51 protein-coding genes and 3 pseudogenes (1 of these 54 running past the window's edge) are annotated in these 57,671 nt (G+C 34.1%); 17 read left to right on the forward strand and 37 right to left on the reverse strand.

Annotated elements, in window-relative coordinates; genetic code table 11:
* Positions 1-214 (forward strand): helix-turn-helix domain-containing protein (locus tag HMPREF9171_RS1000000113580; RefSeq protein ID WP_153299370.1); only part of this gene is annotated, 214 nt, incomplete at its 5' end.
* Between the two features lie 194 nt (positions 215-408).
* Here the strand turns inward: HMPREF9171_RS1000000113580 and HMPREF9171_RS105430 are convergent.
* Positions 409-933, reverse strand: a complete 525-nt coding sequence (locus tag HMPREF9171_RS105430; RefSeq protein WP_000237805.1) for a TetR/AcrR family transcriptional regulator — start codon at positions 931-933, stop codon at positions 409-411.
* A 131-nt stretch (positions 934-1,064) separates the two neighbouring features.
* Between HMPREF9171_RS105430 and HMPREF9171_RS105425 the strand changes: the two genes are divergently transcribed.
* The 8 genes and pseudogenes from HMPREF9171_RS105425 to HMPREF9171_RS105395 all read left to right on the forward strand — a co-directional run bounded on the left by HMPREF9171_RS105425 (position 1,065) and on the right by HMPREF9171_RS105395 (position 6,200).
* Positions 1,065-1,928, forward strand: coding sequence for a cation diffusion facilitator family transporter (locus HMPREF9171_RS105425; protein WP_000203282.1), 864 nt, complete (start codon positions 1,065-1,067; stop codon positions 1,926-1,928).
* An 84-nt stretch (positions 1,929-2,012) separates the two neighbouring features.
* Positions 2,013-2,867, forward strand: coding sequence for an aldo/keto reductase (locus tag HMPREF9171_RS105420; RefSeq protein ID WP_000132675.1), 855 nt, complete (start codon positions 2,013-2,015; stop codon positions 2,865-2,867).
* 109 nt (positions 2,868-2,976) lie between these two features.
* Positions 2,977-4,004 (forward strand): annotated as a pseudogene (locus HMPREF9171_RS01000000113035) (zinc-dependent alcohol dehydrogenase family protein).
* Between the two features lie 15 nt (positions 4,005-4,019).
* Positions 4,020-4,409: a stress response transcriptional regulator NmlR gene (nmlR, locus tag HMPREF9171_RS105415; protein ID WP_025193623.1), complete on the forward strand. Its 390-nt coding sequence runs from the start codon at positions 4,020-4,022 to the stop codon at positions 4,407-4,409.
* A 9-nt stretch (positions 4,410-4,418) separates the two neighbouring features.
* Positions 4,419-4,814 carry a cupin domain-containing protein gene (locus HMPREF9171_RS105410; protein WP_001158472.1) on the forward strand — a complete coding sequence of 132 codons (396 nt, stop codon included), beginning with the start codon at positions 4,419-4,421 and terminating at the stop codon, positions 4,812-4,814.
* Positions 4,815-4,841: 27 nt separating this feature from the next.
* On the forward strand, positions 4,842-5,159 hold the full coding sequence (locus HMPREF9171_RS105405) for a carboxymuconolactone decarboxylase family protein (protein ID WP_000660666.1): 318 nt from the start codon (positions 4,842-4,844) through the stop codon (positions 5,157-5,159).
* Positions 5,160-5,245: 86 nt separating this feature from the next.
* On the forward strand, positions 5,246-5,530 hold the full coding sequence (locus HMPREF9171_RS105400) for a DUF2316 family protein (protein WP_000955820.1): 285 nt from the start codon (positions 5,246-5,248) through the stop codon (positions 5,528-5,530).
* A 238-nt stretch (positions 5,531-5,768) separates the two neighbouring features.
* Positions 5,769-6,200 (forward strand): GyrI-like domain-containing protein, encoded by a 432-nt coding sequence (locus tag HMPREF9171_RS105395; protein ID WP_000948275.1) that lies wholly within the window; start codon positions 5,769-5,771, stop codon positions 6,198-6,200.
* A gap of 43 nt (positions 6,201-6,243) precedes the next feature.
* On the opposite strand, the gene HMPREF9171_RS105390 is transcribed toward HMPREF9171_RS105395, so the two are convergent.
* The 18 genes from HMPREF9171_RS105390 to HMPREF9171_RS105315 form a co-directional block, all read right to left on the reverse strand.
* Entirely contained in the window at positions 6,244-6,633 is a 390-nt protein-coding gene (locus HMPREF9171_RS105390) for a pyridoxamine 5'-phosphate oxidase family protein (protein WP_000632623.1), read from the reverse strand.
* 12 nt (positions 6,634-6,645) lie between these two features.
* The gene (gene hupY, locus HMPREF9171_RS105385) at positions 6,646-9,813 is read right to left on the reverse strand and encodes a leucine-rich repeat adhesin HupY/LrrG (protein WP_000162167.1); all 3,168 of its coding nucleotides are present in this window, start codon (positions 9,811-9,813) and stop codon (positions 6,646-6,648) included.
* A gap of 62 nt (positions 9,814-9,875) precedes the next feature.
* A complete protein-coding gene (nrdE, locus tag HMPREF9171_RS105380; RefSeq protein ID WP_000194381.1) occupies positions 9,876-12,044 on the reverse strand; it encodes a class 1b ribonucleoside-diphosphate reductase subunit alpha in 2,169 nt (722 codons plus the stop codon).
* 1 nt (position 12,045) lies between these two features.
* The gene (gene nrdI, locus HMPREF9171_RS105375) at positions 12,046-12,459 is read right to left on the reverse strand and encodes a class Ib ribonucleoside-diphosphate reductase assembly flavoprotein NrdI (RefSeq protein ID WP_000378635.1); all 414 of its coding nucleotides are present in this window, start codon (positions 12,457-12,459) and stop codon (positions 12,046-12,048) included.
* Positions 12,460-13,470, reverse strand: a complete 1,011-nt coding sequence (nrdF, locus tag HMPREF9171_RS105370) for a class 1b ribonucleoside-diphosphate reductase subunit beta (RefSeq protein WP_001192437.1) — start codon at positions 13,468-13,470, stop codon at positions 12,460-12,462.
* Positions 13,471-14,013: 543 nt separating this feature from the next.
* Positions 14,014-14,922, reverse strand: coding sequence for a glycosyltransferase family 2 protein (locus HMPREF9171_RS105365; RefSeq protein ID WP_000848921.1), 909 nt, complete (start codon positions 14,920-14,922; stop codon positions 14,014-14,016).
* 209 nt (positions 14,923-15,131) lie between these two features.
* Complete coding sequence (locus tag HMPREF9171_RS105360) at positions 15,132-18,833, reverse strand: S8 family serine peptidase (protein ID WP_000357571.1); 3,702 nt, start codon at positions 18,831-18,833, stop codon at positions 15,132-15,134.
* A 186-nt stretch (positions 18,834-19,019) separates the two neighbouring features.
* Positions 19,020-19,448, reverse strand: a complete 429-nt coding sequence (locus tag HMPREF9171_RS105355) for a GNAT family N-acetyltransferase (protein ID WP_000267393.1) — start codon at positions 19,446-19,448, stop codon at positions 19,020-19,022.
* A 33-nt stretch (positions 19,449-19,481) separates the two neighbouring features.
* Positions 19,482-20,246, reverse strand: coding sequence for a nucleoside phosphorylase (locus HMPREF9171_RS105350; RefSeq protein ID WP_000586353.1), 765 nt, complete (start codon positions 20,244-20,246; stop codon positions 19,482-19,484).
* Positions 20,247-20,521: 275 nt separating this feature from the next.
* Positions 20,522-22,309, reverse strand: coding sequence for a recombinase family protein (locus tag HMPREF9171_RS105345; protein WP_000240616.1), 1,788 nt, complete (start codon positions 22,307-22,309; stop codon positions 20,522-20,524).
* A gap of 484 nt (positions 22,310-22,793) precedes the next feature.
* Positions 22,794-23,018: a helix-turn-helix domain-containing protein gene (locus HMPREF9171_RS105340; protein WP_000284844.1), complete on the reverse strand. Its 225-nt coding sequence runs from the start codon at positions 23,016-23,018 to the stop codon at positions 22,794-22,796.
* Positions 23,019-23,297: 279 nt separating this feature from the next.
* A complete protein-coding gene (locus HMPREF9171_RS105335) occupies positions 23,298-24,035 on the reverse strand; it encodes an ABC transporter permease (protein WP_000568302.1) in 738 nt (245 codons plus the stop codon).
* Positions 24,028-24,792, reverse strand: coding sequence for an ABC transporter permease (locus HMPREF9171_RS105330; RefSeq protein ID WP_000598725.1), 765 nt, complete (start codon positions 24,790-24,792; stop codon positions 24,028-24,030). Before HMPREF9171_RS105330 ends, HMPREF9171_RS105335 begins: the two co-directional genes overlap by 8 nt.
* A 1-nt stretch (position 24,793) precedes the next feature.
* Positions 24,794-25,702, reverse strand: a complete 909-nt coding sequence (locus tag HMPREF9171_RS105325; protein ID WP_025193625.1) for an ABC transporter ATP-binding protein — start codon at positions 25,700-25,702, stop codon at positions 24,794-24,796.
* Positions 25,703-25,808: 106 nt separating this feature from the next.
* The gene (locus HMPREF9171_RS105320) at positions 25,809-27,881 is read right to left on the reverse strand and encodes a cysteine peptidase family C39 domain-containing protein (protein WP_000691664.1); all 2,073 of its coding nucleotides are present in this window, start codon (positions 27,879-27,881) and stop codon (positions 25,809-25,811) included.
* Between the two features lie 68 nt (positions 27,882-27,949).
* Positions 27,950-30,694, reverse strand: a complete 2,745-nt coding sequence (locus tag HMPREF9171_RS02600; RefSeq protein ID WP_001072115.1) for a type 2 lanthipeptide synthetase LanM family protein — start codon at positions 30,692-30,694, stop codon at positions 27,950-27,952.
* A gap of 19 nt (positions 30,695-30,713) precedes the next feature.
* On the reverse strand, positions 30,714-30,875 hold the full coding sequence (locus tag HMPREF9171_RS1000000113590; RefSeq protein ID WP_000794682.1) for a lacticin 481 family lantibiotic: 162 nt from the start codon (positions 30,873-30,875) through the stop codon (positions 30,714-30,716).
* Between the two features lie 464 nt (positions 30,876-31,339).
* Positions 31,340-31,495, reverse strand: a complete 156-nt coding sequence (locus HMPREF9171_RS105315; RefSeq protein ID WP_000410306.1) for a lacticin 481 family lantibiotic — start codon at positions 31,493-31,495, stop codon at positions 31,340-31,342.
* Between the two features lie 212 nt (positions 31,496-31,707).
* Between HMPREF9171_RS105315 and HMPREF9171_RS105310 the strand changes: the two genes are divergently transcribed.
* Together HMPREF9171_RS105310 and HMPREF9171_RS105305 are read left to right on the forward strand one after the other, a co-directional pair.
* The gene (locus tag HMPREF9171_RS105310; RefSeq protein ID WP_001008623.1) at positions 31,708-32,406 is read left to right on the forward strand and encodes a response regulator transcription factor; all 699 of its coding nucleotides are present in this window, start codon (positions 31,708-31,710) and stop codon (positions 32,404-32,406) included.
* Between the two features lie 16 nt (positions 32,407-32,422).
* A complete protein-coding gene (locus HMPREF9171_RS105305; protein WP_001019996.1) occupies positions 32,423-33,784 on the forward strand; it encodes a sensor histidine kinase in 1,362 nt (453 codons plus the stop codon).
* 79 nt (positions 33,785-33,863) lie between these two features.
* Here the strand turns inward: HMPREF9171_RS105305 and HMPREF9171_RS105300 are convergent, their stop codons facing one another.
* From HMPREF9171_RS105300 to HMPREF9171_RS105290, 3 genes are read right to left on the reverse strand one after another with little or no spacing between them, the layout of a single operon-like run.
* Positions 33,864-35,729, reverse strand: a complete 1,866-nt coding sequence (locus HMPREF9171_RS105300) for an SAG1250 family conjugative relaxase (RefSeq protein WP_000237146.1) — start codon at positions 35,727-35,729, stop codon at positions 33,864-33,866.
* Positions 35,716-36,081, reverse strand: a complete 366-nt coding sequence (mobC, locus tag HMPREF9171_RS105295; RefSeq protein ID WP_000263043.1) for a plasmid mobilization relaxosome protein MobC — start codon at positions 36,079-36,081, stop codon at positions 35,716-35,718. Before mobC ends, HMPREF9171_RS105300 begins: the two co-directional genes overlap by 14 nt.
* 9 nt (positions 36,082-36,090) lie before the next feature.
* Positions 36,091-36,450, reverse strand: coding sequence for an SAG1252 family conjugative relaxosome accessory protein (locus HMPREF9171_RS105290; RefSeq protein WP_000529541.1), 360 nt, complete (start codon positions 36,448-36,450; stop codon positions 36,091-36,093).
* Positions 36,451-36,787: 337 nt separating this feature from the next.
* Between HMPREF9171_RS105290 and HMPREF9171_RS105285 the strand changes: the two genes are divergently transcribed.
* From HMPREF9171_RS105285 to HMPREF9171_RS105265, 6 genes are all read left to right on the forward strand, one after another.
* Positions 36,788-38,545, forward strand: a complete 1,758-nt coding sequence (locus HMPREF9171_RS105285) for a DUF4365 domain-containing protein (RefSeq protein WP_000241023.1) — start codon at positions 36,788-36,790, stop codon at positions 38,543-38,545.
* A 177-nt stretch (positions 38,546-38,722) separates the two neighbouring features.
* Positions 38,723-39,415, forward strand: coding sequence for an XRE family transcriptional regulator (locus tag HMPREF9171_RS105280; protein WP_000491221.1), 693 nt, complete (start codon positions 38,723-38,725; stop codon positions 39,413-39,415).
* Between the two features lie 2 nt (positions 39,416-39,417).
* Positions 39,418-39,552, forward strand: a complete 135-nt coding sequence (locus tag HMPREF9171_RS1000000114195) for a hypothetical protein (RefSeq protein WP_000217899.1) — start codon at positions 39,418-39,420, stop codon at positions 39,550-39,552.
* 4 nt (positions 39,553-39,556) lie between these two features.
* Positions 39,557-40,972, forward strand: a complete 1,416-nt coding sequence (locus HMPREF9171_RS105275; RefSeq protein WP_025193626.1) for a Y-family DNA polymerase — start codon at positions 39,557-39,559, stop codon at positions 40,970-40,972.
* Positions 40,969-41,337 (forward strand): hypothetical protein, encoded by a 369-nt coding sequence (locus HMPREF9171_RS105270; RefSeq protein ID WP_000567220.1) that lies wholly within the window; start codon positions 40,969-40,971, stop codon positions 41,335-41,337. The genes HMPREF9171_RS105275 and HMPREF9171_RS105270 overlap by 4 nt, the downstream gene beginning before the upstream one ends.
* On the forward strand, positions 41,324-41,623 hold the full coding sequence (locus tag HMPREF9171_RS105265; RefSeq protein ID WP_001072430.1) for a DUF5960 family protein: 300 nt from the start codon (positions 41,324-41,326) through the stop codon (positions 41,621-41,623). The genes HMPREF9171_RS105270 and HMPREF9171_RS105265 overlap by 14 nt, the downstream gene beginning before the upstream one ends.
* A gap of 26 nt (positions 41,624-41,649) precedes the next feature.
* On the opposite strand, the gene HMPREF9171_RS105260 is transcribed toward HMPREF9171_RS105265, so the two are convergent.
* The 15 genes and pseudogenes from HMPREF9171_RS105260 to HMPREF9171_RS105195 form a co-directional block, all read right to left on the reverse strand.
* Positions 41,650-41,937, reverse strand: coding sequence for a hypothetical protein (locus HMPREF9171_RS105260; protein ID WP_000765213.1), 288 nt, complete (start codon positions 41,935-41,937; stop codon positions 41,650-41,652).
* 44 nt (positions 41,938-41,981) lie between these two features.
* A complete protein-coding gene (locus HMPREF9171_RS105255; RefSeq protein WP_000159226.1) occupies positions 41,982-42,377 on the reverse strand; it encodes a DUF5945 family protein in 396 nt (131 codons plus the stop codon).
* A 3-nt stretch (positions 42,378-42,380) separates the two neighbouring features.
* Positions 42,381-42,608: a DUF5965 family protein gene (locus HMPREF9171_RS105250; protein ID WP_000110926.1), complete on the reverse strand. Its 228-nt coding sequence runs from the start codon at positions 42,606-42,608 to the stop codon at positions 42,381-42,383.
* Between the two features lie 53 nt (positions 42,609-42,661).
* The gene (locus HMPREF9171_RS105245; protein WP_000196744.1) at positions 42,662-43,750 is read right to left on the reverse strand and encodes a toprim domain-containing protein; all 1,089 of its coding nucleotides are present in this window, start codon (positions 43,748-43,750) and stop codon (positions 42,662-42,664) included.
* 38 nt (positions 43,751-43,788) lie between these two features.
* Entirely contained in the window at positions 43,789-44,427 is a 639-nt protein-coding gene (locus tag HMPREF9171_RS105240; RefSeq protein WP_000932869.1) for a hypothetical protein, read from the reverse strand.
* A gap of 529 nt (positions 44,428-44,956) precedes the next feature.
* Positions 44,957-45,267, reverse strand: a pseudogene (locus tag HMPREF9171_RS105235) (MFS transporter); the annotation flags it as partial.
* A 76-nt stretch (positions 45,268-45,343) separates the two neighbouring features.
* Positions 45,344-46,435 (reverse strand): MFS transporter, encoded by a 1,092-nt coding sequence (locus tag HMPREF9171_RS105230; RefSeq protein WP_000037627.1) that lies wholly within the window; start codon positions 46,433-46,435, stop codon positions 45,344-45,346.
* Entirely contained in the window at positions 46,432-47,748 is a 1,317-nt protein-coding gene (kwcM, locus tag HMPREF9171_RS105225) for a KxxxW cyclic peptide radical SAM maturase (protein WP_000587087.1), read from the reverse strand. Before kwcM ends, HMPREF9171_RS105230 begins: the two co-directional genes overlap by 4 nt.
* Before the next feature lie 72 nt (positions 47,749-47,820).
* Positions 47,821-47,886 carry a KxxxW-cyclized peptide pheromone gene (locus HMPREF9171_RS1000000114285; protein ID WP_079255235.1) on the reverse strand — a complete coding sequence of 22 codons (66 nt, stop codon included), beginning with the start codon at positions 47,884-47,886 and terminating at the stop codon, positions 47,821-47,823.
* 82 nt (positions 47,887-47,968) lie between these two features.
* Entirely contained in the window at positions 47,969-48,829 is an 861-nt protein-coding gene (locus tag HMPREF9171_RS105220) for a helix-turn-helix domain-containing protein (RefSeq protein WP_000713270.1), read from the reverse strand.
* 239 nt (positions 48,830-49,068) lie between these two features.
* Entirely contained in the window at positions 49,069-49,359 is a 291-nt protein-coding gene (locus HMPREF9171_RS105215; RefSeq protein WP_000572503.1) for a DUF5966 family protein, read from the reverse strand.
* A gap of 14 nt (positions 49,360-49,373) precedes the next feature.
* Positions 49,374-49,673, reverse strand: a complete 300-nt coding sequence (locus HMPREF9171_RS105210) for a DUF5962 family protein (RefSeq protein ID WP_000195242.1) — start codon at positions 49,671-49,673, stop codon at positions 49,374-49,376.
* Between the two features lie 69 nt (positions 49,674-49,742).
* Positions 49,743-50,591: pseudogene (locus HMPREF9171_RS105205) on the reverse strand (hypothetical protein); the annotation flags it as partial.
* Between the two features lie 94 nt (positions 50,592-50,685).
* A complete protein-coding gene (gene ltrA, locus HMPREF9171_RS105200) occupies positions 50,686-52,344 on the reverse strand; it encodes a group II intron reverse transcriptase/maturase (RefSeq protein WP_001086217.1) in 1,659 nt (552 codons plus the stop codon).
* A 559-nt stretch (positions 52,345-52,903) separates the two neighbouring features.
* Positions 52,904-57,671, reverse strand: partial view of a helicase-like domain-containing protein gene (locus HMPREF9171_RS105195; protein ID WP_000191295.1) — the 3' portion only. The gene runs 1,229 nt beyond the window's last position; only the last 4,768 of its 5,997 coding nucleotides appear in the window; the start codon falls outside the window, past its right edge; the stop codon is at positions 52,904-52,906.

The following is a 57,671-nucleotide window of genomic DNA, read 5'->3' on the forward strand; positions in this document are numbered from 1 at the left end:
AAAAATATTTAAGCAAGAAAAACACATCCCTATTCAACAATATTTTCTAAACTTAAAAATCGAAGCTGCTAAGCAATTACTAGATGAAAATAAGAAAGTAGAAGAAGTTTCCAATTTACTTGGATTTTCCACTTCTTCTAATTTTTCAAGGACATTTAAAAAAATAGTGGGAATTAGCCCACTAGAATATAAGCAAAAGCCTAAGACAATATAGTAATCGAAAAATATTCATTTTGCTTATGGTGACATCAACAATCCCAAAGAAACTCTTTCATCAAGGGGACTTTTTTATCTCCCGAATTATACTCAATTAATCTAATAACTTCAACTCGCTATATTAGACAATCAATCCATTCATCACCTCTGATAACGCTAATGAAATAAGAGAATCTCCTAACTCTCTATAATTTACCTCTCTACCATAGTTAAATAATATTTTAGTAAATCTTCAACAGTCATTTTCTGTCTTTGATGAAGCCACCACTTTAAGGTCTCGATAAAACTGGATAAAAGAAATTGTTTTAAGAAATCTTCAGGAATGTCCACCTTTGTAATATACTCCTCACGCAATCTAGGGTAAACATCGTGTTCTAATTCACTTCTAAAGCGTAATAAAAAATAGGGATCGTCAGATAATAATAACGTAGCGATACTATCTTGATTTTGTTCAAAATGTTTTAAGATATGAACTAAATACTCTTCAAACGTAACATCTCTAGCCTGCTTAAATAAGTGGTGAAAAAGGTCTTCACAGAGCTCCTTGAGTAACACTTCTTTGCTTTCATAGTGAGAGTAAAAAGTTGATCTTCCTACATTTGCAAGTCCGATTACATCTTGAACCGTTACTTTAGAATAATCATTTTCCTGTAGCAGGCTTATAAAGGCATTATAAATCGCTACTTTTGTTTTCTGAATTTGTCTATCTTTTACCATATAGGACACTTTCTAAGTTTTGTTCAGTATTGAACAAGTGTTCTTTTTTGTTTCTAGCAATTCTCTTTTATCTCCTAGATAATAGAAGAAAGAATCACACTACAATACCAGTATAACAAAAGGAGAAAAATATGACATCAAACAAAAAAGTGGCTATCGCTTTTATATTAAATATCAGCTTTTCCGTCCTTGAATTCATCTTTGGAAGTCTATTCTTCTCAGGAGCTATCTTAGCCGATGCTGTTCATGATTTTGGTGATGCAATAGCTATTGGCATCTCAGCTACTTTAGAAAAAAAATCTAAGAAAGATGAAGATACGATATTTTCATTAGGTTATAAACGTTTTAGCCTTTTAGGAGCTCTTATCACAAGTCTAATTCTTATAAGTGGATCTATCTTAGTCATGATAGAAAATATTCCAAAATTGTGGCATCCTACTCCTGTTAATTATCACGGCATGTTTATTCTAGCTGTCATCGCTATTATCATTAATGGTCTAGCTAGTTTTATTCTCCATTCTGGTCAAAGTAAACATGAGGAAATATTAAGCCTTCATTTTTTGGAAGATATTCTAGGGTGGTTAGCTATTATTGTTATATCTCTTATCTTAAATTGGAAACCGTTGTATATCCTTGATCCATTATTATCAGTTGCCATATCTACTTTCATCTTATCTAAAGCACTTCCTAAATTACTATCAACCCTGAAACTTTTTTTAGATGGTGTTCCAGATTCCATAGATTACGCTGCATTACATGATGAACTTAAGGGACTTTCGCAAGTAAGATCTATCAATCAACTCAATATCTGGTCAATGGATGGTATTGATAATCGAGCAATCATTCACTGTTGCTTAAATCAATTGATATCTGAAAAAGATTGTAAAAGAGCTATTCGAACGATTTGCCAACATTATAAGATAAACGATGTTACTGTTGAAATCGATTATTCTTTAAGAGAACATCAAAATCATTGCAAACCATTAAAAAACTAACCTGAGTGTTAGTTTTTTCCTTGACTTGGAGTTAACTCTAAGTGTTAAGATTAGGTCAATACTAATGAAAGAAGGAAAATAAAGATGACAGATACAATGATATTAAATGACAATCATAAAATACCAACTTTAGGTTTAGGTACGTGGATGATAGATAATGATAGGGTAGCTCAAGTTGTTAAAGATGCTATCGAATTAGGCTACCGCCATATTGATACTGCACAAGCATACAACAATGAAAAAGGGGGCGGTGTAGGGATTAAAGAATCTGGTATTACACGTGAATCTTTATTTGTTACGACTAAAATTGCCGCTGAACATAAAGATTATGAAAGTGCTACAAAATCAATTGATCGATCACTAGAAGCTTTAGGGCTTGATTATATTGATTTAATGATTATTCATAGTCCACAGCCTTGGAAGGAATGGCGTGAAACAGATAAACATTTTGACCAAGGAAATTTAGAAGCTTGGAGAGCTTTAGAGGATGCTCAAAAATCTGGTAAGGTAAAATCCATCGGTGTCTCAAACTTTTTAGAAAAAGACTTAGAAAATATCTTAAAAAATGGTTATGTTAAACCTGCTGTCAATCAAATCTTAGCTCACATCGGAAATACACCTTTCGACTTGATTGATTACTGTCAAAGTAAAGGTATTCAAGTTGAAGCTTATTCACCAATTGCACATGGACAAGCATTGAAATCTGATGGTATTCAAAAAATGGCTGAAAAATATGGGGTTAGTGTTGCTCAATTATGTATTCAATATTTACTACAATTAAACCTGATCGTTTTACCAAAGGCTTCTAGTAAAGAACATTTACAGTCTAATCTAGACTTTGACTTTGTAATTAGTGACGAAGATATGTCGATATTAAAATCACTTATGTTTGACGATTATGGGGAATTTTCTAACTTCCCTGTTTTTAGTGGAAAATGAAACCATATGCGGATTTTTACAGATGTTTAATTTTCAAAATTTTTAAGTTTTTCTTGACTTGAAGTTAACTCTAAGAGTTATAATGAAGTTATAGAAAAGAGGTAAGGTTATGAAAGTAGCTACATTTATTGAACCTGGCAAAATGGTTATAACTGATACACCAAAACCAGTCATTGAACAAGAGACAGATGCTGTTATCAAAATTGTTAGAGCCTGTGTTTGTGGTTCAGACTTGTGGTGGTATCGTGGTATTTCAAAACGTGAAAGTGGTTCTTTTGCAGGTCATGAGGCTATTGGTATCGTTGAGGAAGTTGGTACTAAAGTAACTGACGTGTCAAAAGGTGATTTTGTTATTGTTCCCTTTACACATGGCTGTGGCCAATGTCCGTCTTGTAAGGCTGGATTTGATGGAAATTGTACAAATCATCAAGCTGAAAAAAATGTAGATACCAAGGTCAATATCTACGTTATACTAATGCAAACTGGGCATTGGTTAAAATTCCTGGTCAACCTTCTGACTATGATAATGAGACACTTAACTCTCTTCTCACCTTATCAGATGTAATGGCAACTGGTTATCATGCTGCAGAAGTTAAAGAAGGTGATACGGTAGTTGTCATGGGAGATGGTGCTGTTGGACTCTGTGGTGTTATTGCTGCTAAAATGTTAGGTGCTAACCGTATCATTGCAATGAGTCGTCACAAAGATAGGCAGGAACTAGCATTGACTTTTGGTGCAACGGATATTGTCGAAGAACGGGGTGACGAAGCCGTTAAACGTGTTTTAGATTTAACCAATCAAGCAGGTGCCGATGCTATTTTAGAATGCGTTGGTACAGAGCAGTCTGTTGATACAGCTACCCAAATTGCTAGGCCTGGTGCTGTCATAGGACGTGTTGGTATCCCACAAAATCCAGACATGAATACCAATAATTTATTCTGGAAAAATATCGGCCTTAGAGGTGGCATTGCTTCTGTAACAACATTTGATAAGTCTGTCCTTTTAGATGCTGTTCTAACTCATAAAATTAACCCAGGCTTAGTTTTTACAAAATCCTTTGTATTAGATGATATTCAAAAGGCTTATGAAGCAATGGATAAACGTGACGCTATCAAATCCTTAGTGATTGTTGACTGAATATCGATGTTAAAAATGTATATCAAAGAAGTTAGTAAAAAGACTGGCATTACGTCAGATACCATTAGGTATTATGAGAGAATTAATCTTATTCCCCCTATTCATCGGAGTGAATCAGGAATTCGTGAGTTCACACAAAACGATATTGATATTTTAGAATTTGTCCGCTATTTTAGAGGCGCAGGTGTTTCCGTTGAAAGTCTCATTGATTATATTCATTTGGTTGAAAAAGGCGATTCCACAATCCCAGCTAGGCTAGAAATTTTAAAAGATAAACGCAACAACCTTGAAGATAGGCTTCAAGGCCTCCAAGAAGCACTTAATCGTCTAAATCACAAAATAGACAATTATCAAAATAAAGTTGTTCCTAGAGAACAAGAACTTTTTGATCCAACAACGAAATGAGGAAATCTTATGCAAGAAACAACTAAGTCTATCTTTCCTAAGGGTGAAAAAAATCCATATGGTGAATTCTTTATTAGGCAATCCTATCTCGCAGCATTAGCAAAATCTCCAGATGGGAATGTTTCAGTTGGAAATGTAACCTTTGAAGCTGGCTGTCGTAATAATTGGCATGTTCATTTGGACGGTTATCAAATCCTCCTCGTTACAGAAGGTTCAGGTTGGTACCAAGAAGAGAATAAAAAGGCAGTTTCATTAGAACCAGGTAACGTGATTGTAACTGATAAAGGCGTTAAACATTGGCATGGTGCTAAAAAAGATTCTGAATTTGCACATATTGCGATTACAGCTGGTAAGAGTGAGTTTTATGAAGCTGTTAGTGATGAAGAATATTCAAGACTAGGTTAAATTCAAGTAAGGAGGAATCAATCCATTATGAAAGAAAAACAAACAGCCGGACGTCGTCAATTAGAAGAATTTGCACCTGAATTTGCCAGATATAATGATGATATTTTATTTGGTGAGGTTTGGGCAAAAGAGGATCATTTAACAGATAAAACACGTTCTATTATTACTATATCTGCCTTAATTAGCGGAGGAAATCTTGAACAGTTAGAGCATCATCTTCAATTTGCCAAACAAAACGGAGTTACTAAAGAAGAAATTGCTGACATTATCACTCACCTCGCTTTTTATGTTGGATGGCCAAAAGCTTGGTCAGCCTTTAATAAAGCTAAGGAAATTTGGATATAAAATAACAGACATAGCAAGAGAGATACTTTCCCAAAAGCCAAAAAGAAAGATCAACCAATTATTAAACCAACTATTAGGAGAATGATATGCTTACTATTCAAGAAATGAAAGATACAACCTTTGAATTACAAGAAAATTTTAGAAGGTTAAATTATCCTATTAAACAAGTTGCTAAAGACTTGCAACTTAATATCAGTGAAGTTGAATCTCTTTTAAGTCTTGATGTTACTTATCCTGGAGATGTTTGTATGCTGAGAGATTATCTAGAAGATATGTTGAAAAAAGAGGGTAAAGAAGTTTATCCATTTTCTAGATTAGCATCTCATTCAGCAAATCGTTGGTACCCTTATGAGACACCATGGCGTTATTAAAGAATAAAGATTAATCCATCATCTTTAGAGAAATAAACAAAAATAGTCAATAGATTTTTTTTAGAAAAAAGCTATAAAATAAGTGCCTCTTAGAGAATACTCTATATCATAAGATTTCTTCTTTGAACCATATCATTCCAAAAGAAAATTATGATTGCTAACAAGACAATTATTCTAAAAAGAAACTATTTTAACGACTCTATAATTACTTAAGGAATCATAAAGAATAAAGATTTTTATGCTATCATTTCAAATTGTTGAAAAGCCAGCAATGATACTTGCTGGAGTAACTTTAGAAAATGTAAAGTCAAATCAAGAAGGTATCCAGCAAGCCATTGGCATTTGTAAAACACAACCTGATTTTCGTTTCGATTACAGTGCCACTTATCAAGTAGAGACAAGTGTCCAAGCCCCAAAAGGGTTAGAAATTATTAGGATCCCAAGCGCTACCTATGCAGTCATTTCTGTTAAAGGTCCAATGCCATCGAGTCTTCAAGAAACATGGCGAAAAATAATACAAGGATTTTTTCAAGAGAATAATCTAAAACCAGCTAACTCGCCAAACTTAGAAATTTATTCATCTCAACATCCACAAGATACTGATTATCAAATGGAAATTTGGCTTGCTATCGCAGATATTACTAATAACTCGAAAACAAACTTAATCTAGTATTGCTTAATATAAAAAAGCCCCTTCTTGAGGCTTTTTTATATTAAGTGATTTCTTTACCTGCATTAGCACCAGACTGTAAATTAAAAATACGCTCGACATGAATAATACCAACTGCTTTCGGAACCCCCATGCGTCCTTCTGCCCATTTTTTCGCTGCTTCGTAATAAGTACCTTCTGTTTGAATTTCAGCAGTTCCCACAAACCTGTAACCTAAAAGGCGTTCACGATCAACAAAGGCAATTTCAATTTTCCCATTATCTTCAATGTTAATACGAGTTTGACCATCTGTATTTTCATTATAAATAAACGTTTTATCATCCCAGAGACGCATAGAACGTTTTGGGCCAATATTGGGTTGACCTTTAGCATCAACCGTCGCGACCATTGCTAACTGACTATTAATAATCTCTTTCATTTCTTGTGTAATCATATTAATTTCTCCTTATTTTCTTGCTCGTTTTCCTTTTTTCCCAGCAGTTACTAGGAAAAGCAAACATAAACTAACGTATCCTAGAATCTCGTATATAAAATTATTTTTAGAACTTGTTTGAGGTAAATTTACATCAGACTGTGACTTATGTAATTGCTGCTCGGACCTTATTGGTGTTACAGCTACAGAATTATTAGTCTCCGCATTTATATTATGACCTTTAGCCACTCTATCACCGTCTGCCTTTTCATTAGGTAAAGCCTTATCAAAAATCGGCGTTTTATAATCAACTGGTTTTGAATTTTTCTCCACTTGTTTTTTACGATAATTTGGGACTGCATTTAGGTACCCCTTAGGTGTCTTAGGAATCAATCGGTCTGCTTCTGCCGCTGCATTTCGGATAGCTTGGAAAAATCCTAATCTATGATATTTTGCCAAAGGAATCTGACGTATTGCTTTAATCTTATCAAGGGAACTATTTAAAATATCTTTAATATAAAGACCTTCATAATCAGCTAAAGTGGCAACTGCCAAGGCATGATAACCTTCATTATCCTCGTCAACATTTAATACAGGATTACCATATGCATCTTTTTGTCCCTCGCCAATAGTATCACTCATATCAAGTGCATAAATCAATTTTCCAGACTTGTCAAAATAAACGTTCAATCCGATATAATATTCTGGCAATGGTAAAGGCGTCTTTAATAAATAAACTCCTTGTACCATTGTAGCTTGCGCTAATGGTCCTTTTCCCTCGACTAAATCTGTCAGCAAATCTAACTCTTTTTCCAAGCGCTTAACATTAGCTTCTTTAATAGCACTATTATTATAAGCTAATACCGCTTTGTTAATACTCCTCTCAAGCAAATGACCATTCTTTGTTGCCTTCTTGGTCACTAAAGCCTTCTCAGCTTTAGCTATGGCTTTATCCAAATCAACGCGATCAAGGAAAAATTGTGCTTCTTGAAGGAATTTTTGTTTTTCTCCTTGTCGGAGGTTAGATTTTGATAACAACGCTTTACCTGCAGTAGTCATTTCTCTAAACTGAGTTTGAGTAGTCTGACGTAATGTAGAGTAATCTAAACCTTCTAGTGTTTTTAAAACCTTTTCAAGGTCTACCATTGTAGAAGATAGCTTATCTGGATCAATGATAAAACGCTCACCATCTGCTAACATATGAGAATTATTATGTGTCCTAACAACCACTTTCTTATTAAAGCGTTTGTCCCCATCATTTTGATCAAAAGCATTAAAAGCAATCTGAGATAATGTAGATGAACCCTTCACTTCTTTCAAATGATTCCTTTTGAAAGCCTCTTCACGAATAGTCTGTAAATTTGGCGGTAAGACTACTTCACTAAGGGCATTATCCGAAAAAGCTTGGACCTCAATTGTCTTTAATTGTTTTTGCTCAGAGAGATTTACACTTTCCAGTTTATTGGATAAAAAAGCCATTTCACCAATTGTTTTAACCTTATTTCCGATAAACATAAGGTGAAGTGCACCATTTTGTCGAAAAGCTGAACGTCCTATTTCTTGTACAGATTCTGGAAGAACAATGGCGTAAATATGATTAATATGGAAAGCAGCATCACCTATTTTGATAAGTTTGTCTTTCAAGTCTAGAGTTCCAATACGATTATTCATAAAGGCTCCCTCTTTAATCTCTTCTAAATCTTCACTTGCTTCAAAGGATTTCAAGTTATTAGATTGAAAAGCAAAAGCACCTATTTTCCGAATAGTTGAGGGGAGCTTTATTTCTTCCAAATCATATTTACGTAAAGTTTTACTTTGAAAATCAACATTGCGAAAAGCGTTATCACCAATTTCAGTAATAGTAATACCATTGTGTTGTTTTGGAATTTCTAAGTTTTTATTACGTCTTACCTTTTGTAAGCCTTTATTTGAAAAACCTGTAATACTATTTTTTTGATAGGTAAAATCTTCCTCTAACCATTTGGTATAATCCATATCAGGCGTTGCACGCCACAATGATTTGTCCGGATTGACGTAAGTATTCTCAGTCGCAAGTTGATGTGGATTTTGGCCTGTCCGTGTGCGCAATACGACCTGATTGTTGTAATGTTCATCTCCTGGATTTCCTGTAAAAGCTTCTGATTCTATTTTTTCAAGTCCATCCGGAAGCATAACATTACTTAGATTATTATCTTGAAAACTTGCTTCTCCTATAACCTTAAGCTTACTTCCCAAAAACTCAACTGTTTGAATACGATTAGATTTGAAAGCGCGTTCTGCTAATTTTATCAAGTGATGTGGCAAGTAAAGCTTACCACCAATCTGGTTATCAAAAAAAGCTAATTCTCCAATGACCTTTAGGTTATCTGGTAACTTTACTTGTTTTAAAGACATGTGAGCAAAAGCATAGTCTGAAATAGTCTCGAGACTTTCAGGAAGATTAACCTCAGCAATATTCTTATTGTCCACAAAAGCATCTTGACCAATAGACTTATAACCATTTGGAATAGTAAGCTTAGTCAACTGGTAAGCATTAAATATTTCTCCCTCATCAATAATTTCCTTCTGATCAATATCTAAACGACTCGGTTTCCCATTTTCTCCTAGCCTACTTGTATATTCTGCAATGGCCGTCTTTTTATCTGGAGTAAAAGCAAAGCTAGCTACTTGTGTCAATTGAGTTCCATCTGCTGCATGACTTGGTAAAACTAAGTGTGATGTTTGAGATAACTTATTAATTCCAGATTTTGAAAAACCTACTAAAGTATCCCCTCTAGTTACGAAATCTTTTGCCTCCCAAGTTGATGTTTCTATGATTTCCTTTTTTGAAGCTGTATCCTGTTTTGATACTTCTACTTTGCTAGCATTATTACTAGAATTGCTTGCTTCTTGTGTAACCTCTGGTTTTGCTTTGAGGACTTGTTTAGGGTCATTTACTACTGACTCGGTTTTAGAACTAGAGTTATTACTATTTCCATCAGAAAATAAATCACTAACTGTTTCATCAACAGTAGAATTCTCTTTAGAAACATTTGTTTTCCTCTCATTATCTTCTTCGAACCAATCATCTTCTGAAGCTGACTGGGTTTGTTCTTGTTTGACCGATTCCTCTCTTTCTAATCCATATACCTCCTGGCTGTATGTCACTACTGATACTGTAGTAAGTGCCAAGGCAAGCGTTTTAAGATGTTTTTTTGTCATTACAATAAAGCCTTTCTAAAAGCCAATATATTTCTCTTAATCTTCTGATCGAGTATATTTAGTTAAATCATGCAGGACTGACAGTCTTCTAAGTCCGATGAAGTGAAATCATCCAGCATATCATCATCATAACTCTCGCTACCTTCTAGGATGTCCTGTCTCACTCGTACATAATAAATAGAGGCACATTTTTGTTTAAATGCTTGAATATAGGCTTTATTTAAATCTCGCGTAGTTGCTTGATCTGTCATGAAAAGCGTTAGCGAAATAGCTTGATCAATGTGTTTTTGAGCGGCAGCTGCAATATTGATAATCGCCTCAGGTCCCACTTCATAAGCTCCTTTTTTGTAGTAGACATAATTATCTGCATCAATCTTATAAGCAGGTACATAAACCCTCCCCAGTGCTCCTTCCTTGCGTACTTCGACAGGTGATACAACTGGTTGGAGGCTCGGAGTACAAGAAGAAAGATAACTGATTGACCCTGTCGGAGCAACAGCTAATAAATGCGCATTAGCTAATCCTATCTCTTTAATACTTTGCACAAGCTTTCTCCAGTCCTCTTGGCTTGGTAGAGTCAGGCCATACTCAGCTAGTAGATTTTTAACACGCTGTGTTTTTGGCTCAAAGTTTTGTTCGGTATATTGATAGAAATAACTGCCATCAGCATAACTTGATTCCGAGAAGCCTTCAAAGGTTCCTTTTTCTTTTGCTAAATGGTTAGAAGCTTTAAAGGCATAATAAGCCATAGCGTAAAAGAAGCAATCTGTAAAATCAATAGCTTCTTGAGAATCGTAATAAATATGGTTAGTCGCCAAAAATCCATGCAAATTCATAGCACCTAAACCAACAGCATGATTAGCTGCATTACCTTTTTTAATAGATGGAGCACTATCTAAATCAGAAGTTCGAGATATACGATCAAGGGCTCTAATGCTATTAGCAATTAATTTTTCAAAATCCGCCGCTTGATCCATAGCACGCGCAATATTAATAGAACCTAAATTACAACAAACATCATGTCCAACCTTAGTGAAAGTCAGGTCTTCTGAAAATTGACTGGCTGTATTAACTTGTGCAATCTCAGAACATAAATTAGACATAACAATTCGTCCCTCTTTTTTGTGAGGGTTTTTAGCATTTACAGTATCTTCAAATAAGATATAAGGATAACCAGATTCAAAATGAAGCTCTGCTATCGTTTGAAATAGTTTTCGTGCACTAATAAAGGTTTTACGAATATCCGCATTGGCTAATAAAGTTTCATATTCTTCTGTGATAGAGATATCAGACATTGGTTTACCATATACTCGCTCAATGTCATACGGTGAAAACAAGGCCATATCTTTATTTGCCTTAGCCAATTCAAAAGTAATATCAGGAATAACAAGTCCTAGGGAAAGAGATTTAATTCGAATTTTCTCATCGGCATTCTCACGTTTAGTATCTAAAAACGTTAATACTTCAGGATGGTGAGCGTGTAAGTAAACTGCACCAGCTCCTTGTCTTTGTCCTAATTGATTGGCGTAAGAAAAAGAATCTTCTAGTAATTTCATGACAGGTACAATACCAGTAGCTTGATTTTTAATACCTTTTATTGGAGCACCAAATTCCCGTAAGTTGGTTAAGCAAAGTGCTACCCCACCACCTCGTTTTGATAACTGAAGGCTTGTACTAATAGCACGAGAAATAGATTCCATATTGTCTTCAATGCGCAACAAATAGCAAGAGATATATTCACCACGACGTTTTTTCCCTGCATTTAAAAAGGTAGGTGTTGCTGGTTGAAAGCGATTTGCTAGCATGTCATCTACTAGGTCATAGGCAGCTTTTTCATCACCAGCAGCTAAAAACAGAGCATTCATTACAACACGATCTTCATAGTGTTCCAAATAATAACGATTGTCTTCTGTTTTAAGAGCATAAGCATTATAAAATTTTAAAGCCCCCATAAAATTTAGAAAAGCAAATTTCTTAGTGTATGCATGCTCAAAAATTTGGCAAATAAACTCAAGGTTATATTGTTTTAGAAGGTCCGATTCATAGTAGTTATTAGAAACCAAATAATCTAGCTTTTCAATTAGTGATGTGAACGTCATTGTATTAGGTTCAACATGTTCTATCATATATTGTTCAACAGCCTCTTTATCCGAAGCAAAATGATAATTACCTGTGCGATCTCTAAAGCGTGTCTTCGCGTTCAACGAGAGATATGCATCTGATTGTGTCATCTTATTTATCCTTTCTAGTGAATTGGCAAAGTAACTCCTTTACCCTTGTAACATCTTCTTGTGTTCCCAGTAATTCAAATTGATGAAGCAAAGGAACATTTAATTTTCGAGCAATAATAGGTCCAGCAATGGCATAAGTGTCACCAAAATTGGTATTTCCAGAAGAAATAACCCCTTGGCAATGTTCCCGATTTTGTCGAACATTTAAAAACTGTACAACTTGTTTTGGAACTGCGCCTTTGGTATCATCTCCTCCTCCAGCGTAAGTAGGCACAATCAAAATATAATCCTCAGTAACCAATATATTGCTACCATCTGATGGAATACGCTGGTTAGACCAAGCCAACTTTTGAACAAAACGATGGGTATTGTTAGATTTCGATGAAAAATAGACAACCTGCACTGTACTATCCATTTAAAACTCCCAATCTTCATCCAATGTTTCTTCTGTAATCCCCATAATATATGAAGAGCCGTTTCCTGAGAAGAAATCATGATTTTCATCTGCACGCGCCGAAAGTTGTGCAAAAACCTCAGGAGATATACGAGTCTCTTCTTCTGTAAATGGAGAATCATATCCTAAATTTTGTAAAAATTTACCAGCATTGTAAATGCTAAACCTGATTGCATCTTCAGCCAAATCAAAACCATCATATAGTTCGTAAAGATAGGCTTTTTCTAAATCAATCAACTGATAAAGGAGGTCAAAGACAAATGTCTTCATTTCGGCTTGCTTTTCTACAGATAATTTAGCAACTTTCTGTTGATACTTATAGCCACTGTAATAGTTATGAATTACCTTATCTCGTAAAATTAAACGAATAATATCAGACGTATTTGGTAATTTTCCTCTGGCTGAAAGGTAAAAAGGAAGGTAAAAGCCACCATATAACAAAAATCCTGGCATCATGGCTGCAGCAACCTTAGATTTCAAAGGATCATCACCAGTATAAAAAGGAATAAGTATACGTGATCGAGCTTGTAGACTTTCAGTATCTACTACCCATTCATGTGCTTCCTCAATTTGTTGGCTAGTGCATAAGGTTGAAAAAATCGTTCCATACGATCGCGCATGAATAGCCACCATAAAGGCAAAGTTAGCATAAATAACTTGTTCATGATCTGTCTGAGAATGCTTAATCTGAGCAATATCACCAACAGTAGCCTGCACAGAATCTAATAAGGTTAGACCAGTAAAAGTCCGAGTAATTAATTGCTGCCAATCAGCATCCAATGTTCTCCAAGAATTAAGGTCATTAGAAACTGGGATCTTTTCAGGTAACCAGAAATTTTGAGTTACTCTGTTCCATACCTCTAAGTCTTTGTCATCGTTTAGCTTATTCCAATTAACAGAACGCATAGGAAAAGCTTTTTCTGACAAGGCATAGTCAAGTGGCGATTGAGAACGATCATAGTATGATTGCATTAAACTAGTCTCCTAAATATTAAAATTAAGCGAGTTTTAAGCACCAAAAAAGCCTCCCAAGAGGACTGGATTTTTGTTAAAATCACACAACTATTGGAATGTTCTTCTTGATGTTTTTTTATTCTGGTAAGAAGCTAACTCTTGCTTCAAAACCACTGTTTTGTTAAGTTACGTTAAACTTTTTTGTCGGTTACCTTTATTAAGGATCTGCTTAAACAGTATACTAACACAAAGTTTTGTGTCTTTCAACATATATCACCACTATATCTTGTGTTTTCATCATAATGTAAAGAATATAAAAATTAAGCAAGCCTAATTTTTATAAAAAAAGGCTTTACCTTCATACTTTTCCTGTGTAAAACAAAAAAGGAGTAGCGATTGCTACTCCTTTTCCAAAACCCGAAATTAATGCGAGCCAAGGTTCTACCTTGTTCTTTAATATTATTATATACTAATTTCGTTAAGTGTCAACAACTTTTTGAAAAATAAATATTTTCTATATTTTTAACTACAACTCAACTTGATTTCCTTCAACCAAAAAAATTATGCTTTTGGTTTACCGTAACCTGTTAAAAGTAGGATAGTCATAGCAACTGTTTCTTTCAATGATTTCCGACGGAGTTTTAATTTTGATAAAAGATAAATCCTTCTCATTAGATTGGCATTTTTTAATTCTATAAAACGACTAAAGAAGAGTTTACGCTCCAGGGACATTTTATCGGATACTTGAGCAAAAATAAGCGAAGCACGATCAAAAGAAGTATTTATCATCTGCCAAAACGTAGCCACCCCATATTGTCTCCCGTAATTGTTTAGCGACTCTGCCCCTACTTGTCTACGCCAAAGGACTGTACTGTCAGAAATATAAGCCACATTTCCAACGGCGTAAGCTAGAGTTCCAACATAAGAATCATGGGCGCCAATTTGACGATATTCCCAAAGCTTTGCTAACTCATGATTCATCATGATAACCATACCATTTATTTGGTTAAAGGCAATTTGTTCTTGAATAACTGTTGCTGGATTATGTTCTTTCAATACTGTTAATTTTTCATCTACAGAAGTCCAGTTCGAATAAACAAGCAATGGTAGTTCTTGGTTAAATTTCTCTGCTTCTTCAAGGTAACGTTCTAAACGATTTTCTTTCCAAACATCATCCTGGTCTGAGAAAACATAAAAATCTGCTTTTTTATAGTTAACCAACTCGTAAAAACTGCGGTGACTTCCTAACTTTCTGTCATCGTTAGAATTAATAAATATAAAACGTGAATCTCTATTAACATATTCTTTAATAATAGCTACTGTATCATCAGTAGATCCATCGTCCCTTATTAAACAAATCCAGTCAGTATAACCTTGTTGTATTATGCTATCTAATTGCTGGCGAAGGTATTTTTGACCATTATAGGTCGCTAAGCAAATATTTATTTGCCAATCTTTTATCGTTTTCATTGCTATCAAAACTCCTTAAGGCTAGTTCATCTTATGAAAGCTTACAAAGTGAACGGTATCACATACTAATCGTAATTATAATATTATAATATTATATGTCATTAATCAATATAAAATTAATCAAAAATAAGAGTCAATACCCTAAAAGTCCAGCTTAACATAATGTTAAACTGAACTTTTCATCATATTGCCGAGTAGTTTACTTAGTTTTATTTACTATTATTTTTAGTCTTTTTGGGTTTCAAATAAAGAAGTAAACTAGATAACAATGCCAAAGTACCAACAAATAGACCATTCGTTGCTCTATCTGATGTACTAGGTAAGGTATGGTTAACAGAATCCCCGTTATGTTTAGGTGATATGATCTTAGCTACTCTGCTACTATTATTGTTTGTAGAAGTGAGGACTTTCTCATTTCCTGATTTAGTTATTTCTTTAGACAATGATTGAGTAGTAACTGTAGTTTGCGGCTTAACTAATATTATTTCTTCTAGATTCTTGTTTACTACTTTTTCTTTTTTAGAAATAAACATAGGTTCTTTTTTCAAGTTATCAAAATATTTGAAACTGTTAGAAATTACTATAGCGTTTTCTTTCTCTGATACTACTGCCTTATTCAAGAGATCAGACAATTTTACCGTTGCGAAATTACCAGCTTTATCTTCCACAACAAGTGTCAAGGCCTTAGGGTCTACCGCAACCTCACTCTCTCCTATCTTAACCGTTTTAGGAAGTGTCACTTTACCTTCTTGATCTATATGGAAATAATGGTAAGAAGTCTCATCCCCATATTCTTCATCTTTTACAACATGAGATAAAACTAATTGTAAACGATATGTAGGAACATAACTACTTTCCTTAGGCATGGCTAAGCTTAATGTTCGATTAGTTTCATCAAACTGAGCTCGTGAAGGAAGATTTGGTGACTTAGTACTTACTTGTACTTTAAAGTCTGACTCCTGACTATTTGCTCCTTCTGCTACTGGTGTGTAACGTAAGCGATAAGTATAAAAACCATCTGCTACAACTTTGCCATCCTTATCTAAACCACTCCACTGAAGAGCATCCATACGATAATGACCATCACTTTGCTTTGGATTATTATGGAAATTTTTACGATAAGATGGTAAAACCTTACTTTGCCAAATAACATTTCCATTTTGATCTAGAACTTGAGCAGAAATATCCTTAACATTTCTTAAGAAAGTTGCCTGGGGAGTGATTTCGTCCCTATTTCCATCTTTATTTGGAGAAATGGCAAAATATGGATTATTCGCTGCATCTCTTTCCAAAAGATGAATTGTTTTATCCTCAACCTTATTCTCAAAAGTTCCTAAAATAATTCTTTTTGGACTCTCCGGTGCTAATTCTAACTCCCCACCATTTTTGACATAATCAACATAGCCCCAAGACGCTGATTGTGTTAACAAGGCAGTATAGTTGTTGCTTTCAAAAGGAGCTGATTCATTGTACTCCAATTGGTCTTTATGAGTTGTATCATTTGGTTTATAGTAGAAACTACCTTTAGAAAGCGTCTTATAAATCGGTGTTTCAAGTGCTTGTAAGTTCGCAAAATCACCATTAAATCCTACAAAAGGAATACTCATTAACTCCTGATTACTATCCTTGGCTTCTTTAAAACGTACAAAACCTTCTAAGAAATAACCATTTGCCATCTGTTCTTTTAATTTCTGACTAAATTGACTAGCATCAATAGTAAATCGAACTTGTGTTTCTTTATCACGAAGAATTACTTTCTGCCAATTAGTATCTAGCAAGGCTTGTGGTTTAAGGGCAAATTTACCTTTATTTACTTGTTCTGTTGCTACATTAGCTTGATAATACAATTCTTTGACACCTTCTACAAGTTTATGAATTGTAACTGTGATATCAAATTTATCTCCCACTCGTTTGAGATTAATTTTAGCTTTGCCATCGTTTCCAGTAACATAATATTGAGCTTGGATAGCTTTTTCAGCATCAACTACACCTGCACCTTGCTGACGTGGTGAATAAAACGCCTTATCCTCTTCACTATATAATGCTGTTGCTGAGCTCATGAGGATGTTTTTAGACAATTCTAGCAATTTTTTAGAATCTAAATTCATCCCTTTATATTTCTCAGCCAAATGACTTTGAAGCATTGTCATTAATCCTGCAACATGTGGTGAAGCCATACTTGTACCAGACATTGTTTGGTATTGATTATTATAGGTTGAAGAATAAATTTCAAAGCCAGAAGCTGTTACATCAGGCTTGATTGCTCCTTCAGCTGTCACGCCCCAACTTGATTGTTCCAGCATACGATTGCCACCTTGGCTATCAACTACTTCAAAACTCTGGTTAAATGTTAACTGACTTGAAGTATTTTTTATACGCTCGCCATCTACTTTACTAATAACCCCCACAGGTAATTCACGGTAAGGAATTAAAAAATTTCCACGTTTTTCTTGATCGTTAAAAATAACGATACCAACAACACCTGCATTTGTAGCATGAGTGATTTTAGTCATAAAATCAAGTCCGCCACCACGCTCAATTAATGCAAGCTTACCTTTAAAGTCCTTACCTTCAAAGTCTTTTTTTGCACCATAATTGGCATAAACCACATCGTAGGCCTTACCTTTGTCAAAAGGTTTAGAAGTCACAATCGGCAACTTAACTAACTTACCTTCAATAGTTGTTTCAACGACCTCACTGATAGTTTTAAGTGATTCATAGCTAGCAACACTCAAAGTATCTTCAGAAATAGCTGGACTATTAACCGTACCGTAGTCAGGATTAGTTGATAACGGTTTGCTATAATCCATACCAAATGCACCTTCATTTCCGGCAGCCACAACAACTGCAACGCCCTTCTCAGAAGCTAATTTAAGTGCTAATTTAACTTTATCATTGAGAGCAATTAAAGAATCTGCTGTTTTTCCAAGGCTCATATTAATCGTTTTTGCTCCTAGATTAACAGCGTCTGTGATTGCTTTAGCATATGCTTCACCAAATTTGTCCGAATCAATTTTATCTGGAATACGCATTAATAAGACTTGAGCATTTGGCGCTGCACCTTCTAAAAGAAGACCATTGATTGCTGGACGTTTACTATTACCTACAAAAATACCAGCAACGTGTGTACCATGCGAAATATTCTTTGCTTCTGAACCATAACCATCTTTCATAGCTGCTGCAATATCAGCCACCGTTTCTGTATTGTTGGCGTAGTTATGTGCAAAAACAATCTTATCGTTAACCCATTTCCCATAAGTGATATTATGTTTTGCTTTTAATTCCTCAAATTCTGCCTTAGTTTTAAAGCTGTGCTTATCATCTTTTGGGCTATCTAAACGAAAAATATCATGGTTAATATCAAAGCCAGTATCAATAATAGCTACTACATTTCCCTTTCCTCTTTGGGTTATGGCTTGCAATTTTGTTATTTTAGATGTATCAAGAACAGCAAGTGATGACTTGCTTTCTGGCTTCACCTCTTCATATGCTGAGGGAACTTTCTGTGCTATTGCAGTTGAAGCATTTGTTACTACATTGCTTTCTTTATTGTTGGTTGTCTCTGGTTTAGAGGGATATTCTTCTTCAAGATCAGCCCCCAAATTAGACGTATCAAGGTTTTTAGATAACTCTTCTAATAATTCATCTTCTGTTTTGTCATTTTTTACAGATGTATCACCCATTTCTTTCGCTGTATTACTAGCAGAAGCAGCTGTTACAGATGTTTTTTCAACAATATTAGTAGTTACCGATGGCGATGGCTGTTGAGCAACATTAGCAATTACAGGTGATTGCTCTTGGTTTTTTAATTCTTGCTCCTCTGCATTCACTTGATTGCTATGCATTAATAAAATACTAGTTGTTATAAGTGTTAACTTTAAAATAGCCTTTTTTGAGTGATGTTTATCCACTTTTCTATTTCCTCCAAAAATCAGTATGCATACTATATTACAACATAATTAATGTATTAGCAATAGAATAATTAGCGATAAATTTTATTTTTATTTTTTAATTTAAATTTTTTAATTTTTTGTTAATTAAAAGGTCTCTCAGTAATACTGAGAGACCTTTTAATTGATAGTTTAAATAGTATGTATTTATGATAAAACCATATCAAGATGAGGAATATTATCTTCTAGATAGATATCTGAGATAGGTTGAAATCCGAAAGATTGATAAAAATCTTGTAAATAAGCTTGGGCCTGAGCATAAATAGGTTTATTAGGGTAATTTGCCTCGCTAAATTTAATCGCATGTTCCACTAATTGATTTCCTAATCCCTTTTTTCTAAAGTCTGGATTAACAATCACACGTCCCAAATGCACCTTATCATCTTCTGGTATCAATCTATAATAAGCTGCCAATTGACCATCTACCCAATTCATCCCATGCAGACAAATCAAATCTTCATCATCAACCTCTTGATAAGGACAATCTTGTTCAACTACAAATACAGATACTCTTAATTTATATATTTGAAACAACTCATGTGTAGTTAAATTATCAAAAGTTTTTACATTCCACATTGCTATCTTCCTTTCAACATCATACAGTAGACCCTAAAAAGTCTCTATAGCAAACTCCATGGCAATATAAGCAATTTTATCTTTCTTTTCTAAATCCTCACTATTTCCTAAAGATCTTGCTTCCCATACTTCTGCATCTAAATTATCCGCAGAGTAAAAAAATTGAAAATGATTAATATTTCGAAACTTAGATAAAGCTGCAATTGCTGAACATTCCATATCCACACAGATTGCTCCATTCCGTTTATGTTCCAACATTTTATCAACTGTCTCACGGTAAATACCATCCGTTGTCCAAACTTTTCCTTCAGTGTAAGAAACAGCTTGACGATCTAAAAAAGATTTAAACTCTTCATGAAATTTTGTGTTTACTGCGATTTCAGAACTTGCTTCCGAATAATGAAATGATGTCCCTTCATCCCTAATAGCACTTCTTGGAATAATAATGGATGTCTCCTCAATTGACGAATCAAGGACACCACATGTTCCAAAAACAATTAAATTTTCCATTCCAAACACTATAATATCTTCCAAGATTGCTACGCAAGCTGAAGCACCAACATAAGCATTGAAAAAGCCAATCTTTTGTCCTTTAAATTCTAATTCATAAATGGGAATTTCTAAGTTTGCTACACTGGTTCTAGCAATTTCACGATGAGGCAATTCTTCTAAAATACGATTGAAAGTCTCCCGCGCAAAACAGGTAATAACAGTCTTTGGAAAACCTTTTATTGGTGAATTAATATCTTCAGGATTAATAATCGCTTTTCTACTATTATCGAATGAATTTATTATCATAAACATTTCCTTTAAGCCTTAATTTACGATGTTCTATCATCTTGTTAAAAATATTTTTTCTATTTTAACCCAATGAAACTTAAAAGGCAAGGTCAAATTTGCAAAGATGAATATACTTAATGGAATTATTTACCATTTCTAAGGTAAATTTCCGTATCAAATAGCTTAAACCATGTGTTTTTATACTATGTTATATTAATATCTCACCATTACTATCTAAAAATAAGAATACCCAAAAATACTCTTATTTTTTGATTAGAAAACTTTATTATACCTTACGTTGTAGTTTCACTACAGCCTCGGTCCTTGGTGTCCGTGGCTTGAGGATACAATTTTTCATCATTGTTTGTATCATTACTATACAATTCTTCTGAATCTCCAGTCCTTTTCTTCGACTCATTTTTTCTCTTATCACTGAAATCTTTGCAATTCAATGACGTTTCGTCACCTGATTTATAGATAAAAGTTATCTTTGCAGGATCAACAACCCCATCATCAGATATGCCTCCAATAATCACTTTCTCAACTAAACTTTCAAAGACTGCACGATCAAACTCGCTAATTAGTTGCTTAGATTTCAACAATTTTCTAAATGATTCTAAACGTTCTTTAACACCTGAGTCTGTACGTAGCCTAACCTCAAGATTTACTTTTGAAGCTGATAGTTTTTCTTTATCCTTTATAATAGCATGGAATTTTTCATCATACAAGTCATCACTGATCCTACCATCAAGTTTCATTTGGATGATATCTCTTTCTTGCTGCTTCAGTTTTATTAGCTGTTTCTCAATACTATGTAACTCTAATTCTATAGAGTTGTCACTAATTTCTTCTTCTACAGTTTTTAAAAATATATCAATAATTTTATCATTATATTGATAAAGTAATCTGAAACTTTCTAAAAATGCTTTTTCGATTGCTGACTCACTAATCCCCTTACTATGCTGACAATAACGTTTACCTTTTTTTATCGCAACCTGACAATGCCAAATGACCTTATGGTAAATCGTTCCACTATGCCAAGATCGTCTTGATAAAACAGATTTGCAAAATCCACATTCTAACATACTACTAAAGGCATACATTCTAGAAAAACGTTGTCTATTCCCTGAAGTTGAACCGATTCTACCTCGCCTACCAGAACGTCGTAATCTAATTTCCTGTGCTTGGTTAAACTCCTCTTCTGTCACAATCGGTTCATGATTCCCCTTAATGTAATATTGATCCTCCTCACCATAGTTATCTAGACGACGTTTACTTATAGGATCTACTGTAAAGGTTTTTCCCTGTAAAACATCTCCCTTATACTTTTCATTCTTTATAATTCCCAAGACAGTTGTTTCTGTCCAAGATTTATTTCCTCGAGGAGAAGTTACTCCCTTTTCCTCTAATTCACGAGCAATAACACGCCCTCCAATACCCTCTAAGTACCTATCAAATATGTAACGAACAATCTTTGCTTCTTCTTGATTAACTGTAATTTGACGTGTTTCCCAGTCAAAATCATATCCTAAGCAGCGAGGACCACCAACAAGTTCTCCTCGTTGCATCTTCATTTTTAACCCTTTTTTAACATGCGCTGATATATTTTCAACTTCTTGCTGAGCTACAGAGCTAAGAATAGTCAACAATAGCTCTCCATCCATAGTTAACGTGTCAATGTTCTCTTCCTCAAAGTAAACTCCAATCTGTTTATCTTTAAGCATACGAACATATTTAAGAGTATCAAGTGTATTTCTAGCAAACCTTGCAATAGCCTTGGTAACAATATAGTCAACTTCACCATTTAAGCAATCCGTTATCAATCTTTGAAAGTTTTGACGTTTACCAACTTGAGTACCTGTAATACCTTCATCAGCATAAATATCAACAAGTTGCCAATCTGAACGTTGTGATATGTACTCTTTGTAATGTTTCACTTGTGACTCATAACTATTTTTCTGATCCTCACTATCAGTACTAACCCTACAATAAGCTGCTACTTTCTTTTGAGAAATTTCTATTTTCCCATTATTACGCCGAATATTTCCCTGAGCTCTAATTACTTCTATTTGTTTTACCATAAAGTCAAAACCTTTCTACAAAAATAGGAAACTCCTTGAAAATATTTTACCGCGCTCAACTACTTATGTCCGCTATTTTGTATTCCCTAATTAAAATTTTTGTATTTCCTATCAAGTTTAGTTTTAATATTTATATACTCCACTTGAGTAAGTAAATTTTTATGAAATAGAATCTCTAATAGAGACCTCTGTATGTGATATTCTAATATCTCTTGCTTCATATAACTACCTCTAAAATTACTTCCTCCGTGGGTATGATTGGTTATATCACTCATGGGCCTTTCACCCGCTGTCCTTTTACGATGGCAGCCTGAACGTTCAGAAGTATCATTGTCCTTATTTGTGGTCATGGCAGATAGAGAACCACTCTATTTTATAGCTAATAATTTTCGCTCCTATCACGGCGTATCTCACTAAATTGCTCGACAAATAAGAAAGTCCCACCTCGGTTTATTCAATTGTCAATGAACAAATCAAGGAGAGACTATTTTATTTTATGTTTTATCCTATCTGGACAATCTGTTAACCCTAATAGGTAATCTGTACTAACGTTATAGAGTTTAGAAAGCTGCACAAGAACATCTGCCGTTAAGGCAACCTCTCCTCTCTCAATTTTTGCATAATTTGTATGAGAAAAGGAAAGTAAATTTGCAACAAACTTTTGAGTGAAATCGTGATCTTCCCTCAAATCCCTTATCCGTTGGTACATCTAGCTTTCTCCTAAGAAAAGTATATGTCACTTTCAGAAAAAAGCTGGGAAATTGTCATAATATGACAGTAATTATTGCGTCATTCCTGTAATTATGATAATAGCCCGTGCAAATTTATCATTTAATTTTGCAAGAAAGTTGTTGTTCTATTCTTTACGTAAATCAGGCTTACTATCATTTCAAGGACAAATCGAAAATCAGCATAGCGATTATTTTATGGATCTGAGTTTCATTTTATCTACTATGTTGAAGAACTACACAAAAAATTTATCATCAAGTTATTCATTATTCTCCAATTTCTTAACAGTTAACCAATAAAAAATGAAACTAAACAAGGAGTTCACTGTAATAAATAACATAAACTCTAAAAATGACATATCATTCAATGCCCTACTTCGTAAACCAATCATCGGCTGAGAATATGGAAATAATTGATTAATAAAACCACCTAGCATAATAAAAATAAAACCTGAGAAGGAACCAATTGCTGCAACTCCAACCGATTTAGCAAAATTCTTAGTTTTTGCCATAAGATAACTGTGAATCATCAAAACAGAACTTGAACCAATAACTGATAATATTGTAGCTCTCAAAAATAATAATATATCTTCTATCTGAAATGGAATTTGACTAAGATAAAGAGTTAATAAATAGATAGCAAACAGCACTGCTTGAACTACAGATACCAAGAACAAAGCTAATAAAAACTTACTTAGTACCATCTTCTTAACTGATGCTTGATTAGATCGTAGCATTTCAAGTGTTTTTCGTTCAAATTCAGGAAGGATAATTAGACCTGAGAATATAGCTAACATAGCTGGAAAAAGTAACTGCCCGTTATAAAAAGTCAGCTGTCCCCAAAGAACCCTACTCATCTGTTCTTCAATCAACACATCGTAGTTCAAGAAAAAATTAGCTAATCCAATAAAACTGGACAAAGCAAGAAAAATAAGACCAATAGCTAAAATAACTACTTTACGATTCTTAATCCACTCAGCTTTAAAATAATCAATCATAGTTTTCCTCCTTCTTTTTAACCAACAGGTACTTAATAACAAAATAGACAAATATACAATAAAATAGATAGATAAGATAGTTGAGTGGTACACTCTTGTCCCAAACAAATATGTAATCTAATTTATCTCCAGAATGTAAAACTTTTATGCGATAAAGTGCAAGAAAACTTGAACCCCCGAAAGGAAAGATTAGATTTAACCATTTAGATGCTTCGGATAGAACCATCCCTAAAAACCCTGATACAAATCCAATTCCTAAAACCATACCATGTTTTTCTAATATCATAGATAGAAATAGAAAAAAAGTAATTAAAGTAAAACTAGCCATCGTCAAACCTACAACTTGTAATAGTAAATTTGAAACAGCAACATCTATACCGTATCTAACAGCATTTAAATATACAATCAATACTTGTACTACATTCAATAATAGAAAAACAGTATTCGTAAAAATAAGCTTTCGTTTGAAAATGGTTATAAGATTTATATTATTCGCTTCTTGTAGTTTAAATGTATTTCCTTCTTTTTCGTTACTAACAATTCGGGATACAAAAAGACTAATCGCAATTGGTAAAAAAATAGGAGTAGCTTGTAAATTATTGAAAAATAATCCAATTGTCCTTAACTTTGGTACATCTATGCTTCTTGATGCTGCTAGTAATGACCAAGTTACTGCTACAAACATCATCAAAAACGATATCATAAATGATTTTGTTCGTTTACTCTTCAATAATTCGATTTGTAATACCTTTATCATTTTAAGCCTCCTTCGTTAACGAAAGGAAAATATCTTCTAGGGTCTCACTTTCTCTAACCACTCGGAAAATACGGTATCCGTTTTCTGTCAAATAGCTCACCACATTAGCTAATTGATTATTATCAATATTACTTAATTTTACATGACTTGCGGATGCACCCAAAATTTCTACAGTTCCTAGTTCAACTAAAGTGTGAACAATATTACTCTGTGAAAAATCACCACCAATCTCAATCCAGGTATTTGATTTAATAGCTTCAATTTCTCCTTCATAAACTAGACGACCATGATTGATAATACCCACTCGATCTGCAATGTGTTCAATTTCTGGAAGAATATGACTAGAAATAAAGACTGTCAGACCTTTTTCTTTGGCTAACTCAACAATCAATTCACGAATTTCATGAATACCTGCTGGATCAAGACCATTAGTAGGCTCATCTAATAATAAGATTTTAGGCTTTTTTACTAATGCAAACGCTAAAGAAAGACGTTGTTTCATACCTAGAGAATAGGCCTTAACTAATTTTTTTCGATTTTTTTCATCAGCTAATCCAACAAGTTCCAATGTTGGCCAGATATTATTTTTATCAAATCCCACCATTTTTTGAAACACTAATAAATTTTCGTAACCTGTTAAATTAGGATAATATGAAGGCTCTTCTATCATAGATCCAATCTGACTCAGGTAATTTTTGTCTTTCCGAATGTCTTTTTTATTAACAAAAATCTCACCTGAAGTCGGATCTACAAGGGATAGAATCATTTTCATCGTTGTCGTTTTCCCAGCACCGTTTGGCCCTAGAAAACCATAAATTTCTCCCTCCCGTACAGTAATTTTTTCAATATCTACAGTAGTAATATCTTTGTAAACTTTTTTTACTTTTTTCAGCTCAATAATATTATTCATCATCATTATCCTTTAGCAATCTATTTTATTAGACTACTCCTTTCTTTACATTAATAATTGTACCTGTTCATCTTAAAGATAACATTAAGAATGTATAACGCAAGTCTCAAATTTTTGAATTAATAAAATTTCTATAGTTTTCGTTACTTTCCATAAGATTAATATGTGTATCCTTATAAACATCACCCGTTTCGTTATCTATGTAAATAACATAGTCAACATAGTCGACAATATCTAGATGATGACTAACAATCAACATTGTCCTTTCAGAGTATTGACTGTTCTGAAGAATATTAAGATAGATTCTATTTTTACTTTGTTCATCAAGATTACTGAAAGCTTCATCCCAGAAAATAATAGAGTTTTTTTTCAATAGAGACTTAGCAATTAACATTTTTTGAATCTGTCCTCCAGATAAATTTTTCCCCTGTTTCAATAACTTTGAATGAATTTTATTTGGTAACTGGGCAATAACCTCATCAGCTGAAGTATCTTTTAATACTTGATACAATGGCTCTAAATTATCTGCATCCCATTCTAAATTTTCTAACACGCTTCCTTTTCTTAATGTCATATTCTGTAGAACAACACTCAAACTATCTTCAAAATTTTTAATACCATATTTCAACGATCCACTAAATCGTAGCATACCCGCTAAAAGTAATAGTAACGTTGATTTTCCACTACCTGATTTACCTATGATTGCAATCTTTTCACCTCTATTAATTGTCAAGTTAATATCCTTATAAATCGGACTCATGCCATAAGAAAAATTTAGGCTTTCAGCCTTAATTAAATACTCATCCGAATCTGAACTTTGTACTAAAATTGGTCTACTATCTTTTAATAAATCACTTTGTTTTTCAGCATATATCCCCAGCTTTACTACTTCAAAAACTGCACCCTTCACTTGTTCAATTGCAGATATTAATAATGAAATACTTGTTTGATAGACTAGTAAATCTGAGATGGATACTTTTATATATTTATTATAGTAAATCGCTATAACTATAATTACAGACAAACTAATGTAATTAAAAATCGTGCTAACTAACTGTGATAAGTTTTCAAACTTTAAAATCTGTGAATATTTTTCAGTAACTTGTTGATTAATTTTCATCCACGATGCAAAAGTTAGACCTTCTCGTCTCATTATTTTGATATAATCAATATCATCTAAATCTGTTTGTAACTCTGAATTAAAGTCAATCAAATATTGCAGATAAGTTTGGTTATATTCATTCTGTTTACGATAAAGTATAATAGAAATTACACTGTAAACCAAAATCATTATGATCAAGATTATTGTTAACCTTACAGAAATTGTTATTAAATATGTAAAAATAACAATTGCTGAGATGAAACTTACACAAGAGGGGATAATCTTCAATGTCACATTATCCCTTAAAGTAGACTTGAAATTTATCTTCTCTGAAATACCGCCACTTAGATGATTTCTAAAATATAATAGTGGTTTTTTTAACAATTTTTGGAAAAGTGCTTTACTATAGTTATCATCAAAATCTAAGTTATATTCATTTAAGGCACTATTCTTAATAAAATAGCCTAATAGTTGAAAAAGAACAACACCAAATAGAACTAGTATGCTTGACAAGAATTGAAACTTTTCTGATAACATATATCTTAATAAGATAGAAAATGCTAAAACGCTTATCTGGATTAGTACCAACGAAAGCAAAAATAGAATAATTGTTTTTGTTTTCAAAGTAAGTTTAAAATATTTCCAAAATATCTGTTTGTATTTTTGAGTTTGAAAATTTTCATCCTTATTTATTAACACTATAGTTTCAGAATAGTGGTTTAGAAACTCATCATGACTGTATTTTACACGACCAATAGCGGGATCTACAATCGTAACTTGTTTTTCAGTAATTTTATCTAATACTACGAAATTATCTTGATTCCAGTGAAGAATTATTCTTTGCTTTTTTTCATTGTAGACTTGTAATAAATCTCTAAACGATGCGTGATACGCCTTCAAAGCTACTCCAAATCTTTTGTTTAGAGATAGCAAGTATGATACATTAAGTCCGTCTGCTGGTAATGAGTCTTTATCGTATACTTCATATAGTGGAACTTTATGACCTAAATCATTTAATAACATTGTGTAACACGCTAACAGACAATCCTCTTCGTTGTTTTGTAAAATAATCTTCATACTTGAGTTTTCCTTTCTATCTCTTTTTAAAGAGTAGGGATTAAAATATCCAACGAATCATCTTTTTTTTAATATTTTGCTGTAGAATATAAAATTCCTGACAAACCATTCATTATTCCATAAACATTATATTTAGTATTAAAGCTGCACATCCATCCATTCTCTAAACCAAATGAATGTAATTTTCTATACTCTATATCTAAAATTTTTTCCAATTCTTCTCTTTCATTTCCTGATAGATACGAGCAATAATAACTCAGTGCTAACAAATTTCCACTTGTTCCATGACAAATAGAAAAATTTGTCATATCGAAACCAATTTCAATTATCTGAGATGCTGCATGTTTCATATCAGCCTCTAATTCGCTTCTCTTTGTTTTAGATATAATATGGAATTTTTTATCCAGCTGTAATTGAGCTAATCTTGCAGCTAACACCCCTGTAGAACCATGACACCAATTAGCACTAGTCGAATTATTTCTTTTATCTATCCATCCATTTGATAATTTTTGATGACTATCAAAATTTGTAGCTCGATAGAACAATTCCACTGCTTCAGAACTATTCAATGCCACCGCAAGATAAAGTAATCCCAGTTCTATTCCTAAATTCCCATGTGCTAAACTAACATTATTAGATTCCAATTTATCCCACGCAATATAATCTTCAGAAATATTTTTCAAATCAACTAATTTCTCAAAAGATTGTTGAAGATTTCCAATTGATACATTACTATTTCGTAAGGCTACAATCTCACTAGGAAAACTTGATAGAAAATCTGCACTCTGAACATTCAAATCTAAGATATATTTGTTATTAATATCAAAAATAGATACTGGTATTTCTTGACCAGTAATTGACTGTATTCTAATCATTGCAGATAAAATTCCTAACTTGCCAACATAATACGATTGATTTTGTGTAGAATAATAAGCCTTCATTAAAGTCATGAAAATTCTGCGTAAACAGTTATAAATTCTCTGTTGTCTATCATCATCGACCAATTCATAAACTTCACATAACGCAATAGACAGTCCTGCAATACCCTCATAAATTGATGAATCCATGGGTTCTAGTTGAAATGCATCATAGTCTGTAACTTTCAAAGTTAACCAATTTGTACTTCCATCTAATTTAGAAAATTTTTCATTTTTTAAAATTGTATCAACTATAGTATTAATACCAGTAAATAATATGCTATGATTTGAGTTTGAATTTTGAAAAATTATATATGACTCTTGCAACTCTGTACTGTATAAAGCATTTGGGGTTTTAATTGAAAATTCTACTAAATCTAACTGTTCTTCCATAGTATCTAAATCAAATTTTTCCAATTTTTCAATTGTATCACTCAGTGAAGATTTTTTTAGTTTCCAAATATTAGTATTACCGTCCTTATCTTTAACATTAATATCACTTGCACAAACGTAAAAATACGGAATATCCATGTTCAAAAGTTGTTTTACTTCAGATTGACATAAATTATGACTATCGTAGTTCGTTAATTTATTTGACATTTTTTCAAACAAAATATTATCCTGGTTGCAGTAAACTGGTGAAAGCAATAATTGTCTAACTAGACTATAATCTCTAGTATTTCTAAATAAAACACGTGTTTTTATATCACTAAAACTTAAGTAAAGTTTCTTCAATGCTTCCTTATTATTAATAATAAATTTACTTAATTCTATGAAGCCTTCTTTAATATATTCTACATATTCTTCAGCGTTTAAATACGTTTTTATTCCCAAATTATTCTCAAAGTATGGTAAGTGATTCTGGTTTTCAGTCTTGTACTTCTGTTTTTCAACATGTATATCATCTCTATTATGATTTATAATAACTTTTGCTTCACCAATAAGCGTTCCTCCTAAAACACCACTCGTATCACCTCCGAAAATTTTGTCAGCCTCAGAAATAGGTAATAATCCCGTAGAAAGAACTGAATTCCGACTATTTTCAACAATTTTTAATGTTGCATCATTTTCAGCTACTGTCTCATATGGATTAGTTGAAAAAACTGTTTCAGCATCTACTAATATAGGTTGGATACTATGAGATATAAGATTTTCAAAGTGTAAATCAGAGATATTAAGAATATAGGAGTAAACTAAAAGATACCCCATTCTCTTATAAAACTCGTTTGCTTCTTTAAGTGAGGATACTGGCTTACTCTCGACAAATACTTCCCAAAAATATTCATTTTTATCTAAAAAATCAGGAATGAACCTAATTTCCTTTTTCAAATAATTACTTGCTTGACTATCTAATTCTTTTAAAAGAATATTTGGTCTTGATGATTTTTTCTTATAAACCAATTTTTGTCTATTATAATCCAGAATACAGACTCCGCTTCCATTGTGAATATCTCCTGTGACTTTTATATCTAAAACATTTAAATCAGGACTCTCATCATTAGACTTTAAAAATTTTAATTTTTTTAATTCTAAGAAATCACTCACAAAGTGCTTTTTCACGCAATTTAGTAAGTCTAAATAGTGTTTAATACTGATAAATACACGCTGATTAATCTTAGGAAATCGTTCCTCTATTTCATCTAAAATAGTACCGTTTCTACATAATACATTATTAAAAAAGTCATATCGAAGTTCTGCTGTTTCACCAACCAATGTCCCATTAATGCGCTTTTCATTAATTAAATAAATCAATGTAGATCTATAATAATCTGAAATTTTTTCCTCAATTTGCTTAATTAGCGAGTCACTTTCATTTAAAACTTCAGGGATGAGCCTTTCAATTACTACTTTAGGAAATTTATCAAACTGACTATATAGTTGCTCTTTCTGATTCATAATATTACCTCTCTAAAAATTAGCAACATGAAAAGATTGCTTGTAAACTATTCCAACGACATTCTGCTGAAATAGTATTTACTCCATGGCCTGCTCCACCTAAAAGTTCATCAACTTCTTCTAACTTAAGTTCTTGTAAGGATTCCAAAGCATCTTGACAAATTTTATTATTATTTTTCATAATTTATCACCTCATATGTTATACCGAGCATAACTCGAAAATATTTTTATTTATGCTTTAATTTTAAAATCGCAACATAAAGAAAAGTTAAAGCTAATCTAAAGCTAATGTTAATTTATTGATAAATCTTGTTAGTTCAGAATCAAACAAGGATAAAGTAACTTCACATTACTAATTTATACCTCTTCTTAATATTTTTTACATAAGTTGTAAATCATATACTTTCTTTAAATACACATCACATTTTATCCTTCATCATTAAATCGTAAACTTTAGTGAATACAACGGAGTATATTTAGTGGGTAGAATCTCGTCTTGACACAAAATACTTTACAAATCTTTACTCCTAGATTCTATTTTTCGATAAGCAATTCTATTATCTTTAGAATTAAAATTTCTAAATATAAAAAAAGAGGTTTCCCTCCTTTTTTAATGTAACATATTAGACACTTAGTCATCCAAAATCAAGAACAACATGTGGCAAGAAACGCCCATGTATTTAGGTGACATTCATGTGAGATGGTTTTAAATACGCCATTTTTTCCTGCACCGATAATTTGGTCAAGCTCTTCAAGACTAACTTCTTGAATTGATTCAATAATTGTTGTTTCTTTTTCCATAATTTATCCTTTTCTTAATTTTATTTGAGTGCCGTTCTTATTTTGAGACCAAGTGTCTTTATCTTTGTTACAAGTAAATTTTACAAAGTTGACTTTAAGATATATTAAAGAAATCATAAAGTTATTTTAAAGATTTTAAATCTTTGATTTTACTCCATACCGTTAAAATAAAATCCTTTATGATATAATTAAAAAATCAAGGAGGTATTTATATGAATTTTGAAACACAGTTATTAAACAAACGGATATTAATAATAGATGACGATGTCTCACTTAGTCAATCTATCAAAGAGGTATTAGTCAATAGAGGATTTAAAAATATTAGTAACGCTTATAGTATTAGCGAGGGCATTGATATTTTTTCTGTATCCAAGATTGATTTCATCATATTAGATGTAATGTTACCTGATGGTGAGGGGTATTTACTTGCCAAATATATTAGAAAAACTTCTGATATTCCAATATTATTTTTAACAGCAAAAAATAATCCTGATGATGAAGTTAAAGGCCTTGGATCAGGTGGTGATGATTTTGTCACTAAACCATTTCTCCCGAAAACCTTAATATATCGTATCATTGCTCTATTAAGAAGAGCATACAAAAATGAATCCGAATTAATTACATTGTCTTCTTGTACCATTGATTTAAATAATACAAGTGTAAATAAAAATGGAAATCAACTTTCACTAACTCCTACTGAAATACAGATACTACGAAAACTATACAGTAATAAGAACTACATTGTTTCAACAGAAACAATTTGTGATACTATTTGGGGACTTGATAGTTCTGGATATGAAAAGTCATTAATGGTACACATTCGAAATATAAGAGAAAAAATAGAATCAAGCCCTTCTAAACCGGATCATCTTATTACCGTTAAAGGTCTTGGATATAAGCTTGTTGTCTGAGGTAACGGAGTTTTTAATGAATATTTTCAAAAAAAGCGTATTAAAATTTATTCTTTCATTTTTAACCATCATATTTATTGATATTTTTCTATTAGTTATCACTACAAATTATATTCGTAGTCAACAATCAGCTATGGATATTATAAAAACAGTTTCCTCCAACATCATCCCTGAAAATAATACTTATAAAGTTAGTTTAAAAGGAAAAGAACTAATCGAGATGAATAATTTATGGGTCATGATCATTGATCAAGATAGCGGGAAGGAAAAATTTAATATAAATAAACCTACTAATATAAAAAGTAACTTTGATTATGCTGATGTTATCAGGTTCTCTCGATACTATTTAGAAGATTATCCTGTCTTTACCCAAATTAATGAGGAGCAGAAAGATATTTACATTATTGCCTTTCCAAAAGACAGCATTATTCGATATGGTAATAATTACTTTGATTTAAAGAGAGTTCAAATTTTTCCAATTCTTATTCTAGCTATAATTTTTGTCAATTGCTTATTTTGTTTATTTCTATATATGTATAGTATTACGTTCTTAAATCGTAATATACAACCCATTATCAGTGCAATTGGTAACTTACCATTAGGTTTAAATAAGCAGGTTGACTCAGTCAAAGAGTTAGATCGATTGACTTTAGCAGTTAATTCCGCCAACAGGAAATTACGTGAAAATGAAGAGTTTAAGGAAAATTGGATTTCCGGAATAGCACATGATATAAAAACTCCACTTTCAGTTATCGTGTCCAATACATCTTTAGCTATCGAAAAAACAGATAATGAAAATCTTCTAAAACATCTCAAACCCACTTTAGTTGAGAGTCATTACATCCAAAATTTATTGAACGACCTCAATATTTTTGCAAGATTAACAAATGGTAATTTCAAATTGAACTTGGAGATTGTTGAAATTATTCCTTTCTTTAAAGAAATAATTATTCAAATTATTAATCAAGAAATTTGGGAAGAATTTAACTTTGAGTTTTCACACGATTCCAACCTCTTTAGAAAAAAAATGTATGTTGAAAAGGCCCTCATTTCTCGAGTTATCCATAACTTAATCTATAACTCAGTACTTCATAATAGATCAGGATGCAAAATTAGTATAATTCTAGAATGTACTTCAAATAATGAATTTTCTATAACAGTTCTAGATAACGGAGTAGGGGTTTCTCCTGATAGACTCAAGAGTATTAGCATCTCTAATATTGAAGAATTTAATTTTGACATATCAGGCGTTAGAAGAAGTGGTATGGGATTAAAAATTTCTAAACAAATTATTAATCGACACGGAGGCAGTTTTATTATTACAAGTCAGCAGAATAAATATTTCCAATCGAAAATCATACTTCCACTCAAAAAATAATCTACTTCACAGAATTAATAATTAATATTTTAGAGAATCTCTATTAACTCAAATTTAGTTTGTTGAGATTTCCTTATATTTATTCTATCTGAATACCATCCCGTAATTTTGAACCTACATCTCTCCTAGCATTCAACACTTTCACAAACCTTTCCAACCTTCTAGCTAGTCCCTCATACTCATCAAGATAATGACCTAGCTCCTCTTGTAATACTCCTATTTCCTTATTTACCTGTTCTAATGAAATTGATTCGGTTAAATTTAGCTTTGAAAAATCATACCTTGCTAGTTTTTGACTGCTCAGTTCAGCACCCTTCAGATTGATAAATACTTCCGCCATCTTGTTTAAGGTGGCGATTTTTTCGTTTGTTTGAGTCAGTTTTATATCTAGCTCTGCTATTTCTGCGACTAGTTCGTCTTTAATGTCTTGGTATTTCTTATCAGTTTCAGTTAATTCAATCAAGAGGTTAATCTCAGAAATCTTTTCTTGTAGACTCTCAACTGTTGGTCGTCTATATGGTATCATCCGACTATCATTAGTTAGCTGTCTAATTAAGGTCCGTCCTTTTATGTAACGGTTCATCTCAGAATTTTCTTTGTTATAGATAAAGTATGAGGTTGTCTCACGGATATAGACTTTATATTTTTTATGATTTTCTTCTTCCATAATATCCAATTGATAGTTGGGAATGAAAATAAGACCACTCTGCTTAATACCAAAAGACACCTTGATATAAATGCCCTCATCAACTAACCTCTCAATTTGATGTTCCACAAGTTCAACTTCAAACTCATGGATGGTATCTCGTTGCCCCTTGTATTTCTTGAAGGCTTCCTCACTCTCTTCAGTGGATACCTTCTCCTTATCTCGTTCTTCTTGAAAAGCATGGTACAGTTTCTGTAGATTTTCTAATCCATCTGAAACACCAACTTCCTTATTTTTAAAGTAATCTTGAAAAAAATTGACATCATATAATTTCTTGTCACTTATTTTTTTATGATTCAGACTTATCTGCTTTCCATTTTTTTCAAGTATGAAGGTTACATTCTTTTGTTTTAAGTCAATGGTTAGATTCAATTCTTTCGCTTTTGTCAGTAACTTTTCCAAAGAATTAACACGGTTCAACAAAAATTCTAAACGACTTTCAATCTCTTGCTTGGCAAAGTGTGTACGAAAAAATTCTTCATCATATAAATCTCGTTTACTGAGTTGGCGTCCTCGAATTGGTTTTGTCATTGCTCTATCCGTCATCATAAAGCGACTATGCTTCTGGCTAAAATCGATGTGAACATGCAACTGCACCGCTTTTTCCAAAAAATCATCAAAGGACTTTGAGTGCTGCATCAAAAAATAAAGACGTTGCTTCAATTCAAATTTATGACTAGACTGCCTATATTTTTGATAGTCACGGTAGGAGAAACGTTTTTCAATAATTTTCGCTCCAGCAATCTTAGAAATGCGGTCTGAAATCATACGAAGGTTTCGTTCCAAGGCATAATTCCATATCAACTTTTTATCTGAATTACGGTCAATGGCGTTGATTAGGATATGATTATGAACATGATCTTTGTCTGTATGAGTCGCTACGATAAACTTAAAGCGACCTCCTGTTAATTCCATCATGGTATCATAACCAATGCGGTTAATTTCTTCAGGTGTCAGATTATCCTCAGGAGAAAATGATTGAATGAGGTGATGGGCATGGATATTTTGTTGATGTTTTTCTTGTCGGTCATTTCTGGATTCGTACAACTTGTCGTTATTGGTAAAGTTGACATTGTACATTTCTACCATTTCTTCATAGCTGGGAAAGTCTAAGTAATTGCTCACGCCAAAATCAGATACCAATTTCAAATTGTCCGTTTTATCAGGATTGAGAATATACTTAATTAAACGCCTACGATATTTTTTTCCGTGCGTCGCAAAATGCTTAGTGATTACCATAGAACTCCTTCAGTCTTTTCACTTCCACTTGAAATTCTTTCTCTACGCCAGTAATTAACTCACTAACTCCCTTACTCAATTCTTGTAACTGTTTCTGAGAAATCAAATGGCTTTGATTGATGGCACGCGCAATTTGATTAATGTTATTTCCAATCCGTCTCAATTCAAATACTAACTGGTCATAAGTATCCGTGTTAATGGTGACAAATGACATATTGGGATTCAGCAACACTTTTCTGGCATAGACTGAAAAATTTTGACAATGACTCTTAGCAATTCGTTCATTCAATTGATGTAACTCTGAATCTGTTAAAAATACTTTTTTGAGATTAGTGCGATATCGATAAACCATAGTAGCCTCCTATCTCATGTATTTTTCACGAAACTCATGACTGAGTGGTTGTACTTGATTGACTTCCGCTATCAATTCTTGAACGCAGCTCAATAAGATTGAAACGTGTTCTTGAGTCACTTGGTGATTTTCTCTTGCAATAATCAAAACTTCATACACATCTCGACTAATCTGCTCAAACTTTTGAGATTGCCAAAGGGAGAACCAACTTTCAAAAATTCTATCCTGATAATTCTTTTTCAACAAATTTTGACGAAGAAATTCTGAGAAACTATCCAGTTTTTGTTCCCTCATCATTTCTTTTATCTGTTTTTCTTCTTGTCTCGTGATTCTAAATTGCTTACGAATCAACTTAATTTCTTGTCCCATCCTACTATCCTTTCAACATTATACTTGTCTGACAATGTCAGGCTGCCTCACATTGTCAGTACGCTTCCTAAAGACCTCACTCTCTTCTTTTTCGGTCTTTGCGAGCTCAGGCATTGTGGTCACAATACCCAAAAAATCATATCGCCAGCCGACCAAAACCTTTCAGTTTTGACAGTCAACGATAAGATAACTTGGTGGCTTCGCCCCCAAACCCCCAGTAGAAAATCAAAGTTTGATTTTCTTAGGATTGATATAAGGATAACAAGGATAATTTGGAAAAGTTATCACAAAAATTGGTATAATGTTAGTATAAAATTACTTATTCAAGAGGTTATTCATGGTTAAATCATCTAAGCAAATTGAAGAAGATGCTGTCGATTATTTGAAATTGGCATTAAAAAAATCTAAACATATTAACAGAGAAATTTCCGAAGGAGATAGAGAACCCATCTGGGACGGTCATATCTATTTTTATAAAAACATAAAAAAGCAAAATATTGATTTAGTTGAGAGAATTCCAGTTCAAGTAAAAGGTAAGGATGAATATTATGAAGAAAATGTTGGATTCTCAATAAACAGGAATAATTTGGAGCACTATCTTACAGAAGGTGGTGTACTCTACTTTGTAGTGTATTTAAAGGATGATATCCCTACCGTCACTTATGCTTCACTAACCCCAAAGGTCATTAAGAAAGTTTTATTAGCCAGCGACAAGAAAAAGAAAAAGATTAAGAATATTTCGATTCATATGAAACTTCTCCCTAACAATGAAGATAAGTTAAACTTTGTATTTCTTAATTTTATTCAAAAACGCAAATATCAGAAAGGATTTGCTCATATTGATTGGAGAAGCCAAGAATCTCTCTTTGAAAATTTGGAATCATTTGACGGAGACTTAGAGTTTAAATTTATTGGCAAGGATTATCTAGACATTCTTGATTATGCAATATCTGGTGAGTTAGATCTTTATTACAAACCTAAAGGAGCTATGATACCTGAACCTCTCATTGACGATATTGCTAATTTAAAAATATTTGAAGAAAAAGAAATGTTAGTTCAAATTCAGGGAAAAGATCGTGTATATAAGACAATTTTTTCTTACGAAACCAAGAATGACTTCACTATAGATTTTCGGAATGGTTGTTCAATAACAGTACATAAAAGACCTGATTTAGTAACGCTAACTTTTAATTACTCGCTTTCAAATATTCTCTCAAAAAGACTAGATGGATTAGAGTTTATTATAGAGCTTCAAAAAAATAAAGGAATTATTTTAAACAGAAAAAGACTAGAGTTTAGTGATGAAAATATAGCTAAAATTGATTTTAATTTTCTGAAAAAAGCGTTTAATGCGAACATACGTTTAAAAGAATTAGTAGACAAACTTAAAATTTCTACTGACCTTGACAGCACAGGTTGGTCACAAAAAGATGCTAGAACAATTGAATTATTGTATGATGGTATCGTAAATGAACAAGTGGTAACTCTAGATCGTGTAGACTATAATCCTACTCAAGTCATTCAATTTGCTAATGTACATGTATTACTATTTTTAATTCCAGAAAACGAAGGAACTAAAAGCTATAGACTATATAACTTTAGTGATTACGATATGGTACTAATCAACAAAGATAAACAGTTATTTTCAAAATATGAAACAGTTGAATTAGAGCAGCTACTACTTATTGATAATTTTAACATCTCTGATTATCTTTCATCATATTTGTCAAGTGAAAGTAAAATTGAAAATATGGATCTTGGTCTATTAAAACTAATAAACTACGCTGATTCTAAACACGACCAAAATACCTTGCAGTTTTGTTTAAAATTTGCTCAAAAGCTTGTAGATATGGATAAATCTGAAAATAACATTCTCAATCTACTACAAATTAAAAAGCGTTTAAATAATTTAACACAAAAAGACAGTTCCTATCTCCATTCTTTAATGAATCACAACTCAGTAGAAATTAGATTTGCTACAAATTGTATTTTAGGCTACAAAGATCAAGCAATCTACTTATTCGAAAATGAATTTTCCGATGAACAAAGGGAACGTTTTATTGAATATCCTATATACAATCTCTTAAATCTTTGATTACGATACAATATATTCTAAAAACAGAGGAAGCGTATCTCTGTTTTTTGTTGTTTCAAATAAAATAGTACTACTAAATATTTGTTAAACATTTCGTGTTAAAAAAACTCTACTACTTGCATCTTAAAAATATTTTGATATAATTGTTGCATAATAAAGCAACAGGGGTTTTGATTTATGTTTTCTGGTAGCAATCTTAAAGAACTTAGAATGGAAAAGCAGTATTCTCAATCAGAGTTAGCTAATCTGTTAAAAATCAATAGAGCTTCATACAATAAATGGGAATCTGGTAAATCTGTTCCTAATCAAAAAAATCTTTCTGCCCTTGCAAGAATACTTGATGTTCCAACAACCTATTTTGAATCGGAATACAAGATTGTGAATACCTATCTCCAACTCTCTACGGAAAATCAAGGAAAGGTTGATGAGTATGCTGATGAGTTACTTCAAAAACAACAATCACAAGAGAAAGTAATTCCTCTTTTTGCAGTTGAAGTCTTATCTGATGTTTCTCTTTCTGCTGGTCTTGGAGAATCGCTCTTTGATGAATACGAGACTGAGACCGTCTATGCTGAGGAAGAACAGTATGGTTATGATATTGCTGCTTGGATTAAAGGAGACTCTATGGAACCCATCTACCTTGATGGTGAAGTAGCCCTTATTCGTGCTAGTGGTTTTGATTATGATGGTGCCGTCTACGCCCTATCCTGGAATGACTCTGTCTATATCAAAAAACTATATAGAGAAGAAAATGGATTTAAAATGGTATCACTCAACGATAACTACCCGGATAAATGGATTCCTTATGAAGATAATCCTCGTATCGTAGGGCTTGTTGTAAGTCACTTTATGCCTGTTATAGGAGCCTAAGAATGACAGTTAATGTTAATGAAATGATTTATCTCAAAGACAATCGTATCTATTTTACTCCCTACCTCAATGAGTATGACATTACTAATCATATTCAGGAACTGATGGAAGAATTAGAAATGCTTAAAAGAGGATAAGATGATGGGCTATATCGATTACTCAAAAGAACCTCAGTCTGATATAGCTTTCGTTGATATGAAATCATTCTATGCTTCGGTTGAATGTGTGGATAGAGGATTGAACCCACTCCATACCTCTCTCTGTGTCATGAGTCGTGCTGATAACGCTGGAGGTTTAATTTTAGCCTCTTCTCCCATGTTCAAAAAGGTCTTTGGAAAAAATAATGTCGGACGTGCCTACGATTTACCCTTTGATATCACCACAAGAAAATTTGACTACTATAATGCTATGCATCAAGGCTTAGACATATCACCACGTTATGTTTCCTATATTGAACATTGGGCAAAGCGAACGCTTATTGTCCCTCCTCGAATGGATAGATATATTGAAAAGAATATTGATATTCAGCACATTTTCCAAGATTATGCTGCTCCTGAAGATATTCTCCCCTACTCCATTGATGAAGGGTTTATTGATTTAACCTCCTCGCTCAATTACTTTGTAAGTGATAAACAAATGGATAGAAAAGCAAAATTAGATGTAGTCTCTGCCAAACTACAACATGACATCTGGCAAAAGACTGGTATCTATTCTACCATTGGTATGAGTAACGCTAACCCATTATTGGCAAAACTTGCTCTAGACAATGAGGCCAAACGAACACCAACTATGCGTGCCAATTGGTCCTACAAAGATGTGGAAACAAAAGTCTGGTCAATTCCTAACCTAACTGATTTTTGGGGTATTGGTTCTAGAACAGAGAAACGCCTTCACAAACTAGGGATTACCTCTATCAAGGAACTAGCCAATAGCAATCCTGATCGATTGAAAAAAGAATTTGGAAAGGTTGGACTCCAGTTGTGGTTTCATGCTAATGGTGTTGACGAGAGTAATGTTCATCAACCCTATAAACCAAAGTCACACGGGCTTGGCAACTCTCAGGTGCTACCTCGTGACTATGTCAAGCAGCGTGATATTGAGATTGTTCTTAGTGAAATGGCTGAACAAGTTGCCATCCGAATGAGGCGAGAACATCAGAAAGCTACTATTGTTTCCATCTTTGTGACCTACTCTAAAACAGAAATGAAACAGCCAATCAACGCTCAAATGAAGATAGAACCCACTAATCATACACGACTGCTTACCGATACCGTGCTAACGCTTTTTCGTAAAAAATACACGTCAGGAGCCGTTCGGGGTATTGCAGTCAATTACTCAGGATTTGTCAATGAAAACTATGCCTTAATCTCATTATTTGATGATATCGAAGCAACCGAAAAAGAAGAAAACTTACAGCGAACTATTGACCATATTAGAGACCAATTCGGTTTTTTGGCGGTTCAAAAAGGAACTGCCCTCTTAGACAGTTCCAGGAATATTGCAAGAAGTAAACTAATAGGAGGCCACTCAGCAGGTGGCTTGGAGGGATTACAATGATTGACCGATCATACTTACCATTTCAATCCGCAAGAGACTATCAAGATGTTAACATGCAAAAGTGGATGGGGTTCTTTTTATCGGAACATACCTCTGCCTTATCAGATGATGATAAACAAGTCAGCTACCTTTCTGACCTATCGCTGAATCAAAAATTAATGTTACTCAGTCAGAGTTACGCTAATCAACTGACCATACAGGTGACTAGAATACAGAAAAATGACTATCAAACTATTATCGGAACCATTCCGACCCTTTCAACAAATGAGGTCATTCTAAAAACCAATGACGGACATATCACTATCGCTTTAGAAGATATTATAGCTATCACATTAGTTGAGGAGGCCTACCATGAATCAGCTTGACTTTTATAAAAACGAATTGCAGATGGACTACTTCAGCGATAATTACCGAAAATTTGAAAGTGACTTCTATCGCTACTCAGCACTTGATACCCCATTGACTTTTCTAACAGATGATATCATGTTGGCAATGGCGAAATCTGCTAAAAACTATTTCAAGCTCAATAAAGAAAATGCTAAAGATAATCGTGATCATTATTTCATCTTTGATGTGGAAGTTTTGAACGATAGCAAATTGACAAAAAAATATGTGTATCAGCGAACAATAAGTATCAGACAAAAAAATTAGGCCTTCATCACAATGCCTAATTTTTTTTACTCATTTTTAGGTTTCTTCACCTGCCTAAACTGCTCTATCCGCTTTTCAAGTTGCTCAGTCTTCAATTTATTCTTAGCTTCAGTTATGGTCTCATCTAATATAGGCTCCTTTAGCAATATTTCAGGAGACTTTTTTTCTTCACGGATAGTTTGCCTTGTAGCATCAAAAACGACATCTAATAATTGGTTGACCTTATGTAAGTCGGCTTCAGACATTCCTGATAAGCGATGAATGAGACGCTTAAAACTATCTTGATTTTGCGTTTGCTTTTTGAATAACTTCATCTTCTTTCCCCATAAAAAGCAGCCCTTGTCAGGACTGCTCATCGTTACAAGTCATCAATAGCTGCTGAAATGGCTTGTAATTTCTTATTTTTCTTATTTTTGTCATCAATCAACTGGTGCAACTCTTCGATTTTCTTCTGACTTTGAAGAATGTCCTCATTGTTTTTAGCCATGACATTGGCTAGATGTTGCTTGTAGTCACTGGTAATGGTAGTTGATGGAACTTGTCTTGGCTCTATTTTCTCTTGTGGTTTTGGTTGTGAAACGGACTGCTCCTTACCCTTTTGTTGTTCCATCTCGAAGGCTACCACATAATTCACATCTTCAGTGCCCTCTTGGTTTTCTTTATGAAATAGTGCTGCAATCTTCGCACGTTCTTCTGATGAAGACGTTGGTGTGTTATCATCTAGTGGTTGGTCAAAGGTCCAATCTTTTGTCATGTGTTATTCCTCATTTCTAGTGTCTGATGGTTTTAGTTCTTGTTCATCTTGGCCAAAGGCTTGCGTCAATGCTTCATCAAAAGTCCAGGGACTATTTTGTTGGCGTTTGATAAAGGCTTGATACATGGCTGTTTGTAATTGACTGCGATAGGTTTCTAATTTTTCCGTTTCTTTCGCAACTTTTTCCTCTTGCCTAGCTACTCTTTCTGCTAGACGTTCAATCACACTCATAGGGTGTCCTCCTTATCACTTTCTAGATTATGCTAAGAAACTTGATTTTGTTATCACAACTCTAAAGCGGTATTTTTTCTAGGCGGAGGATTGCTTCGGATAACTTGTAACTTTGCAGATTGTATCATGTCCTTTAAAGAATGATTACTATGATCTTTCACGACATCGTTCCAATCTGCTTTAGTTTCCAATTCCTGTAATGGTGGTAAGTCTGTTTCAATGGGAAGTCCTTTCTCAGATAACTTCTGACAAAAGTCTCTCCCTGCTTCATCATTATCAACAGCTAAGGTTAATAACCCTGTGTGCGTCTGAAAGAAAGTAGTCGTCTCTTGTATAGCATGAAGGTAATGCGTTAATCGACTTGGTTTGACAGTATCTAAAAAAGCAAGTTTGCCCAGTTCCTCAGCTGCTAATCGTAATGACTGATACGCAATCACAGAGAGTTTTAGACCTTCCATAGAAACTAAACGCACATCTGCTAACTGCTTCTGATGGAGTTGATAATAACTCATCATATCAATTACCGATTCACAAAAGATAAGACGTTTCGGTTTTCCAATATCAAAGCTCATTCCCACATATCCATGAGAGTCTTTCATGATTTTTTTGAGGCAACCTCGAACATGTCTCTGACCATTTTTGACAAGTCCTTGAAGACTTGCCCCTTCTAATTGCCCCTGATGATTGTAACTCTTAAAGACAAGGACTGATTCTTGAAAGGTCTTTGTCTGGTAATGGGCCTGTGCTAATAGACCTTGTCTGCCAAAAGCATTGATAGTGTCATCACTTAAACCACGAATGTCATTCAGGTATATCCGTGCTTGGTCAAATGGTTCTTCCCTTAGATAATAACGAAAGGGTTGGTAGGTCTCTTCGACCACCCTAGCCTGTTCAAAGTCCCCTGTTTCAAGGTAACATAGGGCTTCTTTAAAAGAAACTCCTATCACTAATTGAACAAAATCAATCACATCTCCTTGGATGTCACGTGAAAACCATTTGAAAGTATTGGTATCCGCAAAAATCCTAAAAGAATCGTGTTCTGGATGTTCATAGACTTGCCCTGATAGTCGTTTAAAAGAATAACCTAGACTTTCTGCCACATCTAAAATCGCCTTTTGTTTCACTTTTTCAATTCTTGTCATCTCATCTCCTTATCAAAAAAGCAGAAGATAAACTCCTGCTAGTTAGTCTCACTTGTAGTAGTGCCTTGAATCTTTGGAATGCTTGAATTTACTCCATCAGAAGACTCTTTCAAGTCCTCTAGCTTCCCATTCCAAATGGTTACCTGATTGACAAGGAGTTTATCTGACAATTTGGCATAAGATAGTTTAAGAGAGGTGGTTTCTGTCTGTGTGCTTTTCTGAGCCTTATCACTGACATCTGACACGTAAACAACCTGATAAGACACTTCCGCAAAAGCTTCATTTGCTTCTGTATTGACATAGATATTGGCAGACTCAAAGCGATAATCCAACATATAGTCTTTATAGACCTGGTTGATGGAATCTTCTTGACGAGCTACCTCTTCCTTAAAGGCAGAATCTGTCATATAGGGTTTAATACGGTTGTTGTTCTCGCCCAGTTTTTCCTTAGTATAGTATTGGGTGAGGAATTCCTTGACTAGCTCATCAGAGAGGACACTTGCCTTCTCTTTTTCTTTCTCTTTGGTCAGTAATTTTTGAGCCTCAGATTGGATTTGTTTCTGCGTGTGATTGGTTACAGACTGAGAACCAATGGTGTAACCCATCATCACCATAAAGCTAGTCACAGCTAAACCACCCAAACCAATCAATAGCCGAGCCTTCATTTTATTTAACATCACTAGTGCTATCTCCTTTTTCCATAAGATAGCACCATGATAACAAGATGGACTTGGAAAAGTTATCACAAAAAAAGATTTAGCCGTAATTTTTGAAACTAAACCTTTTTTATTTATATAAATTTTTCTGCGGAATCATATCGTAAAAATATCAGGAACAAAACAAATAGATTCAACCCAGATATAAAGTATAATGACCAATAGGTTTGAACTTTTAATAATTGTAGTATGGTTAGAATCATAACACTAGCAAGATTTATTAAAACAGATAAATACAAATCAAATTTGTCATTTCCAAAGCTTTATAGTAACATTTTAGAACTTTCGTAAATAGGAGATATTCCCATAGTAAAAAATGTATGCAAAGTAAGAGGAATAATATTTGTTGTGATTTCATCAGAAAGAAAGTGAGATAGAATATTTGATAATAACACAACAGGACAACTGTTAAGTATATATCAGACCTAAAGCAGCTATGCTTTAATCTCGCTACTACAATCCTCAATTTCATTAAAATCATTTTTCTATATCACTTGAGATAGTCTCGTCTAATATAAATTAAAATAGCTTCTAAAATCAGACAAATTGCTGATAACAAAAAACTGATGGTAATACCAAAATTCTCGGTAATGTAGCTCATTAGTAACACAAATACTGAAAATGATAGTGTTGAAATCACTTCAATAACAGAATAAACATTGACCAAATTATTTTCCTCTACAGTCTCCTGAAGAAATACACTTTCAGGAACCTCTTTTAGCTGTGATAACATACCAACTAAAGCGGAAAAAATAAAAACATCTGCGCATTTGAAGAGAATAAGATAGTAATGAATGTTACTCTAAAGAAAATATCTGCTAAATTTGAAAACAATTATGCTATCAATAATTTGGCAAATGAATTAGAAATATAACTTTTAAGTTCTTTCCTCCCTGTTAGAAAATGAAAAAAATACTAAGCAACAAAGAGTTACTATACCAAATATTAAATAATTGCTCCTAATACTAAAGTTATCAGCAAAAATACCAGCTAGGAAATCAGCTAACATAAAACTAATCGAAATAAACAAATTATATACTGACCATGATACTGCTCTATTTTTTTCTATTGACATATTAAATTTATAATAAAAATGATTATTGTAGTTGGAATTAAGAACACGCATTAATAAAAGGATTATAATTTGGATGATTAGATTGGTTTGAAAAAACATGAGTATAGCTAATATTGGTAACATCAAGCTTACTTCAAACTTAATTTTTAGATAACTCCCCAAAGCCATAGATATATTAAACATAAATAGTACAATTCCCAGCATATCTAGTGAAAGTCCCTGTTCATTTAAGAATATCCCTGCATAAGAATTGCTAATCATAATTAGAGTCGAGAATGCTACTCCTAATATTATTAATAACCATGGAATGTTTTGAATATTATCGAGGCTAAAAAATTTTTGATTATTATTTTGTTCCTTTTTAATTTCAGGCAATCCTATTAAATATAATAGACTAAAAACTACAAATACAATGGAGATAATAATAGGATAAATATAATTCCTATGCAATAAAGGTGGAGATATAATCGTAATAATAGCAATAAAAATATATTTTAATGTGTTGAGTTTTTTCAAAAATGATTTATATACAACTTCGTCATCAATTACTTCAAAATTATAAGAATTAAGAACTCCTGAAGATAATGATTCTGACAATCCAAAAAATATCGCTGAAATATATATTATATTTGATTTTCCAAACAATAGGCACCCTAATGCTAAAATTAATAATAAATTTGAAATAGACAAAATTTTCTTGTAACCAATCTTACTTGAAATATAACTTAAAGGAATATCAAAAACTGAACCAAATAGCTCAGTAATAACTGATAAAGTAGCTATTTCTGTGAACGAAAAACCTAAGTGCTTTAATAGTAAAATTCCTACAAAGTAGTACGGTAATCCAGATAGAAACATATTCATTCCGTATAAACTAAAAATCTTCTTACTCATAAGTTACAAATAGAGTCTCTAAAATATTCTGGACTCTTCTCCTTGATCAAGTTAACATAGCAGCCACCCTCGCAAATTTTTAACAATCCACAAGATAAACACTTAGAATTCTTCGTTCTAAAAGAACGAATCCCTCCATACAACGGATCATCATACCAAACATCTAACAAATCTTTTTCAAAGGCATTCTGCTTAGTTTGATTAACTCCTAAAAAAGCAATGCAGGGCAAGATATCCCCATTAGACATTATTTCCATCTTAGTATATTTTGCACGACATCCATAATACAATTCGTCAAACTCTGAAAATTCAATTGAATTATTTATCAACTCTGGATAAGCGGTGAAAAGATGACATCCCTCAGTAGCAAAATTTAAATTTGCTTCCCGTTGAGTTATATAATCTGTAACATACTCATTCAACCTTCTCAAATCAGCCAAATCGTATTTTTTCTTTATTTTCGTATATCCTGTTACCTCAGAATAATTAGCTACTGAAAACCTATCTATTTTATTCTCTATACAAAAATCAACCAATTCTATAATTTGCTCATAGCTTTGCTTTGTATACACTGCATTAATTCTACATTTTTTTCCAACATCTTTAAAGTACTTCGCTAATTTTATTTGTCTATCAGGTCTCACCCCCATTAATTCAAAATTTAATTTAGAATCTAAAGTCTGCAAAGATAAAACCGGTGTAATATATTTAGATTTAGCTAGAATTTCTACTGTACTTTTCTTTATTAATTGGGCATTAGTTGTTATAGTAGTCTTTATCTTTAGTTCTTCACAAGCTATCAACAAATTATCAATATCAAAATATCTAGTCGGTTCCCCTCCTAAAATTGAAACACTTAACACTCCATTATCTTTTGCTTGGCGCAAAATTCTTTCCCAATCTTTAGCAGGTTTGGCATTTCTATCTTCACGATTTGCTAAAAAACAAAAACCACATTTTAAATCACAGTACATACTGGGGTATATTACTAGTTCAAGCGGAAAACTCAGTATGTTATGTTTTTTTAATTTTGCTACATGCTTTCTCGCATTTTGAAGAGTCTCATAAGGATTGTTCGATGAATCCTCAATATTATTATCAGAATAGATATTTAATAATAGTACTCGCTCTAGTTTCCCTGCTTTTATTTCTTTCTTAAAAAAGGAAGTAGCAATTTCAAAACCATGATTTTGAACTAAATAAAGAAAATAAGCCTCACTCTCATCTAACTCAATTCGGTCAAAAGTTACTTTATTTATTAAAATTCCACCAAACTTTTCTAGTCTAAATAAAAAATCTTCTGAAATTATCATCAAATTGAATACCTTTCTAAAAAAGCAGAGGAAAATATAGCCTCTGCTTAACCTATGGGATAAATTACTTTATCACTTCCAACCGTCACCTTTTGCCATTGAACTAGACTCAAGGACTTTTTCAAGCTCTTTAGACATATTAGGTACTCCTTTCGAATATGATACTGCAATTATATTCCTTTTTAACGCTTACAATAAAATATTCCCATATCTGCATTTTCTAACTTCTAGCTAAATTTTTTTCTAAATGTCCTTCATAAGTCTTTGCTAAATGATTACTTCCTGCTAATTTCATCGCTCCAATACACTTCTTCATTTCAATAATTGCCTTCCTATTTCCCTCTTTTTTGTACTGATAGAGATTTTGTACATATTGAAAAACTAAGCGTTCATATACTTCAGTTTCGATAAAAAAACATTGTACTAATTGTTTTTCAAAATATAAAGCATCCAAAAATTTTTCTCTCTCAACACATGTGATATATCCATTTAATAACATTGATGAGATTAATCGTCTATTATTTGGAATTTCTTTATAAAAGTCTGAACGTCTAGACATTTCCCTCGCTAAGACCATGAAAACATCATGCTTTAGGACATCTAAAGTATTTGAAAAAATCAATAGTTCATAATACCCCCAGTATTCCACACTAAACAAATAGTCGGTTAAATCGTCCAAATCCTTTTGATTATAATAAGCTTCTCCTGATAAATCTTGCAAACGAATTTTCAATAAAATCATATTGAGTTGATAAAATTTACCCCTTTTATTCTCCGATTCCATCTGTGAATATAGAAGCTTTTTCATGCCTTCAACATCATGATTAAATACAAACTGTCGAATCTTTGATAGAAGTTCATTTAGTTCATCTCTATGAAAATCATGAACCGCATACATAAATTCATCAATTGGCATGTTGATTTCATCCAAGATAAGCATGAACTTAGAAATGGTTAAATCTGTCTCTCCTTTTTCAAATCGAGATAGCTGGGAGATTGATATACCAGCCTTTGCAACATCTTTTAATCGTAATCCTCTAGATTCTCGAAACTTTTTAAAAATTTCTCCAAATTTTTTCATCATACACCTCCAATAAGCATATATGGGAATATTTTTTGATTTTTAACATTTTAGCATAAAATAGAAAAAAATAAAAGTGAGGTATTTCACATGAAAAATCAAAAACTACTACCTTTATTGTTCCTACTCTTTGAGGGAATTATTATTATCGTTGTTGGATAACACTAAAAACTTTGTCACTATAATGCTTATACATTCATGAAAATAGGGCTACCTGAACTCAGGTAACCCTATTTTTATCATGTCATCCTACTTCTAACAACTTTTCTAACAAGTCCAAAGACAAGTAAAAGATTAAAAGTGATATAGAAAGTGGTAAAGCTCAAAATACCATTGGTGGTTAAATCTTCCACATAGAGGTATCTTTCTGTAAAAAATAGGTAAATCCCATAGACTTCTGTAAAGGCTAAAAATCCGATTAATCCAATGATAAATAAGTTTCCAAGCATTTTCGCAATCTGGTAAAGGACAAGCAAAATCAGCCCTGTTGCCGCGATAATCAAAAGACTTTGAATAATTTGTTCAATCATATCTGTACCTCTTTCTACGCTAATTGCTTACGATAATAATCTGCCTGTCCCTTATCTAGATTATCAAGTTGTTCAACCAGGTCAAGATACTCTTCTTTGGTGACCTCATCTAAGTCTGGAAAATAATTCTCACGAGTCGTGATAATAACTTCTAATTGACCAATGATTTCTCGCTTTGAAAAGCTGTAATCAAGGCTTTCATCCTCGTACTGTTCCTTTAAGGCTTGATAATTAGTCTGGTCTTCAGGGCTGGTAAATCCTTGTGCTAACCATTCTTCTAATTGGTAACGTATATCTTCTACTGTCTGGGTCATAATTAATTCTCCTTTGATGATTTCTTAATGTCATTTTACCGCGTTCATTATTTTTTGTCAGCCTTTTTCTTAAAAATCAAGAGAAAGTTGTTGGTCGTGTTGTGGTTGGATTATTTCATTGAACTTAGCTAATGCTGCATCAATTTCCTCAACCTCTGCTTCTTGTTCAACCAAGGGGGCAAGGATGTCATATTTGGCTTTAACCAGCTGATAATCCTCTTCTTTAGGAAAGACCTTTTCCACTTCTACCCTTGCGACTGCTAGCTTGTCTTTGAGGTTATTAGCCATTTCTTCAGTTTTTTCTTGGTCATCTAGAATATGGTCAATGGCATTGGTAATGCGTTGAATCGTTCCCACGTCTGATTTCAAGTCTAAAGAGACAGAATACTGGTTGCTTCCTGAAATGGTTAAAGACACCATATCTGGTAAGGGCTCACTAGGGCTTCTGGTTGCCATTTTAAGCTCAAACCCTCTAAAGATCGCAAGCGTTCTTACTTCTTTGGTTTCAGAACGGTTATAGGTAATGAGTTTACGTAGATAGTCTCCAGCTTCTGCACGGTTATCCATCATTTGATTGTCAAACCGCATGATAAAATCTTGTGACTTAGTTGCCAAAGATTGAGCAATATCAAGGTCATATTGACTGAGGCGTTTCTCAAGGGCAGGGAGGTTCTGCTCACAGTAAGAAATGGTATGGCGATACTCATCTTTGGAGCGATTAAAGGCACGCTTTTGATTGTCCAATACCGTCAACTCATTCTCTAGTTCCATCTTGAGTTTCAGATAAGGATTACCAGTTGCTAAAGCCTTAAAGTCTGAAGCAGTCATGGTCTGCTCATCAATATCTTCTGCCGACCGCACAGGGTCTTTAGAGGTCATGATTTGCGTAATGTACTTGAGCTTATTCTCCTGAGTTTGGTCGAGTAGGTCAGAGGTCTCACGACCTCTTTCCCCTCTAAGAACCGTGCATGAGAGTTTCCCCTCACACGGCTCAAGCTTCTATAAGTCCTCGTTAGAGAACCAGCGTGTTTTCTTTTATATTTTTATGACAAGTAGGGTGTACCAATGTTTTTATTGGTTTATGGTCTTTCACGGTTTGATGAACTCGGAAATCTGTTTCCTTGGTGATTTTCAATTCGCAAACTGGACAAATCCCTTTTTGTTTATAATATAGTCCGTTAATCACACGTCTTCCTTTTAGTTCTTGTCGCATTTGCTTTTCTTGACGTTCCTCAAAATACGGTTGCCATTGTTCATCAAATGGGTTTGCTTCCGCCTTAATTTTAATATGTCGGCGAATATCAGTATCAGAAGCATATTTCAAGCGAAGATAGAATGGTTCGCCATTTTCCATTGTATCAGCAGTTGGAACACTAAAAATCCAACTACGGCTACCAAAAGTATGGAAATATTTATTAGCAACCCACCTTCTCCCCTTTTTAGGATGTCTTCGGACACACCACTGCCATAGACATTGATAGATATCAAAATCAAGTCTTTGAAATGATTCTGATGAAACGTTGTGCTTTTGGTAGTTAACCCAACCTATGATAATAGGATTTAACTTACGGATTAACAGCTCCTGTTTCATCGACGGGTTGTTTTTGATAATATCCCTGATTTTCGAAACAATACTTTCGTAATTCTTTTTGGAAGGTTTGGTTAGTAATTTTCCGTCGTACATTCTAATGTTTACGCCCAGAAAATCAAAGCCATCCGTGATATGACTTATCAACGTTTTTTCTTCCGATAACTCCAAGCCACGTTCTTTCAAGAACTCAATAATGACTGGTTTAACCTCATTTTCCAATAGTTCCTTACTGACACCAGTAACAATAAAGTCATCCGCATACCTAACAAAATTAATTTTTGGTGCATAGACTTGACTATTAACCTTTTTCTTTCTAAATGTCGTTGAAAGTTTTCTCTCTAGACCATCTAGTACCATATTTGAAATGATTGGTGAAATTGGTGACCCTTGAGGGCTTCCAAACTCTGTTGGAGATAACTTTCCATTTTCGATATAACCACTTTTCAACCACTTTCCAAGTATTGTCTTGTTCATTGGAATGTGTTTCATTATCCACTCGTGACTGATATTATCAAAACATCCTTTAATGTCACCTTCTAAAACCCACTTAGCAGATTTTTGCTTACTCAAAGCTGAGAAACATTGTTCAATAGCATCCTGAGTACTTCTTTTGGGTCTAAAGCCATAAGAATTTGGGTCTGCTGTTGTTTCTGCAATAGGTTCTAAAGCGAACTTAAATAATGTCTGCATTGCTCTATCTGTCATCGTTGGAATACTAAGAGGTCTTTTCTTACCATTTTTCTTAGGAATATAAATCCGTCTTAGTGGTTTTGGACGATAGCCTTTGACCTTTAATTTCTTGATTGCTTGATATTTAGCGTTAGGTGTTAACCATAACTCTTTATCAACGCCACTTGTCTTTTTACCTTGATTTTCAGTGACACGTTTCACTGCCAAGGCTTTTGCATAGAATGAAGTCGTTAGTAAATGTTGGAGTGATTTCACTCGGTTGAATTTACCCAACTTCCACGCTTTCACAATACGCATTTGTAGTTTTTTAACATAGATTTCAGCTTTCACGAAATCAATAGTTTCCCAACTGTTGGCTATGTTAGTAGTAGCACACATTTTACTGTTCATTTGCTTTCTCCTTTCAAAAATTCTACAAGTTCTCTTGTGATTAGAAACCGAATGGAAGTCTGCACTCTTTCGAGTTGAGGCAAATCTTGAACCTCTATCCATCTCATTACAAGATGGCATTCGCTTTTTCCATTTTCCTATACCTGCACTGTTATCAGCATTTCTTACGATTTGCCTTGCTAGAAGCAACAATACAGGCTTACCATGTTCCGCTTAATAAACAAAATGATAGGTTAGGCTCCACCTCTCTGCCGGCAGTCATTTGTCCGTGTAACCCCACTATGGAAAGGGTTAACCGACTGCACACCTTTTGGTTCAGGCTTATCAGCAACTTTAGCCTGTTCAACTTAACGACATTTAACAGTGGTTCACATTTGTTAGCCATACTATCAAGCCTAGCTCCCTAACCGCTTTGTTGCTAGCAGTATCGGTCTCCCCTCACGGTTCGACCTTAAAGTAGGGCTACCTTACGTATCAGCTTACCACATGGCGAACATGCAGTTGATACTTGGCTCAACTAACGGAATAGTTGGTCTGGTCATCATGCCAGACAGTTCAATTAAGCGACTTCATGTCGCACCCAGAGGTAGTTATCGAAGCTCCCTTTCGTAATGTAATGGTAAATATCTACCTCTTGGTGCATATTGCCTTGACGAATTAATCTACCATTGCGTTGGACAATATCTGAGGGCCTCCAGGGAACGTCTAAATGGTGGACTGCTTTCATGCGAGACTGCACGTTTAATCCTGTTCCACCTTTTTCAGTTGAAGCCATGAGAATCCGTACTTCCCCACTATTGACCTTGCGTGACAGAGAATTTTTCTTTTCATCCGTATTAGCGTCATGAACAAAGGCAATTGCTTCTCTGGGAATCCCTCTATCTACTAAGAGGTCTTTCAATTCATTGTAGACGTCAAAACTTTCTTCCTTACTTTTAGGGGTTCCAATATCAGAGAAAATCATCTGCGTGGCTTTCTCGAGATTACCCTCACGGTAAATCCGTTCCACATTATCCACTACTTGAAGGATTTTCTGGTTGTCCAATAAGGTATAGGCTGGGTCAATGAGACGCATGTCAATGGCTAGTTTTCTAGCTTCCCCAGTTATCTTTAACATATTATCGACACTAGGGTCAACGCTGCCTGACTTGATAGCGTCTGAACGGTCAACCAACTCTTCAAGGTAGTATTTCTGAGCTTCTGTCAATTCGCTCTCCACTGCAATGACTTTAGCTTCTGGTACTGGTAAATCAAGCATGTCTGAGGTCTGAATGTCAGCCGTTTCTTTGTAAATCCGCATGAGTTCAGGCAGGTTCACAAACTTCTTAAAGCGTTTCTTAGGTTGGTACTTGTCTCCTGTTGGGGCAAGTTCCATAGAATTCTCAATATTCCCAAAAGCTCCCACCCATGAGTCAAAGTTTGAGACTTGATAGCGTTCTAAGACATCTGGTTGGATATAACTCATCATGGTATAGAGTTCACTAATAGAGTTAGAGACTGGTGTTCCTGTCGCAAAGACCACATTACGATAGTCGTGTTCTCCTTGAACCTGTCTCACTTTCATTTCCATATCTACGTTCTTCTTAGAAGTCGTGTTGGTAATTCCTGCGACATTACCAAGTCCTGTAATGGGTCTGATATTCTTAAAATGGTGAGCTTCGTCCACAAAGAGAAAGTCAATCCCAAGGTTTTCAAACTCAATAAAGGTATCTCGCTCCAGTTTTTGGAGTTCTTCCAATTGGTGTTCCAACCCCTTGATAGAACGCTCTGCTTCTTTAACGGTATAGTCACTATCACTGCCTTGCTTGATGTCACGGAGTTGTTGTAACTTATCTTGAATATAGGTCACTTGCTTTTCATGACTCATGGGGATTTTCTCAAACTGGGAATCCCCAATGACAATGGCATCGTAGTCCCCTGTGATGATCCGTGAGACAAACTGCTTACGTTTTGCTTTCGCAAAATCTTTCTTGGTCGTCACGTAAACATTCTTGGTTGGGAAGAACTTCATGATTTCTTGGCCAAACTGAGCGGTCAGACTTGATGGCACCACATAAAGAGGCTTATGCACCATACCCAATTCTTTCAGTTTGAATCCTGCCCCAAGCATGGTTAAGGTCTTACCTGAACCCACTTCATGAGCTAGAAGCGCTCGTTTTTCTTCCACAATCCGTTGAATAGCATTCTTTTGGTGAGGGCGTAAGTAAATATTCTGGGCAAGCCCATCAATGTTTAAATGGCTGCCATCATAAACTTTTGAGACTGTACGATTATAAAGGCTATTATAGGTCTCTTCAATCATCTGTTGCACCTCTGGGTAACTGGACACAAAGTCTTGGAAGAGTTCTTGAAGTTGCGTTTCCTTAGCACGAAGAACCGTTGTCTTCTCCACGTCTGTCACATGCTTTTTCTTATCCCCATCTTCCACTTGTTTGGTAATGGTTGGTTGATTGGAATTAAGCAGGTTTTCAAAGATTTTACGACCACTATCATACCGAGACCCAGGCACACCTAAACTTCTATCCGTTGCGGTAGAATACCTAAAGGCAAACTTGGATTTGTAGGACATGGTCCCATCAATCGGACTTACCTCAAGGACTGATGCTACTTCTTGATCAGTCAAGTCAAAAGTTTGTCCCATAAAGGTCTCTTGGGCAAATTTCCCATAAACAGCTAGAGGAATCCAGCGTGAACCAATCCGATAATCAATATCAGCCAAGGTCACACGTGCCGGTTTCACATCTTCTAAGAGACCTTGATAATAGACCCAAGGAAAATCAGAATTATCTTCTTTGATGAGTAAGTCCACAACCTCTAACTTAGTCACCACATCTCCTGATAAGAAATCCTGCCGTGACACATATACCACTCCCTTATCGTTTAGATAGCGTTCTGGGTCTGGAATAATAGCGTCTCCTAATTCTTCAATCAAAGACGCTTTAGAATCCGTCTGATAAATAGACATCATGTAATCCAAATCTACCCCACGACCATCTGCTAGACTAGAATTGAGAGCGTCAAGGGCAGAAGAAACTGCCGTCACTTCCTTTTCAGGACGAACCAAGGCTTTTTCAAAGGCAAGAGATTTGGTATAGATAACTGTCTTCCCACTCGGGTCAAGGCTTTCATCTTCTAAACTCGCAAGAAGGGAATACTTATCATCACTATCAAAGAGGTTACGGTTCACAGCACTATTGACATAACCAAAGCGTTTCACAAAACTATCATAGGTTTGATTGAGTTTTCCAAGTAAGTGTGCAAACTCTTCCTTGTCATAATCATAGTAACGTTGAATGGCGATGACCTCTTGGTACGCATTTCGGATATCGACCATCCCTTTAATTCGTGCCACTTCTTTCTCAGACAAAGGAGCTTCATAAAAGACGGTCTTTTTGAAATACCCCTTAAATCGCCCACGTTTGGTGGCTTCTTCGGTCACATAAACATCAAGAGCAGTACTATCGGTGACTTCGAGGTCATTAAAGCTGTCAATCTGTTTTTGCGAATGCTTGGTATCCCATGCCTTAAAGGTCCCCTCCTCGTCCACATAGTAGCTAATCTCCTCTGTCTTTGTCCCTACACGAATGCCCTTATGATCACGGTAGTAAACCATAGAATCTTTATAGCCAAAGCTAAACTGGTCTAAGCTTTCTCTGATGTCAGAAGGAATCGAAGTATCAATAACTTGTCTTCTCATCACATCAGGAGTGATGAAGATGTCAGAGTTATCCACCACTCTAGGGGCTTTAACCTGTTTAAGAGCAGTCTGAACATCTGCTAGCAAATTTTCAGAAGTTCCTTTAACAGACAGTGTCCCACCGTTAAAGTTTCTTACCTCATAGGTCCCAAGAACCTGACTATTGTAGTCCCCATCAAAGTAAAGATTCAGCCAAATACGATCATCCTTGTCATAGCGAATAGAACCTGAAAAAGCTAAATCATCTGCCACATATCCCTTATCCATATGCTTCTGGAAGAACAACATGTCCGTTGTGACATTGGTGCCTGCAATGATCTTAAAGGCAGTATCTGGCAAACGCACACCACCGAGAAAATCAGTCGTCTCACGAATATCTTGGAGAATGTTTTCTGTCCGTTTGTCCATGGTTCCTGTTGAGGAAATGATAGCCACTTGCCCACCATCATGCACCAAATCTAATGATTTTTTGACAAAGTAATCATGAATCATATAGGGTTTGTCATAGCGATTATCCGCAATTCTGATATTGGCAAAAGGCACATTTGAGAGAACCAAATCAAAGCTATTGTCATTAAAGGCAATGGTCTCAAAGCCCTTTACTTCAATGTGACTATTCGGATGAAGGTGTTTGGCAATAACCCCTGTAATCGTGTCTAACTCTACACCATACAACTCACTATTTTCTCTCAGGTGTTTAGGCATTGCCGCAAAGAAATTCCCCGTTCCCATAGACGGGTCTAGGATTTTACCACCTGTAAAGCCATCTCGTTCTAGTTTATTCCACATCTCACGAATCAAGAGAGGGTCTGTGTAGTAAGCGGTCAGAGAGGACTGTTTCATGTCTGAATACTCTTTCTCTGTGACTAGCGTTTTTAATTCCTCACGTTCCTTAGAAAACTTTGGGTTGTACTCGTCAAAGAACTCGTTAGCTAAGCCTCCCCAGCCCACGTATTTAGCAAGGAGTTCTTGTTCACTAGGTGTGGCTTGACGGTGTTCAGATTCAAGACTTTTCACCAAACGAACAGCAGCCACGTTGGTTTCAACCTTATCTCTTGTTGTCTTAGGGTAAAAGTCTGTTAGATCTTCTGGGAAGTGAAAATCAGTGGCCGGGGGCGTCTCAGTGACTTCTGGTTCCAACTCATCTTCTGACAATGCTTCTTCTTGTTTAGCCTCTCTCTTATTTGATGATAGAGATGTTATCACTTGAGAAACCGGCTCATTTTGTTCTTCCATATCCATGAAGGAAAAGAGGTCTAATTCTTGGCTAGGTTCTTCCACTTCCTCTTTTTCTTCGACAGAAGGAACATGAAGAGCTTGAGTGATGTCTTCTAATGTCCGTAAGAAAAGAACTGGATTTTGTTCAATCACATCGGTGAAATCATTTTGTAATTCAATCCGAATCAGGTTGTTAACGCCTGAGTCCTCAATGGCCATTACCTGAAACTCTTGCCCCTTATAAGTCACTCTAGAATCAATCGGGTAGCGTTTAAGGGCTTCTTCTACGATAGGATTTGGTAGTTTTTCTTGAGTCACAATGATTTCAGGTTCTGTTTGCGATAGGTGTTCTCGCCATTCTCTAAAGGATAGGTCTGATTGGGACAGTTTGTCCCTTTCAAAGGTTCTAGCT

This window comes from Streptococcus agalactiae ATCC 13813 (assembly GCF_000186445.1).
Taxonomy (GTDB): Bacteria; Bacillota; Bacilli; order Lactobacillales; family Streptococcaceae; genus Streptococcus; species Streptococcus agalactiae.

Excerpts from the sequence above, each read along its gene's own strand:
- HMPREF9171_RS105430 (WP_000237805.1), bottom strand. The coding sequence starts at position 933 with ATGGTAAAAGATAGACAAATTCAGAAAACAAAAGTAGCGATTTATAAT.
- HMPREF9171_RS105425 (WP_000203282.1), top strand. The coding sequence starts at position 1,065 with ATGACATCAAACAAAAAAGTGGCTATCGCTTTTATATTAAATATCAGC.
- HMPREF9171_RS105420 (WP_000132675.1), top strand. The coding sequence starts at position 2,013 with ATGACAGATACAATGATATTAAATGACAATCATAAAATACCAACTTTA.
- nmlR (WP_025193623.1), top strand. The coding sequence starts at position 4,020 with ATGTATATCAAAGAAGTTAGTAAAAAGACTGGCATTACGTCAGATACC.
- HMPREF9171_RS105410 (WP_001158472.1), top strand. The coding sequence starts at position 4,419 with ATGCAAGAAACAACTAAGTCTATCTTTCCTAAGGGTGAAAAAAATCCA.
- HMPREF9171_RS105405 (WP_000660666.1), top strand. The coding sequence starts at position 4,842 with ATGAAAGAAAAACAAACAGCCGGACGTCGTCAATTAGAAGAATTTGCA.
- HMPREF9171_RS105400 (WP_000955820.1), top strand. The coding sequence starts at position 5,246 with ATGCTTACTATTCAAGAAATGAAAGATACAACCTTTGAATTACAAGAA.
- HMPREF9171_RS105395 (WP_000948275.1), top strand. The coding sequence starts at position 5,769 with ATGCTATCATTTCAAATTGTTGAAAAGCCAGCAATGATACTTGCTGGA.
- HMPREF9171_RS105390 (WP_000632623.1), bottom strand. The coding sequence starts at position 6,633 with ATGATTACACAAGAAATGAAAGAGATTATTAATAGTCAGTTAGCAATG.
- hupY (WP_000162167.1), bottom strand. The coding sequence starts at position 9,813 with ATGACAAAAAAACATCTTAAAACGCTTGCCTTGGCACTTACTACAGTA.
- nrdE (WP_000194381.1), bottom strand. The coding sequence starts at position 12,044 with ATGACACAATCAGATGCATATCTCTCGTTGAACGCGAAGACACGCTTT.
- nrdI (WP_000378635.1), bottom strand. The coding sequence starts at position 12,459 with ATGGATAGTACAGTGCAGGTTGTCTATTTTTCATCGAAATCTAACAAT.
- nrdF (WP_001192437.1), bottom strand. The coding sequence starts at position 13,470 with ATGCAATCATACTATGATCGTTCTCAATCGCCACTTGACTATGCCTTG.
- HMPREF9171_RS105365 (WP_000848921.1), bottom strand. The coding sequence starts at position 14,922 with ATGAAAACGATAAAAGATTGGCAAATAAATATTTGCTTAGCGACCTAT.
- HMPREF9171_RS105355 (WP_000267393.1), bottom strand. The coding sequence starts at position 19,448 with ATGTGGAATGTAAAAACTTTTGATAATTTAACTACACATGAGTTGTTT.
- HMPREF9171_RS105350 (WP_000586353.1), bottom strand. The coding sequence starts at position 20,246 with ATGATAATAAATTCATTCGATAATAGTAGAAAAGCGATTATTAATCCT.
- HMPREF9171_RS105345 (WP_000240616.1), bottom strand. The coding sequence starts at position 22,309 with ATGGTAAAACAAATAGAAGTAATTAGAGCTCAGGGAAATATTCGGCGT.
- HMPREF9171_RS105340 (WP_000284844.1), bottom strand. The coding sequence starts at position 23,018 with ATGTACCAACGGATAAGGGATTTGAGGGAAGATCACGATTTCACTCAA.
- HMPREF9171_RS105335 (WP_000568302.1), bottom strand. The coding sequence starts at position 24,035 with ATGATTGATTATTTTAAAGCTGAGTGGATTAAGAATCGTAAAGTAGTT.
- HMPREF9171_RS105330 (WP_000598725.1), bottom strand. The coding sequence starts at position 24,792 with ATGATAAAGGTATTACAAATCGAATTATTGAAGAGTAAACGAACAAAA.
- HMPREF9171_RS105325 (WP_025193625.1), bottom strand. The coding sequence starts at position 25,702 with ATGAATAATATTATTGAGCTGAAAAAAGTAAAAAAAGTTTACAAAGAT.
- HMPREF9171_RS105320 (WP_000691664.1), bottom strand. The coding sequence starts at position 27,881 with ATGAAGATTATTTTACAAAACAACGAAGAGGATTGTCTGTTAGCGTGT.
- HMPREF9171_RS02600 (WP_001072115.1), bottom strand. The coding sequence starts at position 30,694 with ATGAATCAGAAAGAGCAACTATATAGTCAGTTTGATAAATTTCCTAAA.
- HMPREF9171_RS1000000113590 (WP_000794682.1), bottom strand. The coding sequence starts at position 30,875 with ATGAAAAATAATAATAAAATTTGTCAAGATGCTTTGGAATCCTTACAA.
- HMPREF9171_RS105315 (WP_000410306.1), bottom strand. The coding sequence starts at position 31,495 with ATGGAAAAAGAAACAACAATTATTGAATCAATTCAAGAAGTTAGTCTT.
- HMPREF9171_RS105310 (WP_001008623.1), top strand. The coding sequence starts at position 31,708 with ATGAATTTTGAAACACAGTTATTAAACAAACGGATATTAATAATAGAT.
- HMPREF9171_RS105305 (WP_001019996.1), top strand. The coding sequence starts at position 32,423 with ATGAATATTTTCAAAAAAAGCGTATTAAAATTTATTCTTTCATTTTTA.
- HMPREF9171_RS105300 (WP_000237146.1), bottom strand. The coding sequence starts at position 35,729 with ATGGTAATCACTAAGCATTTTGCGACGCACGGAAAAAAATATCGTAGG.
- mobC (WP_000263043.1), bottom strand. The coding sequence starts at position 36,081 with ATGGTTTATCGATATCGCACTAATCTCAAAAAAGTATTTTTAACAGAT.
- HMPREF9171_RS105290 (WP_000529541.1), bottom strand. The coding sequence starts at position 36,450 with ATGGGACAAGAAATTAAGTTGATTCGTAAGCAATTTAGAATCACGAGA.
- HMPREF9171_RS105285 (WP_000241023.1), top strand. The coding sequence starts at position 36,788 with ATGGTTAAATCATCTAAGCAAATTGAAGAAGATGCTGTCGATTATTTG.
- HMPREF9171_RS105280 (WP_000491221.1), top strand. The coding sequence starts at position 38,723 with ATGTTTTCTGGTAGCAATCTTAAAGAACTTAGAATGGAAAAGCAGTAT.
- HMPREF9171_RS1000000114195 (WP_000217899.1), top strand. The coding sequence starts at position 39,418 with ATGACAGTTAATGTTAATGAAATGATTTATCTCAAAGACAATCGTATC.
- HMPREF9171_RS105275 (WP_025193626.1), top strand. The coding sequence starts at position 39,557 with ATGGGCTATATCGATTACTCAAAAGAACCTCAGTCTGATATAGCTTTC.
- HMPREF9171_RS105270 (WP_000567220.1), top strand. The coding sequence starts at position 40,969 with ATGATTGACCGATCATACTTACCATTTCAATCCGCAAGAGACTATCAA.
- HMPREF9171_RS105265 (WP_001072430.1), top strand. The coding sequence starts at position 41,324 with ATGAATCAGCTTGACTTTTATAAAAACGAATTGCAGATGGACTACTTC.
- HMPREF9171_RS105260 (WP_000765213.1), bottom strand. The coding sequence starts at position 41,937 with ATGAAGTTATTCAAAAAGCAAACGCAAAATCAAGATAGTTTTAAGCGT.
- HMPREF9171_RS105255 (WP_000159226.1), bottom strand. The coding sequence starts at position 42,377 with ATGACAAAAGATTGGACCTTTGACCAACCACTAGATGATAACACACCA.
- HMPREF9171_RS105250 (WP_000110926.1), bottom strand. The coding sequence starts at position 42,608 with ATGAGTGTGATTGAACGTCTAGCAGAAAGAGTAGCTAGGCAAGAGGAA.
- HMPREF9171_RS105245 (WP_000196744.1), bottom strand. The coding sequence starts at position 43,750 with ATGACAAGAATTGAAAAAGTGAAACAAAAGGCGATTTTAGATGTGGCA.
- HMPREF9171_RS105240 (WP_000932869.1), bottom strand. The coding sequence starts at position 44,427 with ATGTTAAATAAAATGAAGGCTCGGCTATTGATTGGTTTGGGTGGTTTA.
- HMPREF9171_RS105230 (WP_000037627.1), bottom strand. The coding sequence starts at position 46,435 with ATGAGTAAGAAGATTTTTAGTTTATACGGAATGAATATGTTTCTATCT.
- kwcM (WP_000587087.1), bottom strand. The coding sequence starts at position 47,748 with ATGATAATTTCAGAAGATTTTTTATTTAGACTAGAAAAGTTTGGTGGA.
- HMPREF9171_RS105220 (WP_000713270.1), bottom strand. The coding sequence starts at position 48,829 with ATGAAAAAATTTGGAGAAATTTTTAAAAAGTTTCGAGAATCTAGAGGA.
- HMPREF9171_RS105215 (WP_000572503.1), bottom strand. The coding sequence starts at position 49,359 with ATGATTGAACAAATTATTCAAAGTCTTTTGATTATCGCGGCAACAGGG.
- HMPREF9171_RS105210 (WP_000195242.1), bottom strand. The coding sequence starts at position 49,673 with ATGACCCAGACAGTAGAAGATATACGTTACCAATTAGAAGAATGGTTA.
- ltrA (WP_001086217.1), bottom strand. The coding sequence starts at position 52,344 with ATGAACAGTAAAATGTGTGCTACTACTAACATAGCCAACAGTTGGGAA.